The sequence below is a fragment of the Variovorax defluvii genome (assembly GCF_039541515.1).
Taxonomy (GTDB): Bacteria; Pseudomonadota; Gammaproteobacteria; order Burkholderiales; family Burkholderiaceae_C; genus Variovorax; species Variovorax defluvii.
On the sequence record NZ_BAABGJ010000015.1, the window covers coordinates 170,438 to 221,449 of the forward strand.

The 51,012-nt window shown below is 68.6% G+C and carries 46 protein-coding genes, 1 pseudogene and 2 riboswitches (1 of these 49 running past the window's edge); of the genes and pseudogenes, 26 read left to right on the plus strand and 21 right to left on the minus strand.

The window, feature by feature from the left end; translation table 11 throughout:
* The 3 genes in view from ABEA07_RS09760 to ABEA07_RS09770 are tightly spaced (at most 17 nt apart) and all read right to left on the minus strand, a layout consistent with a single transcriptional unit that may run on beyond the window.
* Positions 1 to 808: the 5' portion of an enoyl-CoA hydratase/isomerase family protein gene (locus ABEA07_RS09760; protein ID WP_345537493.1), read on the minus strand. 308 nt of this gene lie to the left of the window's left edge; 808 of the gene's 1,116 nt are visible here — the first part of the coding sequence; its start codon is at positions 806 to 808; its stop codon lies off the left edge, out of view.
* Positions 809 to 825: 17 nt separating this feature from the next.
* A complete protein-coding gene (locus ABEA07_RS09765) occupies positions 826 to 1,980 on the minus strand; it encodes an acyl-CoA dehydrogenase family protein (protein ID WP_345537495.1) in 1,155 nt (384 codons plus the stop codon).
* 10 nt (positions 1,981 to 1,990) lie between these two features.
* Entirely contained in the window at positions 1,991 to 3,514 is a 1,524-nt protein-coding gene (locus ABEA07_RS09770) for a CoA-acylating methylmalonate-semialdehyde dehydrogenase (RefSeq protein ID WP_345537497.1), read from the minus strand.
* Positions 3,515 to 3,617: 103 nt separating this feature from the next.
* Between ABEA07_RS09770 and ABEA07_RS09775 the strand changes: the two genes are divergently transcribed.
* The 3 genes from ABEA07_RS09775 to ABEA07_RS09785 all read left to right on the plus strand — a co-directional run bounded on the left by ABEA07_RS09775 (position 3,618) and on the right by ABEA07_RS09785 (position 5,399).
* Entirely contained in the window at positions 3,618 to 4,514 is an 897-nt protein-coding gene (locus ABEA07_RS09775) for a LysR family transcriptional regulator (protein ID WP_345537498.1), read from the plus strand.
* Between the two features lie 145 nt (positions 4,515 to 4,659).
* Positions 4,660 to 5,001, plus strand: coding sequence for a cupin domain-containing protein (locus ABEA07_RS09780; RefSeq protein WP_345537499.1), 342 nt, complete (start codon positions 4,660 to 4,662; stop codon positions 4,999 to 5,001).
* Between the two features lie 155 nt (positions 5,002 to 5,156).
* Positions 5,157 to 5,399: a hypothetical protein gene (locus tag ABEA07_RS09785; protein WP_345537501.1), complete on the plus strand. Its 243-nt coding sequence runs from the start codon at positions 5,157 to 5,159 to the stop codon at positions 5,397 to 5,399.
* Between the two features lie 92 nt (positions 5,400 to 5,491).
* On the opposite strand, the gene ABEA07_RS09790 is transcribed toward ABEA07_RS09785, so the two are convergent.
* Together ABEA07_RS09790 and ABEA07_RS09795 are read right to left on the minus strand one after the other, a co-directional pair.
* A complete protein-coding gene (locus tag ABEA07_RS09790; protein ID WP_345537502.1) occupies positions 5,492 to 6,130 on the minus strand; it encodes a CoA transferase subunit B in 639 nt (212 codons plus the stop codon).
* A gap of 1 nt (position 6,131) precedes the next feature.
* Positions 6,132 to 6,932: a CoA transferase subunit A gene (locus ABEA07_RS09795; RefSeq protein WP_345537504.1), complete on the minus strand. Its 801-nt coding sequence runs from the start codon at positions 6,930 to 6,932 to the stop codon at positions 6,132 to 6,134.
* 83 nt (positions 6,933 to 7,015) lie between these two features.
* Here ABEA07_RS09795 and ABEA07_RS09800 point away from each other — a divergent pair, with 83 nt between their 5' ends.
* On the plus strand, positions 7,016 to 7,648 hold the full coding sequence (locus ABEA07_RS09800) for a LuxR C-terminal-related transcriptional regulator (protein WP_345537505.1): 633 nt from the start codon (positions 7,016 to 7,018) through the stop codon (positions 7,646 to 7,648).
* Positions 7,649 to 7,738: 90 nt separating this feature from the next.
* Here the strand turns inward: ABEA07_RS09800 and ABEA07_RS09805 are convergent, their stop codons facing one another.
* Entirely contained in the window at positions 7,739 to 8,431 is a 693-nt protein-coding gene (locus ABEA07_RS09805) for a nitroreductase (RefSeq protein WP_345537507.1), read from the minus strand.
* Positions 8,432 to 8,486: 55 nt separating this feature from the next.
* Positions 8,487 to 9,458 carry a LysR family transcriptional regulator gene (locus ABEA07_RS09810; RefSeq protein ID WP_345537558.1) on the minus strand — a complete coding sequence of 324 codons (972 nt, stop codon included), beginning with the start codon at positions 9,456 to 9,458 and terminating at the stop codon, positions 8,487 to 8,489.
* A 179-nt stretch (positions 9,459 to 9,637) separates the two neighbouring features.
* Between ABEA07_RS09810 and ABEA07_RS09815 the strand changes: the two genes are divergently transcribed.
* The gene (locus tag ABEA07_RS09815) at positions 9,638 to 10,627 is read left to right on the plus strand and encodes a tripartite tricarboxylate transporter substrate-binding protein (RefSeq protein WP_345537509.1); all 990 of its coding nucleotides are present in this window, start codon (positions 9,638 to 9,640) and stop codon (positions 10,625 to 10,627) included.
* 132 nt (positions 10,628 to 10,759) lie between these two features.
* Here ABEA07_RS09815 and alkB read toward each other — a convergent pair whose 3' ends face one another.
* Genes alkB through ada form a run of 3 tightly spaced genes read right to left on the minus strand, consistent with a single transcriptional unit; the run spans position 10,760 to position 13,186 of the window.
* Entirely contained in the window at positions 10,760 to 11,416 is a 657-nt protein-coding gene (alkB, locus tag ABEA07_RS09820) for a DNA oxidative demethylase AlkB (protein ID WP_345537510.1), read from the minus strand.
* A 4-nt stretch (positions 11,417 to 11,420) separates the two neighbouring features.
* The gene (locus ABEA07_RS09825) at positions 11,421 to 12,104 is read right to left on the minus strand and encodes a 2OG-Fe(II) oxygenase (protein WP_345537511.1); all 684 of its coding nucleotides are present in this window, start codon (positions 12,102 to 12,104) and stop codon (positions 11,421 to 11,423) included.
* Positions 12,101 to 13,186, minus strand: coding sequence for a bifunctional DNA-binding transcriptional regulator/O6-methylguanine-DNA methyltransferase Ada (ada, locus tag ABEA07_RS09830; protein WP_345537513.1), 1,086 nt, complete (start codon positions 13,184 to 13,186; stop codon positions 12,101 to 12,103). Before ada ends, ABEA07_RS09825 begins: the two co-directional genes overlap by 4 nt.
* A gap of 184 nt (positions 13,187 to 13,370) precedes the next feature.
* Between ada and ABEA07_RS09835 the strand changes: the two genes are divergently transcribed.
* The gene (locus ABEA07_RS09835; RefSeq protein WP_345537515.1) at positions 13,371 to 14,966 is read left to right on the plus strand and encodes an OpgD/OpgG family glucan biosynthesis protein; all 1,596 of its coding nucleotides are present in this window, start codon (positions 13,371 to 13,373) and stop codon (positions 14,964 to 14,966) included.
* A 129-nt stretch (positions 14,967 to 15,095) separates the two neighbouring features.
* Here the strand turns inward: ABEA07_RS09835 and ABEA07_RS09840 are convergent, their stop codons facing one another.
* Positions 15,096 to 15,452 (minus strand): FKBP-type peptidyl-prolyl cis-trans isomerase, encoded by a 357-nt coding sequence (locus ABEA07_RS09840; RefSeq protein WP_345537560.1) that lies wholly within the window; start codon positions 15,450 to 15,452, stop codon positions 15,096 to 15,098.
* Positions 15,453 to 15,587: 135 nt separating this feature from the next.
* Here ABEA07_RS09840 and eat point away from each other — a divergent pair, with 135 nt between their 5' ends.
* The 4 genes from eat to ABEA07_RS09860 are packed head-to-tail and all read left to right on the plus strand — an operon-like array spanning position 15,588 to position 19,801.
* The gene (gene eat / locus ABEA07_RS09845) at positions 15,588 to 16,988 is read left to right on the plus strand and encodes an ethanolamine permease (RefSeq protein ID WP_345537517.1); all 1,401 of its coding nucleotides are present in this window, start codon (positions 15,588 to 15,590) and stop codon (positions 16,986 to 16,988) included.
* A 13-nt stretch (positions 16,989 to 17,001) separates the two neighbouring features.
* Positions 17,002 to 18,393: an ethanolamine ammonia-lyase subunit EutB gene (locus tag ABEA07_RS09850; protein ID WP_345537519.1), complete on the plus strand. Its 1,392-nt coding sequence runs from the start codon at positions 17,002 to 17,004 to the stop codon at positions 18,391 to 18,393.
* Positions 18,390 to 19,163, plus strand: coding sequence for an ethanolamine ammonia-lyase subunit EutC (gene eutC / locus ABEA07_RS09855; RefSeq protein WP_345537521.1), 774 nt, complete (start codon positions 18,390 to 18,392; stop codon positions 19,161 to 19,163). Before ABEA07_RS09850 ends, eutC begins: the two co-directional genes overlap by 4 nt.
* 56 nt (positions 19,164 to 19,219) lie before the next feature.
* On the plus strand, positions 19,220 to 19,801 hold the full coding sequence (locus tag ABEA07_RS09860; protein ID WP_345537522.1) for a peroxidase-related enzyme: 582 nt from the start codon (positions 19,220 to 19,222) through the stop codon (positions 19,799 to 19,801).
* Here the strand turns inward: ABEA07_RS09860 and ABEA07_RS09865 are convergent.
* Positions 19,737 to 21,587 carry a phosphoethanolamine transferase gene (locus tag ABEA07_RS09865; protein ID WP_425584109.1) on the minus strand — a complete coding sequence of 617 codons (1,851 nt, stop codon included), beginning with the start codon at positions 21,585 to 21,587 and terminating at the stop codon, positions 19,737 to 19,739. The genes ABEA07_RS09860 and ABEA07_RS09865 overlap by 65 nt on opposite strands.
* Before the next feature lie 46 nt (positions 21,588 to 21,633).
* Complete coding sequence (locus tag ABEA07_RS09870) at positions 21,634 to 22,353, minus strand: phosphatase PAP2 family protein (protein WP_345537524.1); 720 nt, start codon at positions 22,351 to 22,353, stop codon at positions 21,634 to 21,636.
* 97 nt (positions 22,354 to 22,450) lie between these two features.
* On the opposite strand from ABEA07_RS09870, the gene ABEA07_RS09875 reads away from it, so the two are divergent.
* Together ABEA07_RS09875 and ABEA07_RS09880 are read left to right on the plus strand one after the other, a co-directional pair.
* Positions 22,451 to 23,128, plus strand: coding sequence for a response regulator (locus ABEA07_RS09875; protein ID WP_345537525.1), 678 nt, complete (start codon positions 22,451 to 22,453; stop codon positions 23,126 to 23,128).
* Positions 23,125 to 24,531, plus strand: a complete 1,407-nt coding sequence (locus tag ABEA07_RS09880) for a sensor histidine kinase (protein WP_345537527.1) — start codon at positions 23,125 to 23,127, stop codon at positions 24,529 to 24,531. The genes ABEA07_RS09875 and ABEA07_RS09880 overlap by 4 nt, the downstream gene beginning before the upstream one ends.
* Positions 24,532 to 24,547: 16 nt before the next feature.
* Here the strand turns inward: ABEA07_RS09880 and ABEA07_RS09885 are convergent, their stop codons facing one another.
* On the minus strand, positions 24,548 to 24,967 hold the full coding sequence (locus ABEA07_RS09885) for an acyl-CoA thioesterase (RefSeq protein WP_345537529.1): 420 nt from the start codon (positions 24,965 to 24,967) through the stop codon (positions 24,548 to 24,550).
* A 30-nt stretch (positions 24,968 to 24,997) separates the two neighbouring features.
* Complete coding sequence (locus ABEA07_RS09890) at positions 24,998 to 25,780, minus strand: SDR family oxidoreductase (RefSeq protein WP_345537530.1); 783 nt, start codon at positions 25,778 to 25,780, stop codon at positions 24,998 to 25,000.
* 119 nt (positions 25,781 to 25,899) lie between these two features.
* On the opposite strand from ABEA07_RS09890, the gene ABEA07_RS09895 reads away from it, so the two are divergent.
* From ABEA07_RS09895 to ABEA07_RS09905, 3 genes are all read left to right on the plus strand, one after another.
* Positions 25,900 to 27,594, plus strand: coding sequence for an electron transfer flavoprotein-ubiquinone oxidoreductase (locus ABEA07_RS09895; protein WP_345537531.1), 1,695 nt, complete (start codon positions 25,900 to 25,902; stop codon positions 27,592 to 27,594).
* A gap of 303 nt (positions 27,595 to 27,897) precedes the next feature.
* Positions 27,898 to 28,119: an AbrB/MazE/SpoVT family DNA-binding domain-containing protein gene (locus ABEA07_RS09900; protein WP_345537532.1), complete on the plus strand. Its 222-nt coding sequence runs from the start codon at positions 27,898 to 27,900 to the stop codon at positions 28,117 to 28,119.
* Entirely contained in the window at positions 28,119 to 28,517 is a 399-nt protein-coding gene (locus tag ABEA07_RS09905) for a type II toxin-antitoxin system VapC family toxin (RefSeq protein ID WP_345537534.1), read from the plus strand. Before ABEA07_RS09900 ends, ABEA07_RS09905 begins: the two co-directional genes overlap by 1 nt.
* Before the next feature lie 69 nt (positions 28,518 to 28,586).
* Here ABEA07_RS09905 and ABEA07_RS09910 read toward each other — a convergent pair whose 3' ends face one another.
* From ABEA07_RS09910 to ABEA07_RS09925, 4 genes and pseudogenes are all read right to left on the minus strand, one after another.
* Positions 28,587 to 32,240 (minus strand): hydantoinase B/oxoprolinase family protein, encoded by a 3,654-nt coding sequence (locus tag ABEA07_RS09910; protein WP_345537535.1) that lies wholly within the window; start codon positions 32,238 to 32,240, stop codon positions 28,587 to 28,589.
* Positions 32,241 to 32,320: 80 nt separating this feature from the next.
* Entirely contained in the window at positions 32,321 to 33,610 is a 1,290-nt protein-coding gene (locus ABEA07_RS09915; protein ID WP_345537536.1) for an MFS transporter, read from the minus strand.
* Between the two features lie 29 nt (positions 33,611 to 33,639).
* Entirely contained in the window at positions 33,640 to 34,455 is an 816-nt protein-coding gene (locus ABEA07_RS09920) for a putative hydro-lyase (protein ID WP_345537537.1), read from the minus strand.
* A 70-nt stretch (positions 34,456 to 34,525) separates the two neighbouring features.
* Positions 34,526 to 35,430: pseudogene (locus tag ABEA07_RS09925) on the minus strand (LysR family transcriptional regulator).
* Between the two features lie 57 nt (positions 35,431 to 35,487).
* Here ABEA07_RS09925 and denD point away from each other — a divergent pair.
* The 11 genes from denD to ABEA07_RS09980 all read left to right on the plus strand — a co-directional run bounded on the left by denD (position 35,488) and on the right by ABEA07_RS09980 (position 48,093).
* Positions 35,488 to 36,504: a D-erythronate dehydrogenase gene (denD, locus tag ABEA07_RS09930; RefSeq protein WP_345537538.1), complete on the plus strand. Its 1,017-nt coding sequence runs from the start codon at positions 35,488 to 35,490 to the stop codon at positions 36,502 to 36,504.
* Positions 36,505 to 36,547: 43 nt separating this feature from the next.
* A complete protein-coding gene (locus tag ABEA07_RS09935) occupies positions 36,548 to 37,519 on the plus strand; it encodes a TRAP transporter substrate-binding protein (RefSeq protein WP_345537539.1) in 972 nt (323 codons plus the stop codon).
* Between the two features lie 84 nt (positions 37,520 to 37,603).
* The gene (locus tag ABEA07_RS09940; RefSeq protein WP_345537540.1) at positions 37,604 to 38,098 is read left to right on the plus strand and encodes a TRAP transporter small permease; all 495 of its coding nucleotides are present in this window, start codon (positions 37,604 to 37,606) and stop codon (positions 38,096 to 38,098) included.
* Between the two features lie 79 nt (positions 38,099 to 38,177).
* Positions 38,178 to 39,455, plus strand: coding sequence for a TRAP transporter large permease (locus ABEA07_RS09945; protein ID WP_345537541.1), 1,278 nt, complete (start codon positions 38,178 to 38,180; stop codon positions 39,453 to 39,455).
* Between the two features lie 228 nt (positions 39,456 to 39,683).
* A complete protein-coding gene (locus tag ABEA07_RS09950; RefSeq protein WP_345537543.1) occupies positions 39,684 to 40,565 on the plus strand; it encodes a hypothetical protein in 882 nt (293 codons plus the stop codon).
* Positions 40,566 to 40,603: 38 nt separating this feature from the next.
* Positions 40,604 to 40,705: riboswitch (glycine riboswitch) on the plus strand.
* A 13-nt stretch (positions 40,706 to 40,718) separates the two neighbouring features.
* A riboswitch (glycine riboswitch) is annotated at positions 40,719 to 40,831 on the plus strand.
* Between the two features lie 33 nt (positions 40,832 to 40,864).
* A complete protein-coding gene (gene gcvT / locus ABEA07_RS09955; RefSeq protein WP_345537544.1) occupies positions 40,865 to 42,040 on the plus strand; it encodes a glycine cleavage system aminomethyltransferase GcvT in 1,176 nt (391 codons plus the stop codon).
* Positions 42,041 to 42,073: 33 nt separating this feature from the next.
* Positions 42,074 to 42,445 carry a glycine cleavage system protein GcvH gene (gcvH, locus tag ABEA07_RS09960; RefSeq protein ID WP_345537545.1) on the plus strand — a complete coding sequence of 124 codons (372 nt, stop codon included), beginning with the start codon at positions 42,074 to 42,076 and terminating at the stop codon, positions 42,443 to 42,445.
* Between the two features lie 19 nt (positions 42,446 to 42,464).
* On the plus strand, positions 42,465 to 45,368 hold the full coding sequence (gene gcvP, locus ABEA07_RS09965) for an aminomethyl-transferring glycine dehydrogenase (RefSeq protein ID WP_345537546.1): 2,904 nt from the start codon (positions 42,465 to 42,467) through the stop codon (positions 45,366 to 45,368).
* Positions 45,369 to 45,607: 239 nt separating this feature from the next.
* Positions 45,608 to 46,030 carry a YciI family protein gene (locus ABEA07_RS09970; protein ID WP_345537547.1) on the plus strand — a complete coding sequence of 141 codons (423 nt, stop codon included), beginning with the start codon at positions 45,608 to 45,610 and terminating at the stop codon, positions 46,028 to 46,030.
* 90 nt (positions 46,031 to 46,120) lie between these two features.
* A complete protein-coding gene (locus ABEA07_RS09975; RefSeq protein WP_345537548.1) occupies positions 46,121 to 46,801 on the plus strand; it encodes a YciI family protein in 681 nt (226 codons plus the stop codon).
* The gene (locus ABEA07_RS09980) at positions 46,798 to 48,093 is read left to right on the plus strand and encodes an RNA polymerase sigma factor (RefSeq protein WP_345537549.1); all 1,296 of its coding nucleotides are present in this window, start codon (positions 46,798 to 46,800) and stop codon (positions 48,091 to 48,093) included. The genes ABEA07_RS09975 and ABEA07_RS09980 overlap by 4 nt, the downstream gene beginning before the upstream one ends.
* A gap of 338 nt (positions 48,094 to 48,431) precedes the next feature.
* Here the strand turns inward: ABEA07_RS09980 and ABEA07_RS09985 are convergent, their stop codons facing one another.
* Together ABEA07_RS09985 and ABEA07_RS09990 are read right to left on the minus strand one after the other, a co-directional pair.
* Complete coding sequence (locus ABEA07_RS09985) at positions 48,432 to 48,917, minus strand: hypothetical protein (RefSeq protein ID WP_345537550.1); 486 nt, start codon at positions 48,915 to 48,917, stop codon at positions 48,432 to 48,434.
* A partial coding sequence (locus ABEA07_RS09990; RefSeq protein ID WP_345537551.1) for an RHS repeat-associated core domain-containing protein occupies positions 48,914 to 51,012 on the minus strand: 2,099 nt, incomplete at its 5' end. The genes ABEA07_RS09985 and ABEA07_RS09990, both read right to left, overlap by 4 nt.

Below are 51,012 nucleotides of genomic sequence, written 5' to 3' on the forward strand. Positions count from 1 at the left end.
CGGCGGACTTCAACGCGCGCAGGCGCCTGGCGATGTCCAGAAGGTCATCGCCCACCATCAGGTCGTTGATGGCGTCGAAGTGCTCGCGCAGCTTGGAGACCTGGCGCTCGGCGCCCTCGCCGGCCTGCGCCAGCAGGCGCGAAAGCGTGGCGCGATCGGCGGCGCTCTCACCCTGCCATTCGGCGGCGGCGATCGATTCGAGCACCTGGGCCTTGCGCTCCTGCGGCACCACGATGTCGGCCAGGCCGCAGAAGATCGCGTCGGCCGCGTTGAGCGGCGCGCCGGTCAGCGCGAGGAACAGGCCGACGCGACCCGGCATGCGGCGCAGGAACCAGCTGCCGCCCACATCGGGGTAGAGGCCGATGTTGATCTCCGGCATGGCCACGCGGCTCTGCAGGGTCGCGACGCGGTGCGACGCGCCGGACATCAGGCCCACGCCGCCGCCCATCACGATGCCATGGCCCCAGCACAGGAGGGGTTTGGGAAAGGTGTGGATCAGGTAATCGAGCTCGTACTCCTCGCGGAAGAAGTCCTCCGCGTAGGTGTTGCGCGCCGGGCCGCAATCCAGCAGCGTCTGGTAGAGCTGGCGCAGATCGCCGCCGGCGCAGAAGGCCTTCTCGCCGGCGGCCTGCAACAGCACGCCGGCGATGGCAGGGTCCAGCGACCATTCGCGCAGCCTCGGCGTCAGGAGCCGGACCATGTCCATGGACAGCGAGTTGAGAGAGGCCGGGGAATTCAGGGTGGCCACGCCGAAGCGCTTGCCGCCCGCGGCCTGGATGGAATCGAAGAGAACAACGGGTTCGGTCATACGAAGAAGATACAGGCTCAGCGGATGTCGCTGTCGCCCTCCAGCAATTTGCGCGAGACGATCACCCGCATGATCTCGTTGGTGCCTTCGAGGATCTGGTGCACGCGCGTGTCGCGCACCAGCCGCTCCAGCGGGAACTCGCCCAGGTAGCCGTAGCCGCCGTGCAGCTGCAGCGCGTCGTTGCAGACATCGAAGCCCGCATCGGTGGCGAAGCGCTTGGCCATGGCGCAATAGGTGCTGGCGTCCGCGTGCCCGGCATCGAGCCGGCTCGCCGCCAGCCGCACCATCTGGCGCGCGGCCACCAGCTCGGTCGCCATGTCGGCCAGCTTGAACTGCAGGGCCTGGAAGCCGGCCAGCGGCTTGCCGAACTGCTGGCGCTCGTGCATGTAGCGCCGCGCCGCGTCCAGCGCGCCCTGCGCCGCGCCCACCGAGCAGGTCGCGATGTTGATGCGCCCGCCGTCCAGCCCCTTCATCGCGATGCGGAAGCCCTCGCCCTCGCTGCCCAGCAGGTTCTCCGCCGGCACGCGCACGTTGTCGAAGCTGATGGTGCGGGTGGGCTGGCTGTTCCAGCCCATCTTGTGCTCCTTCTTGCCGTAGGTGATGCCCGCCGCATCGGCCGGCACCGCGAAGGCCGAGATGCCGCCCGCACCGCCGCTGCCGGTGCGCGCCATCAGCACCAGCACGTCGGTCGAGCCGGCACCGGAGATGAAGGCCTTGCCGCCGTTGATCACGTACTCGCCGTTCTTCAGCTCGGCGCGTGTCTTGAGCGAGCCGGCGTCCGAGCCGGCGCCGGGCTCGGTCAGGCAGTAGGAAGCCAGCTTGCGGCCGCTGGTCAGGTCGGCGCCCCAGCGCTCGCATACGGCCGGCGTGCCCCAGGTGCCGAGCATCCAGGTCGCCATGTTGTGGATGGTGATGAAGGCGGTGGTCGACGGGTCGACCGCCGCCATCTCCTCGAACACCAGGGTCGCGTCGAGGCGCGGCAGGGCCAGGCCCTCGATGCGCTCCGGCGCGTACAGGCCGCAGAAGCCGAGTTCGCCGGCCTTGGCGATCGCCTCCTTCGGAAAGATCGCTTCCGCATCCCAGCGCGCGGCATGCGGCGCGAACTCGGCGAGCGCGAACTCGCGCGCGGTCTGGGCGAAGGCGCGCTGCTCTTCGGAGAGTTCGAAGTCCATGCCGCCCGGTTTACTTCAGGCTGATGGTGGTGTTCAGGCCGTGCGCGGTGGCATCGTCGAACCAGCGCGCCGTCACGGTCTTGGTCTGCGTGTAGAACAGCACCACCTGCTTGCCGTAGGGCCCCAGGTCGCCGAGCTTGGAAGCACGCGAGCCGGTGAAAGAGAACATCGGCACCGGCACCGGAATCGGCACGTTGATGCCGACCTGGCCCACGTCGATGTCTTCCTGGAAGCGGCGCGCGGCGGCGCCGGACTGCGTGAAGATCGCGGTGCCGTTGCCGTTGGGGTTGGCGTTGATGATCTCGATCGCCTCGTCGATGCTTTCCGCATCCATGAGGCACAGCACCGGGCCGAAGATCTCCTGGTCGTAGATGGACATGCCGGGCTTCACGCCGGAGAAGATCGTCGGGCCGACGAAGTTGCCCTTCTCGTAGCCCGGCACGTTGGGCTTGCGGCCGTCCAGCTCCAGCGTGGCGCCCTCGGCCACGCCGCGCTCGATCAGGGCGGTGACGCGGTCGAAGGCCGCGCAGGACACGAGCGGGCCGACGTCCACGCCCTTTTCCGTCCCCGCCCCCACCTTGAGCGACTTCGCCTTCTCGACCAGGTCGGGAATCCACTTGCGCGCATCGCCTACCAGGACCGCGGTCGACACCGCCATGCAGCGCTGCCCCGCCGCGCCGAAGCTCGCCCCGGCCAGCGCGTTGAGCGACTGGTCCTTGTGCGCATCGGGCATCACGATGGCGTGGTTCTTCGCGCCCATCATGCACTGCACCCGCTTGCCGGCCAGCGAAGCGCGGTTGTAGACGTGGGTGCCGACCTTGGTCGAGCCGACGAAGGAGATCGCCTTGATGTTCTTGTGGTCGCAGATCGCGTTGACCACCGCCTCGCCGCCGTGCACGACGTTGAGCACGCCCGGCGGGATGCCGGCTTCGATCGCCAGCTCGCACAGGCGCATCGTCACCATCGGGTCCTGCTCGGACGGCTTGAGGACGAAGGTGTTGCCGGTGACGATGGCCATCGGGAACATCCACAGCGGGATCATGGCCGGGAAGTTGAAGGGCGTGATGCCCGCGCACACGCCCAGGGGCTGCAGCAGCGTGTAGGTGTCGACGCCGTTGGCCACGTTGTTGGCCAGCTCGCCCAGCTGCAAGTTGCCGATGCCGGCGGCATGCTCCACCACCTCCAGGCCGCGGAACACGTCGCCCTCCGCGTCCGGCAGCGTCTTGCCCTGCTCGGCGGTGAGGATGGCGGCCAGTTCGCCCATGTGCTCGCGGATCAGCTGCTGGTACTTGAGGAAGATGCGTGCGCGCGCGCCGATGGCCGTCTTGCGCCAGGTCTTGAAGGCTTCCTGCGCGCAAGCCACCGCGGCATCGACCTCGGCCTGCGTGGCGAAGGGCACACGCGCCAGCACTTCCTGCGTGGCGGGGTTGACGACGTCGCGCCACTCGCTGGTCTTCGACTCGACGAACTCGCCGCCGATGAGCAGCTTGACGGTGGCGACCTTCGTCGCGGGGGTGGTGGTGGTGGCATCCATGAACTGTCTCCTGTTGAAGCTCTGAATCGTGGTCGATGCTAGCTTTGCAGTTTTGCTATGGCAATAGACAAATACGCACCCGTCATCTGCATAATTGCAAAGCATGGACTGGGACAACCTGCGCTTTTTTCTGGAGCTGGCGCGCACCGGCACCCTGGTGAGCGCGGCCCGCCGGCTGGAGGTGGATCACACCACTGTGGCACGCCGCATCCAGGCCTTGGAAAAGGAAATCGGCACCGCCCTGTTCGCACGCGAGGCAGGCGGCCATCGCCTGACCGAAGCGGGCCGGCGGCTGCAGCCGCAGGTGGAGGCGATGGAAAGCGCCTTCCTGGCGGTCGAGAGCGCGGCACCGGCGGCGCAGGAGGGCCTGTCCGGCCTGGTGCGCATCGGCGCGACCGAGGGCTTCGGCACGGTGGTGCTCGCGCCGCAACTGGCGCTGTTCGCGCAGCACCACCCGAAGCTGGTGATCGACCTGCTGGCCATGCCGCGGCTGGTGCACCTGTCGCGCCGCGAGGCCGATATCGTGATCTCCCTGGAGCGCCCGGCGCGCGGGCCGGTGGTCGTGAGCAAGCTGACGGACTACATCCTGCGCCTCTATGCGTCGGCCAGCTACCTGGACGCGCGCCCGCCCATCGCTTCGCGCGAGGGCCTGCGCGGCCACACCTTCATCAGCTACGTGGACGACCTGCTCTTCAGCAAGGAACTGCAGTACCTCGACGAGCTTTACCGGCCCGACGCCTTTGCGCTGCGCAGCACCAGCATCCTGGCGCAGCACCAGGCCACGGCGGCCGGCGCCGGCATCGCAGTGCTGCCGGCCTTCCTGGCCGAGCGCGACCCGCGCCTGCGCCGCGTGCTGCCGGGCGAGGCCAACTTCACGCGCACCTTCTGGATGTCGATGCCGGCGGAGAGCAAGCCCCTCGGACGGATGCAGGCGACCTGGAACTTCCTGCGCGAGACCGTGGAGTCGCAGCGCGCCTTGCTGCTGCCCGACGGGGCCTGAGACCGTTGGCCCACGTTGGCTCTTCATTGGCTCTCATTGGGTCTGGTGACAGGGATTCCCGAGGAAGACACTCGCCCGAGAACCAGCGGGCAAGCCGGCACGCCGTGCGATGACGGCGGCAGCGGCGCCCCTCTCACCCAGAACCATGCATGTCATCGACCACTCCACGCTGCCCAGGCTCCATGACGCCGGGCGGCAACGCTTTGCCGCAGCCCACCGCGGGCTTGGCTTCACGTCTTTCGAGCTCTGGATCGAAACACTCGAGGTGGACGCTGCTGCGGACATCCTCCCGCTCGAATCCGCCAGGGTCGTCCTGGTCCTCTCGGGGCACGGCAAGCTCTTCATCGATGGCGCCGCCCAGCGCTTTCATGCGCCTTGCAGCCTGATGCTGCCCATCGGCATCGAGGGCCGGGTGGTCAACATCGGCGCCGAGCCCCTGCGGCTCGTGACCGGATTCACTCCGGCCAACGCCTCTCCAACGGTCTGATCGGCCGCTCCGGTCGATGGCTCTTTCGCCTTGACCCGCCGGCGCGGGTGCGATGGCTCCTCTGGCCGATGTGGTCTTAAGCCCAAATCCGAACAATTCTTTCAGCGCTGGTTAGAACGAATCGACTACCGGCGCCCACTTGTTCGGAGATTTCCATGAACTCAATCGTCGGTGCCGTGCAATCACGCAACTCTGGTTTTCAACCCCTCGACGCCGACAGCTTCAAGGAGCCTGGCGCCGTGACTTTTTTCGTCGCCCGCGTCATCTACCACACGCTCACCTGGACCGCCTCCACCTGGCACAACGCCTCGCGCCTGAAGCGGATCGCGATCATCAGCCTGCTGACGACGTCCTGCAGCTTCGGTCTTTCGATGATCGTCTCCGTGCTGGCCCGCTGAAGTCGCGGGCGCACAGCAAAAAGGGCAGACCCGCACTTGCGGGCCTGCCCTTTTTTCCTGGTCCTGACTTTTCGATCAGGACGGCATCGCGCTCAACGAATGAGTTTCACGCCGGTCTTGGCCTGGAGCTGTTCGAAGCTCACGCCGTCCGCCAGCTCGACCACCTTGAGGCCCTCGGGCGTCACGTCCATCACGGCCAGGTCGGTGATGATGCGGTCCACCACACCGACACCGGTCAGCGGCAGCGTGCACTTCTCGAGAATCTTCAGGTCTTCGGTGCCGTCCTTCTTGCGCGCCACGTGCTCCATCAGCACGATCACGCGCTTGACACCGGCCACCAGGTCCATGGCCCCGCCCATGCCCTTGACCATCTTTCCCGGGATCATCCAGTTGGCCAGGTCGCCCTTCTCGCTCACCTGCATGGCGCCGAGGATCGAGAGGTTGATCTTGCCGCCGCGGATCATGGCGAAGCTGTCGTGGCTGCCGAAGATGGACGAGCCCGGCAGCGTGGTCACGGTCTGCTTGCCGGCGTTGATGAGGTCGGCGTCGACCTGGTCCTCGGTCGGGAACGGGCCGATGCCGAGCATGCCGTTCTCGCTCTGCAGCCACACTTCCTTGTCGCCGACGAAGTTGGCCACCAGCGTGGGGATGCCGATGCCGAGGTTCACATAGAAGCCGTCCTCGAGCTCCTGGGCGGCGCGCGCCGCCATCTGGTCCTGGGTCCAGGGCATGTCAGTTTCCTTTGCTGTTCTTGACGGGGGCCGGCACTTCGCTGCCGGCGGCGGCCTGGGCGATCGCGGCCTGGGCCTCGACCTTCGCGGCGGCCACGTCGACCGCTGCGCTCACGGTGCGCTTCTCGATGCGCTTCTCCGGGTTGGCGTTGAGCACGATGCGGTGCACGTAGATGCCCGGCAGGTGGATGTCGTCCGGTGCCAGTTCGCCGACCTCGACGATCTTTTCCACCTCGACGATGCAGATCTTGCCGGCCATCGCGGCGGCCGGGTTGAAGTTGCGCGCCGTCAGGCGGAAGCGCAGGTTGCCGGACTTGTCGGCCACGTCGGCCTTCACCAGGGCCACGTCCGGCACCAGCGAGCGTTCCATGACGTAGGTCTCGCCGTCGAACTCGCGCAGTTCCTTGCCCTCGGCCACCTGCGTGCCCACGCCGGTCTTGGTGAAGAAGGCCGGGATGCCGGCGCCGCCGGCGCGCAGCTTCTCGGCCAGCGTGCCCTGCGGCGTGAACTCCAGCTCCAGTTCCTTCGCCAGGTACTGGCGCTCGAACTCCTTGTTCTCACCGACGTAGCTGGCGATCATCTTCTTGATCTGCCGCGTCTCCAGCAGCTTGCCCAGGCCGAAGCCGTCGACGCCGGCGTTGTTGGAGACGCAGGTGAGGTTCTTCACGCCCGAATCGCGCAGCGCGTCGATCAGGGCCTCGGGAATGCCGCACAGGCCGAAGCCGCCGACTGCGAGCATCTGGCCGTCGGCCACGACGCCCTTGAGGGCCGCGTCGGCGGAGGGGTAGATCTTGTTCGCCATGGTTCCTCGTTCGGAAATGGGTGGATGGAAGGGTGGATGAAAACCCCGACGATACTACGTATAGGCATACGTAGTATTTCGTAATGGACACACCGGACACGGCAGTCGCCGCGGATACGGCAGACACCGCAGCCACGACGGACAACGGCCTCACCGCCATCGACTACCGGCTCGCCTTCGAGCTGGCCCCCGTGGGCATGGTGCTCTCGCGCCACCGGATCATCGTGGATTGCAACGCGCGCGTGTGCGAGATGTTCGGCGCCACGCGCGAGATGCTGGTCGGCCAGTCCTTCCGCGTGCTGTATCCGAGCGTCGCCGAATTCGAGCGGATCGGCAAGCGGATGGAACCCATCCTCAATGCCAGCGGCCGCTACGCCGACAACCGGATGATGCGGCGCGTGGGCGACCTGCACGGCGCCTTCGCGGGCGAGACCTTCTGGTGCCATGTGAGCGGCCAGGCGCTCAACCGCGCGGCCCCGCACGAGGCCGGCATCTGGATCTTCGAGGACCTGGGTTCGCGCCGCGCGGTCAAGGCCGAACTCACGCCGCGCGAGCGCGAGGTGGCGGCGCAGCTCATGAAGGGCCTGACCTCCAAGCAGATCGGCCGCGCGCTGGGCATCAGCCACCGCACGGTGGAGATCCACCGCGCGCGGCTGATGCGCAAGTACGCCGCGGCCACGGCCGCGGAACTGGCCCAGAAGCTGATCGCCGGATGAGCATGCGTCCGGCAGGCGTTGCAGCATGGTGCTGCTCTCCGCAGGCTGCCTGCAGCCCGATGGCGCGCGACCGACGGACCGCGCCCCGCCTCACAGCCCCCGAAAAACGGCGAACTCGCCCACCGCCGCGCGCGGCATGCGGAGCCGGTTCACCGGCGCCTCCGGGTCCGCATGACCGAGCGACATGCCGCACACCACCGTCCGGCCCTGAGGCAGGTCCAGCAGGTCCGCGATGACCGGCTCGTGCCGCACGAAAGACACCTGCGGGCAGGTGTCCAGCCCGCGCGCCCGCGCGGCGATCATCAGCGTCTGCAGGAACATGCCGAAGTCCGCCCAGCTGTGCCGGGTCAGGCCGCGGTCGATGGTGAAGATCAGCCCGACCGGCGCATCGAAGAAGGCGAAGTTGCGGCCGGATTGCCGGGCGCGCGCTGCGGCATCCGCGCGATCGATGCCCAGGGCGCCGTAGTAGCGCACGCCGAAGTCCGCCTGGCGCGACGCGCAGTCCTGCGGCAGCTCGGCCGGGAAATGCGCGGACGGCGGCAGCGCATCGGCCTCGTGGGAGCGGCGCAGCGCTTCGCACAGATGGCGCTTCGGCTCGCCGGCCAGCACATGCACGAACCAGGGTTGCGTGTTGGAGTTGCTCGGCGCGCTGCGGGCCACGTCCAGCAGCTCGGCCACCACCGCGCGCGGCACGGGCGTGGGCAGGAAGGCACGCACGCTCCGCCGGGAGCGGATCACCGCATCGACGATAGCGGGGACGGCAACAGGGTCTGTGTTCGTCATGCCGCGATGGTGCATCGGCCCCGCCGCGCCGGCCACTGAACTTTGCGCAAGCCCGTCATGCACGAAACGACATCGCCTGCTCGGCGAGTTGCTCGCGCAGCCACAGGTGCGCCGGATCGTGCTCGTGCCGGCGGTGCCAGACCGCACGCACCACCGCATGCTGCGTCGCATAGGGCAGCGGCTTCGACAGCAGCTCGCGCCGCGCCACGAAGGAGCGCGCCAGCGGTGCCGGGACGATCGAGACCATGTCGCTGTCCACCAGCAGGTCCGGCACCGCCAGGGAATGCGGCACGGTGAGACGGAAGCGCGGGCGCAGGCCGGCCGCGGCCAGGGCTTCCTCCAGCGCCGAACGGTCGAACATCTCGGACTGGCGCGCCAGGCCGCGCTCCAGGATGAAGCCGCTGACCGCGCCCTCCTCCTGCCCGCCGAGCGAGACGGTCAGCAGCGCAAAGGCCGCGAGGTCCTCGATGCGCGGCTTGCGCCGGGCCAGCGGATGACCGCGACGAAACACCAGCACATCGTCCTGCAGCCACAGGCGCGCACTCTGGAAGCGCGCCGGCACCTCGGCGAAGATGCCCAGGGCGATGTCGATGCGCCCCACGTCGAGCTGCTCGGCCAGGTCCAGCCTCGTCGAAGGGCGCACGACCAGGTCGGACGACGGCGCCAGCGCCGCCATGCGCTCGCTCAGCCTGGCCAGCAGCACCGAGGTCACGTAGTCGTTGGCCGCCACCACGAAGCGATGCGAGGTGGTCGCAGGATCGAAGGCCTGCACGCCCAGTGTGTCGTGGATGCGGCGCAGCGCCTCGCGCAGCGGCGCCTCCATGGCCAGCGCGCGGGCGGTCGGCGCCATGCCCTTGGGCGTGCGCACGAAGAGCTCGTCCTGCAGCGCCTCGCGCAGCCGCGCCAGCGCATGGCTGATGGCCGACTGGCTCAGGTGCAGGCGCTTGCCTGCGCGCAACAGGTTGCGGTCTTCGAAGACGGCATCGAAGACGCGCAGCAGATTCAGGTCGATGCGTCTCGCGTTCAGCGCGGCCTGCGCTTTGCTGATCACCGGCGTACCTTCGCCTCCGGCTGAGGAATTCGCCTTCGGAACGGCCGTGCGGCTCATGTTGCACCTCGTGCATGTGGCGGTTGCAGATTCATCGCTTCCGGCGGCGGCACTGCGCTGGCAATGTGCGGCCCATACCGAACGACATGGAGCCCGCGATGAACGAACTCTCCCGGCGGCGATTCGCCGAGTATGTAGCAGGCCTGCCCCTGGCTTCCTTGCTCGCCGCACCGGCGCGGGCCCAGCAGGACGGCGCACCGGGCCGCATCGTCGTCGGCTATCCGGCCGGCGGCACCATGGACCAGACCGCGCGCCGGCTGGCCGAGGCCTGGCGCACGCAGCAGCGCGCCTACCTGGTGGACAACCGCCCCGGTGCCGCCGGCCGCATCGCCACCGCCCAGATGAAGCGCGAGCGTCCGGACGGCAGCGTGGTGCTGTGCACCCAGACCTCCGCGATGACCATCTACCCGCATGTCTACACGCGGCTGGCCTACGACCCGGTGCGCGACCTGCGGCCGGTGGCCGAGCTGGCGGCCTCGACCTGCGTGCTGGCGATCAGCACCGCGGTGCCCGCCGAGGTGCGCACGCTCGCCGACTACGTGCGCTGGCTCAAGGCGAACGAGGCCGGGCGCAGCTATGCCTCTCCCGCCGCCGGCTCGCTGGCCCAGTTCCTCGGCTTCCGCTTCTCGCAGGCATCGGGCGTGCCGCTGGCCCATGTGCCCTACCGCGGCTCCGCGCCGGCCCTGCAGGACCTGCTGGGCGGCCAGGTGCCCGCCTACCTCGGATTCGTCGGCGACTTCCTGCAGTACCTGGGCAGCGGCAAGCTGCGGCTGCTGGCCGTCAGCAGCGAGCGCCGCTCGCGCTTCCTCAAGGACGTGCCCACCTTCGCCGAGCAGGGCTTCGGCACCGTGGTCGGCGTGGAAGGCTACGGCCTGTTCGCCCCGGCGGGCACGCCCGACGAGGTGATCACCGCCCTGGCGGCCGCGACGCGCACCGCCGCGGCCGACAAGACGCTGATCGGCGGCCTCGAACAGGTGGGACTGGAGGCCGTCTACATCGGCCCGGCCGAATACACGAAGACCATGGCCGCCGAGCGCGACAAGTGGAAGCCCATCGTGGCCGCCTCCGGCTTCAAGGCCGACGAATGACAGGGATCACACGACCCACACGGCCGACCCAACCTGGAACATCCATGACCGACGAGCAACAGCTCATCGCCACCAGCCTCCCTGCCGGCCGGGCGGATCTCCTACGACATCCAGCCGCCGGCCTGAGAAGTCTCATCCGGCCTTGCGGAAGGTCAGGTTGATGCGGCAGCCTCCCGTCAGAGCATGCACGCCCTCTTTCACCGGCAGCACGCCGTGGTAATGCAGGCGCGACGGTCCGCCCCAGACGACCACGTCGCCATGCGCGAGCGGCACGCGCTGCGCCTTGTCGGAGCGCTTCGGTCCGCCGAACAGGAATACGGCCGGCAGGCCCAGCGAGACCGAGACGATCGGCCAGTCGTAGTGGCCTTCATCGCGGTCCTGGTGCAGCGACAGGCGCGTGCCGGGCTCGTAGCGGTTGATCAGACATGCGTCGGGCGAGAAGCCCTCGAAGCCTCCCGCGCGTGCCGCGGCCACGGCCAGGTCGCGAAAGGCGGCAGGCATCGCGGGCCAGGGATGCCCGCTCTGCGGGTCCTTGGCGTCGTAGCGGTAGCCGGCGAGGTCCGACACCCAACCCAGCGCGCCGCAGTTGCTCATCGCCACCGACATGCGAAAGCCGCCGGGCGTGACCAGGTGGCGCAGCGGCGCCTGCGCGAGGACCTGCGCCACGCCGGCCAGCAGGGCCTCATCGCAGGACCGGGCGAAGCGGCGCAAGAGCACGGCGCCAGGCGCCAGCGGCTGCGTTGCGGGCAGGCTGTCGTCGTCCGGCGTGTCGAAGAGGTCGGGTGTCATCGCTTCAAGTCGCGTCGTGGAAGATGATGCCCGCCGTGTAGCGCCGCCCTGAGCGCACCCGGCTCACACCATGCCGCAGGTTGACGCGGTAGACCCCGCGAGCGCCCTGCACCGGACGATGGTGCACGGCGATGACCGCCGCATCGCCCTGCCGCAACGGCAGCACCAGGGGCCGCGACTGCATGCGCGGCCGCTGCTCGGTCATGACGAACTCACCGCCGGTGAAATCGCGGCCCGGCTCCGACAGCAGGATCACCAGTTGCAGCGGGAACACGTGCTCGCCGTACAGGTCCTGGTGCAGGCAGTTGTAGTCGCCCTCGCCGTAATGCAGCAGGAGCGGCGTCGGCCGGGTCTGCCCCGCCGCATGGCAGCGAGCGATGAACTCGGCATGCGCGGCGGGGTAGCGTGCCTCGATGCCCATCGCCTCGTTCCAGCGGTTGGCGATCGGCGCCAGCCGCGCGTACATCTGCTCGCGCAGCCCCGCCAGGCGCTCGGGCAGCGGGTAGTCGAAGTACTTGTACTCGCCGCGGCCGAAGCCATGGCGCTCCATCAGCACCCGGCTGCGGAAGGGCGCGCCCTGCGGATAGAGGGCGGCGAGCGCCTCGCAGTCCTCGCGCGGCATCAATCCCTCGATCAGCGCGCCGCCCTCGGCGTCGAGTTCACGCGCCACCCGTTCCCAGTCGATCATCGGCCCGTCGCCTCCCTCGCCAGCAGGGCTCGCTTGCGCTCCACGCCCCAGCGGTAGCCGGACAGCGCGCCGTCGCTGCGCACCACGCGGTGGCAGGGAATGGCGACCGCGACCGGATTGGCGCCGCAGGCCTGCGCCACCGCCCGCACCGATGTCGGGCTGCCGATGCGCTGCGCGATCTCGGCATAGCTCGCGGTGCTGCCCGGCGGGATCTCGCGCAGCGCCTGCCAGACGCGCCGCTGGAAGGCCGTGCCGCGCACGTCCAGCGGCAGGTCCAGGCCCACGCCGGGCGCCTCGACGAAGCCCACCACGCGCGCCACCAGCTGCTCGAATTCGGCATCGCCGCCGATCAGCCGGGCCCTCGGAAAGCGGTCCTGCAGCTCGCGCGCCAGGGCATCGGGATCGTCGCCCAGCGCTATCGCGCACACGCCGCGCTCGCTTTGTGCGACCAGGATCGCGCCCAGCGCGCACTGGCCGATCGCGAAGCGGATCTGCGCATCGGCACCGCCCGCGCGAAAGCGCGCCGGCGTCATGCCCAGGGCCTCGTCGGCGCGCGCGTAGAAGCGGCCGTTCGAGTTGTAGCCGGCTTCGTAGATCGCGTCCGTCACGGTCCCGCTGCGCGCCAGCGCCTCGCGCACGCGCCGGTCGCGATGGGCCGCGGCCCAGGCGCGCGGCGTGAGGCCGGTCACCTCCTTGAAGATGCGGTGCAGGTGGAAGGTGCTGAGCCCGACGCGCCCGGCCAGCGCCCCCAGCGTGGGCGTCTCCTCGGCCTGCTCGATGTAGCGGCACAGCGCCGCCACCTGCGCCGCCTGCTGCTCGCTGCGGGCGGGCTGGTCCGGCCGGCAGCGCCGGCAGGGCCGGAAGCCGGCGCGCTCCGCGTCGGCCGCCGACGCATGGAAGGCCACGTTCTCGGGCCGCGGCTGCCGCGCGCCGCAGGACGGCCTGCAGTACACGCCGGTGCTGCGCACCGAGTAGAAAAACCGGCCGTCGGCCGCGCGGTCGCGCGCCGCCACGGCGGCCCAGCGTGGGTCGCTCACGGTCTGCAGGGCGCGGATTTCCTTGGGGTTGCTCATCATGTTCATCGTCCTTTCTTTCGTCGCTTCGGCGTTGCATGGGTCGATGAATCCACTTTAGGGACCGGGCCGCGCGAGCGCACTCCGGCTCTTGCTTTCGAATTCGATCGTAGGACAGGGGCGCCATCTTGCCTGCAGCCTTGCGCCCTCGACCTACGGGGCGCGCCCGCCATCTTCGCTACCATCCTGGCCGATGATCGATCGACGTTCACTCCTGACCGCCGGCGGTGCCTCGATGGCGCTCGCCGCCCTCGGATTGCCCGCAGAGGCCCTTGCGGCCGACGGCATCAAGCTCAGCCAGCCACGTCCCTTCTCCTTCGAACGCCTCGTCAACGAGGCCAAGGCCCTCGCCGGCCGCCCCTACGTGGCCGACAACTCGCTGCCCGCCGACGTGCTCCAGCGCATCGACTACGACGCGCACGGCAAGCTCAAGTACAACCCCGATCTCGCCTTGTTCCGCGATGGTCCGGGCCAGTACCCCGTCACCTTCTTCCACCTGGGCCGCTACTTCCAGACCCCCGTCCACATGTACGTGACGGAGACCGCCGGCGGCGACGGCTTCGCCCGCGAGATCCTCTACGACAGCGACTACTTCAGCATGCCCGCGGACAGCCCGGCGCGGCAGTTGCGCGACGGCGCCGGCTTCGCCGGCTTCCGCCTGCAGGAAAGCCGCCTGGGCGACCAGAAGAAGCTGGCCTGGCAGACCAACGACTGGGTGGCCTTCCTCGGGGCGTCCTACTTCCGCGCCATCGGCGAGCTCTACCAGTACGGCCTGTCCGCGCGCGGCATCGCCCTGGACGCGGCCATGCCCGACCGGCAGGAAGAGTTCCCCAACTTCACCCGCTTCTACTTCGAGCCGCCGGCCTCGCCCGAGTCCAACACCATGACGGTGTATGCCCTGCTGGAGGGCCCGAGCATCACCGGCGCCTACAAGTTCGCGATGCAGCGGACCCGGGCGGTGCTGATGGACATCGAGGCCCGCCTGTTCGTGCGCCGCGACATCGGCCGCTTCGGCCTGGTGCCGCTGACCTCGATGTACTGGTACTCCGAGAGCAGGCCCACCGGCATCGACTGGCGGCCCGAGGTGCACGACTCCGACGGTCTGGCCATCTGGAACGGTGCGGGCGAGCGCATCTGGCGCCCTCTGAACAACCCCACCCAGACCCGCGCCTCCGCCTTCAGCGACACGCGCCCGCGCGGCTTCGGCCTGCTGCAGCGCGATCGCAATTTCGACCACTACCAGGACGGCGTGTTCTACGAGAAGCGCCCCAGCCTCTGGGTGGAGCCGCAGGGCGACTGGGGCGAGGGCTCGGTGCAGTTGATCGAGATCCCCACCGACGACGAGATCCACGACAACATCCTGGCCTGCTGGGTGCCCAAGGCGCCTGCCACCGCCGGCTCGAGCTATTCGATCAAGTACCGGCTCCACTGGACCGACCAGGAGCCCTTCCCCTCTCCGTTGGCACGGTGCATCGCCACCCGCCTGGGCCGCGGCGGCCAGCCGGGCACGCAGCGGCCTCAGGGCGTGCGCAAGTTCATGGTCGAGTTCATCGGCAAGCCGCTCGAATCCATCCCCTTCGGCGTCAAGCCCGAACTGGTGCTCACGGCTTCGAGGGGCAAGTTCTCCTATGTCTTCTCGGAGGCCGTGCCCAACGGCGTGCCTGGGCATTGGCGCGCGCAGTTCGACTTCACGGCCGAGGGCACGGAGCCGGTGGACATGCGGCTGTACATGAAGAATGGGGATCAGACCTTGACGGAGACCTGGTTGTATCAGTACCAGCCTGGGTGACGGAGCTGGGTGAGCCCAGGCAGCTGATGGTCGAGGGCGTCTGCGTAGGCTGCTGCAGGGGCTGGGGCCCCGATACGGGGCCGGTTGGCGCAGTAAAAACGGCCTTCGGAAGAGCCGAGGCCGGAACGCTCAGCGCCCCTTGATCGAGATCAGCTCGACCTCGAAGTTGAGCGTGGCGTTCGGCGGGATCACCCCGCCCGCGCCGCGCGTGCCGTAGGCGATGGCCGGCGGGCAGGTCAGCCTGGCCTTGCCGCCGACCTTCATCTTCTGCACGCCCTCGGTCCAGCACGGGATCACGCCATTGAGCGGGAACTCGGTCGGCTCGTTGCGCTTGTAGGAGCTGTCGAACTCCTTGCCACTGTCGGGGAAGGTGCCGCGGTAGTGCACCTTGACGACGTCCGTCGCGGCGGGCGAGGCGCCCGTGCCTTCCTTGACCGACTGGTAGATCAGCCCGCTGGGGGTGGTGACGGGCGCGCCTTGCGCCATCGCGGCAGGCAGCAGGCAAAGGGCAGCGAGGGCTGCGGCTGTGGGACGAAGGAAGGAACGCACGAGGAAGTCTCCCGGGTTGGTTGAAAACAAGCCATTATTGCGGCGCGTGCCGGCATGGCATCGCTCTTGCTGATGGACCGACCAACCCCAAGGAGTGCGTGCATGTCCACAGGCCTCAAGAAAGTGCTCGGCCCCGTCCAGCTCTGGGGCATCGCCGTGGGGCTGGTGATCTCCGGCGAGTACTTCGGGTGGAGCTACGGCTGGAACAGCGCCGGCACGCTGGGCTTCCTGGTCGCCACCATGCTGGTCGCGGCGATGTACACGACCTTCATCTTCAGCTTCACCGAGCTGTCCACCGCCATCCCGCATGCCGGCGGCCCCTTCGCGTATGCACGACGTGCCTTCGGTCCGAACGGCGGCTTCGTCGCCGGCTTCGCGACATTGGTGGAGTTCGTGTTCGCCCCGCCGGCCATCGCGCTGGCGATCGGGGCCTACCTCAACGTGCAGTTTCCCGGCATCAACCCCAAGTGGTTCGCGCTGGCCGCCTACTTCGTCTTCATCGGGCTGAACTGGATCGGCGTCGGCATCGCCGCGGCCTTCGAGCTCTTCGTGACGGTGCTGGCCATCTTCGAGCTGCTGGTGTTCATGGGCGTGGTCGCGCCGGGCTGGTCGGTGGCGAACTTCGTCGCGAACGGATGGTCGGGCAGCAGCCAGTTCAGCGGTGCGGCCTTGCCGGGCATCTTCGCCTCCATCCCCTTCGCGATCTGGTTCTTCCTCGCCATCGAGGGCGCGGCCATGGCGGCGGAGGAGGCGCGCGATCCGCAGCGCACCATTCCACTGGCCTACATCACGGGCATCCTCACGCTGGTGGTGCTGGCCTTCGGCGTGATGGTGTTCGCCGGTGGCGTGGGCGACTGGCGGCAGCTCGCCAACATCAACGACCCGCTGCCCCAGGCGATGAAGGCGGTGGTGGGCAGCGAAAGCGGCTGGCTGCACATGCTGGTGTGGATCGGGCTGTTCGGGCTGATCGCCTCCTTCCACGGAATCATCATGGGCTATTCGCGCCAGATCTTCGCGCTGGCGCGCGCCGGCTACCTGCCGGCCACCTTCGCGGCGCTGAGCCCGCGTTTCGGCACGCCGCACCGGGCGCTGGTGGCCGGCGGCGTGATCGGCATCGCCGCCATCTTCAGCGACGAGTGGGTGCAGTTCGGCGGGCAGACCCTCACCGCCAACATCGTCACCATGTCGGTGCTTGGCGCGATCACGATGTACCTGATTTCCATGGCGGCGCTGTTCAAGCTGCGCCGCAGCGAGCCCGGCCTGCCCCGGCCCTACCGCGCGCCCTTCTACCCGGTCTTTCCCGCCATCGCCTTCGGGCTCGGCCTGGTGTGCCTGGGCGCGATGGTCTGGTTCAATGGCCGCCTGACCCTGCTGTTCCTGGTGCTGATGGCCTTGGCCTACGGCTACTTCCGCCTCACGGCGGCACAACGCCAGGCCGCCGTGCCCGACAAGATGCTCTCCAACCTGGGCTGAACCCCCTGCCACGATGCGCTACCGCACCATCCTCGATTCGCAGGTCTTCGACTTCAAGGACCTGCGCCAGGTGATGGCCGTCGCCAGCCCGGCCCGCTCGGGCGACGAACTGGCCGGCATCGCCGCCTCCAGCGCGCAGCAGCGCATGGCGGCGCGGCACGTGCTGGCGCAGACGCCGCTGTCGCAGTTCTTGCAGGAGGCGATGATCCCCTACGAGGAGGACAACATCACGCGCCTGATCATCGACGGCCACGATGCCGCCGCCTTCGCACCCGTGGCGCACCTGAGCGTGGGCGACTTCCGCAACTGGCTGCTGTCGGCGCAGGCGGATGCCGATACCCTGGCCGCCCTTGCGCCGGGCCTCACGCCCGAGATGGTGGCCGCCGTCTCCAAGCTGATGCGCAATCAGGACCTGGTCGCCGTCGCGCGCAAATGCCGCGTGCTCACGCGCTTTCGCGACACCATCGGGCTGCCCGGCCACCTGGCGGTTCGGCTGCAGCCCAATCACCCGACCGACGATCCCCGCGGCATCGCGGCCTCCATGCTCGACGGCCTGTTGATGGGCGCAGGCGACGCCGTGATCGGCATCAACCCCGTCTCCGACAGCCTGCAGCACCTGGGCGACCTGCTGCGCATGCTCGACGAGCTGATCCAGCGCTTCGAGGTGCCGACGCAAAGCTGCGTGCTGACCCACGTCACCCACACGCTGAAGCTGATCGAGTCCGGCGTGCCGGTGGACCTGGTGTTCCAGTCCATCGCCGGCACCGAGCAAGCCAACCGCTCCTTCGGCATCACGCCCGAGCTGCTGGACGAGGCGCACGCAGCCGCGCAGTCGCTCGCGCGCGGAACGCTGGGCCGCAATGTCATGTACTTCGAGACCGGCCAGGGCTCTGCCCTGTCGGCCGACGCCAACTTCGGCGTCGACCAGCAGACCTGCGAGGCCCGCGCCTATGCGCTGGCGCGGCGCTATCAGCCGCTCCTGGTCAACACCGTGGTCGGCTTCATCGGGCCCGAGTACCTTTACGACGGCAAGCAGATCGTTCGCGCCGGCCTGGAAGACCACTTCTGCGGCAAGCTGATGGGCCTGCCCCTGGGCTGCGACATCTGCTACACCAACCATGCCGAGGCCGACCAGGACGACATGGACACCCTGCTGGTCCTGCTGGGCACCGCCGGCATCAGCTTCATCATGGGCGTGCCGGGAGCGGACGACGTGATGCTGAACTACCAGAGCACCTCTTTCCACGACGCGCTGTTCCTGCGCGAGACCCTGGGTCTGAAACGGGCGCCCGAGTTCGAGGCCTGGCTCCAGCGCATGGGCATCACCGGTGAGGGCGGCCGCCTGCTGCCGCCCGGGGCGAACCGGCTTCTGGCGGACATGCGCTCACTCAAGGCCTTGTCATGAGCAAGGATGACATCGTCACGCCGAGCCCTTGGGCCGAATGGCGCGAAGCGACGCCGGCACGCCTGGCCCTGGGACGCGCGGGTGCGGGCATGCCGACCGACGAAGTGCTGCGCTTCGGCTGGGCGCATGCGATGGCGCGGGATGCCGTTCATGCGGTCCTGGACGTGAAAGCGTTGGAGACAGGCCTGCGCGATGCCGGTTGGGAGGTGCTGCAGGCACGCAGCCGCGCGCCCGACCGGCCCACCTATCTGCGTCGCCCCGACCTCGGCCGGCGCCTCGACGAAGAAGACGCTGCCCGGCTGCGCGCCGCCGCCCCAGGGCCCTGCGATCTGTGCCTGGTGATCGGCGACGGCCTTTCCGCCCTGGCAGCGGGCCGCCACCCCCTGCCCTTGCTCGGGGCGCTGCGGCCGCTGCTGCCCGACAGCTTGGCGCTCGCGCCCATCGTGATCGCGACGCAGGCCCGTGTCGCCCTCGCCGACGAGATCGGCGAGGCCCTCGGGGCCCGGCTCGCCGTGATGCTGATCGGCGAGCGGCCGGGCCTGAGCTCGCCCGACATCCTGGGCATCTACCTCACCCACGATCCGCGCCGCGGGCGCAACGATGCGCAGCGCAACTGCATCTCGAACGTGCGCCCCGAAGGCCTGCCCTTCGAGGCAGCGGCCTTCCGGCTGGCCTGGTTCATCCGCGAATCGCTGCGGCGGGGACTGACCGGCGTGGCGCTCAAGGACGAGAGCACGCAGGCGGTGCTGGACGCCGGCGGCACGACGTAGACGTCTGGGCCTTTGCCTATGATGGGCCGCCCAGAACACGGCCACCCGGAGACAACATGACCGCCGAACGCTACCCCCTCGTCGAGCTCGCCAACCTGCCCGATGACATCCGCACCAAGGTGCTCGAGGTGCAGGAGAAATCAGGCTTCGTGCCCAACGTCTTCCTCGCCCTCGCCCGCCGCCCGGCCGAGTGGCGCGCCTTCTTCGCGTACCACGACGCGCTGATGCTCAAGGAGGAAGGCTCGCTCACCAAGGGCGAGCGCGAGATGATCGTCACCGCCACCAGCGCCGCGAACCGCTGCCTCTACTGCGTGGTGGCCCACGGTGCCCTGCTGCGCATCTACGAGAAGAAACCGCTGGTGGCCGATCAGGTGGCCGTCAATTGGCGCAAGGCGGACATCACGCCGCGCCAGTACGCCATGCTGGAATTCGCGATGAAGGTCTGCGACCGTTCGCACGAGATCGACGAGGGCGACTTCCCGCCCCTGCATGCGCAGGGCTTCAGCGACGAGGACATCTGGGACATCGCGGCCATCACCGCCTTCTTCGGCCTCTCCAACCGGATGGCGAGCTTCAGCGGGATGCAACCGAATGCGGAGTTCTATCTGCTGGGGCGAGTGCCCAGGGCGAAGAAGTAGTTGGTCGACTGTCGCCGCCCCTGTCGTGCACCGGCCCGCGGCAGGAGGCCAGCGCATCCAGCCCGACCTGGTAGCTGGGCGACTTCACGTCCATCAGCCCCAGCACCGTGTGGTACAGGTTGTCGTGCGTGAGCGGCTGGTCCAGCCCCGCCGCCATGCAGGCCTGCGACAGGCCCCCGCGCTCGCGCATGTGCGGCCCGAACCACATCACCATCGGGATGTGCTTCTGCACCTCCGGCGCAAAACCGTAGGGCACGCCGTGCAGGAACAGGCCGTATTCGCCGAGCGACTCGCCATGGTCGCTCAGGTAGAGCAGGGCCGGGTCGTAGCGCCCCGACTGCGCCTGCAGCCAGTCGATGGCCTGGCCGAGGAAGCGGTCGGTGTAGGCGATGGAGTTGTCGAAGGCATTGACCAGTTCGGCATGGCTGCACTCCGCCAGCGCGTTGGTCTTGCACTCGGGCAGGAAGCGCTTGGTATCTGCCGAGGAACGCTTGTAGTAGGCCGGGCCATGGCTGCCCATCTGATGCATCGCCAGCACCACGCCGCGGGACCGACGCTCCGCCGGTAGTGCCGCCAGGCGCCGGTCCAGGTCCTTGAGCAGCGCGTCGTCCAGGCATTCGTCGCCGTCGCACAGTGCGCTCTTCATGGCGGGATCGAGGGCGTCGGCGGCGAAGGCATGCGGGATGCGGTCGCATACGCCCTTGCAGCCGCCGGGCTGGTTGTCGATCCAGAACACGGCCAGGCCGGCGGCCTGCAGCACGTCCATCAGGTTCTCGTAGTCGTCCTTTCGTTTTTCGAAGCCGGCCTTGCCCAGGGGCGAGAACATGCAGGGCACCGAGGCCAGCGTGTTGGTGCCGCAGGAGTGAACATCACGCCACGAGAGCACCTTGCGCGCCGCCAGCTGCGGCGTGGTGTCGCGCGCATAGCCGTTGAGGCCGAAGTGATCGGCCCGCGCGGTCTCGCCCACCACCAGCAGGAACAGCGGTGGGCGCGCCTGCGCTGCATAGCTCGCACCCAGTGCCGCGCCGCCGGTGACCGGGATCAGCTTCCGGCTGTGCGCGAACACGGGCCGCAGCGCCACAGCGCTCGCCGAGTAGAGGCTCGCCGGAGGATTGATCATGTAGCGCAGGTGCACGTTGTTGCGCATCAGCGGGGCCAGTTGCCGGTTCATGGCCAGCGCGCCGCCCGCGGCCAGCGCAAGCGCCGCCAGCAGCAGCAGTGCGTTGCGCCAGGCTTGCGACAGCAAACCCATCGGCGGGATGCGCATGCGCCACAGCACCCAGGCCGGCAAGGCCGTGACCAGCAGCACGCGCAGCAGCAGGCGCCAGCTCATCAGGTCGCGCGCCTCGTGCAGGTCGGTCTGCATCGCGTTGGCCAGCATGCTCGGGTCCATCACCGCGTGGTAGCTCAGCATGAAATGCTCGGCCCCCGCCGCCACGACCACCACCACCAGCCACAGCGGCTTCATCCAGCGTGTCCAGGCGCTGAGCGCCAGCAGCGCGACGGTGGCGCAGATGGTGAGCAGCGTCATCAGCGCAACGGTGGGCAGGTAGACGCTGGGTGCGCCGCCGATGCGGGCCAGTTCGCTCCAGAGGGGCCAGTTGGCGACCAGCGCCAGATAAACACTCAGCCAGACCACCACGCTGCGCGCCGAGCGGGGCTGGGTCAACCAGGCATCGATCCGGCGCCACAGGGGAACGGTGAGGGCCTCGGCCGGCATCTGCGCAGGCGCGGCTACGGCAGCGGGTTCGAGAAAGACAGAGGACCGGACGTTCGAGGGAGGCATCGTCCGAGTCTGGGAAACCGGACTGAAAACTCGCTGAATGACCTGATCAGCTTTCGTTCAGATTGGTTTGCAGCGCGGACGCTGCGCCACGTGTGGCGCGCCGAAACTTCGATCCGTGCATGCACATGTCGAGCAGCAGGCCTGCCGCCCAGCACAACCAGGCCGTCCACAAGGTATGGCTCATGTAGTGCGCACCGCGCAGTTGTTGTCCGAGGCCCAGTACCAGGCCGGCCGCGAACGCGGCGGCCAGCCAGGCGCCCGCCAGCCGGGGCGACCCGCGCCGCAGCACGAACCAGCCGCTCATGAAGGCAAAGCCCGCGGATGCATGGCCGGCCGGAAAGCAGCCGCCGGGCCCACCGTCCCGCAGGCGCCAGGCCCAGTGCGACACATGGTGCGCGACCCCGCCGAAGGCGTTCAGGTCCCAGGGGCAGCTGGTCGTGCTCGTCTGCTTCACGAGCGACACGAGCAGCACGCCGGCCAGCACGCCGAAGGTGAGCTGAATGCGCTCGCGCACCGCCAGGCGACGCAGGAAGCCGAAGGGCCAGCGAATCGCGAGCGCCAGCACGATCAGCAGCAGCCAGCTCAGCGCCCTCGCCCCTTCGTGCACCACGTGCACGAGAAACCAGTCGTTGCGCCAGGGAAAGCCCACCGGTGTCCCCGCCATGCGGGCGAGCGGAAGATCGAGACCGCTCGCATCCCAGGCCAGGATCAGCAGCAGTGAAACGAAGGTCCAGGCGACCGGACGGGCCAGCGATACACGGAACATGAGGCGCTGGAGGCTATAGGCCCGGCATGAACGCAGCCTGAAGCAACCGCCAGGCGCACTAGACTCGGGTTCTTTCACGACAAGAGGACTGCCCAAGGTGCGCATATTGCTGGTCGAAGACGACGCCGCGCTGGCCGGTGCCGTCTGCAGCTATCTCGAGGCCAAGGCCTTCGTGGTCGACGTGGCGCCGAGCCTGGCGCAGGCGCGCGCTGCGCTGGCCGCAGTGCAGTACGCGGCCGTGCTGCTCGACTTGCACCTGCCCGACGGCGAGGGCCTGTCCCTGCTGCCCGACGTGCGCGCCCTGCGCGATCCGCCCATCGTCATCGTGCTGACTGCGCGCGACCAGGTCACCGATCGCATCCGGGGGCTGGATGCCGGCGCCGACGACTACCTCATCAAGCCCTACGACCCTGCCGAGCTGCTGGCCCGCCTGCGCGCGGTCGAGCGCCGCCGCAGCAGCGCCGCCACGCCGGTGCTGCAGTTCGGCACGCTCGAGATCGACCTGGCGCGCGACCTGGTACGCAAGAACGGGCTGCCGGTCACGCTGACGCAGAAGGAATGGGCGCTGCTGCGCGTGATGGCCACGCGGCCCGAGCGCATCCACACGCGCGACAATCTGGCCGACGCGCTCTACGGCTACGGCGACGAGGCCGACAGCAACACGCTGGAAGTGTTCATCAGCCGCCTGCGCCGCAAGCTCGGCCGCAGCCACATCCAGACGCTGCGCGGCCTGGGCTACCGGCTCTCGTCCGCGCCCGAGGAAGAAGACGAATGAAATTCGGCCTCCTGCCGCCGGTCAGGCCCCGGTCCGAACCCGAGACCGAAGCCGTCGCACGCGAGTCCCTGGCCGGCCGCCTGACGCGCACGCTGATCGTGTGGGTGGGCGGCGTCTGGCTGCTGTGCGTGCTGGGCGTGGGCTGGTACGTGGACCGCGAGATCAACCACAACTTCGACAGCGAACTCGCCGAGGTCGCGCACCGCATGTTCGACACCGCCGTGCACGAACTCGGCACGCTGCGCAACGAGCGCATCCGGCGGGGCGAAAGCGCCGAGCCCGTCCGGCCCTTCATCGCGCCGCCGCAGCTCTTCCCCACCGACGCGGTGCTCTACCAGGTGGTGGACCTGCACGAACGCGTGTTGCTGCGCTCCTCCGAGGCGCCTGCCAATGCCTTCGACGTGCCGATGGCGACGGGCTTCGCCGACAGCGAATCGTGGCGCATCTTCACCGTGCGCCATCCCACGCTCGACCTGTACTTCCAGGTGGCGGACCCGCTCGACGAACGCCGCACCGCCCTCAACCGCACGCTGCTGGGCCTGATCATCCCGCTGATGGCCGTGCTGCCGGTGCTCGCGCTGGTGCTGCGCAACGTGGCGCGCACGGAGCTGCGCGGCCTGCAGTCGCTGGCCGGCGAGATCGCGCAGCGCAGCGGTGCGGATCTGCGGCCGATCCCCCTGCGCGGACTGCCGCGCGAGCTGCATTCGGTGGGCGAGGACGTCAACCGCCTGCTGCAACGCCTGTCGCACGCGCTCGACGTCGAGCGGGCCCTGGCGGCCAACGCGGCCCACGAACTGCGCTCTCCGCTCGCGGCGGCCCGGCTGCGGCTGCAGACCGCGCTGGAGCACGACCTGCGACGCAACGACGTGCAGGCCGCCCTGGATGCGCTGCACACGCTGGGCCACCGCGCAGAGAAGCTGCTTCAGCTCTCGCGAGCCGAGTCCGGCGCCTCGCTGGCGCGCGCCCGCGTCAACCTGGTGCAGCTCGTCGGCACCGTGGCCGAGGAGTTCTGGAAAGTCGCCAACGCGAACGAGCGCCTCACGCTGAAGCTGCCCGAGAGCGAGTCCTCTGTCGCCGTGCTCGGCGACGTCGACGCCCTGGCCATCGCCCTGCGCAACCTCGTGGAAAACGCCCTACGCTACGGCCGCGGCCGCGTGGTGATCGAGGTCATGCCCCCCGGCACTTTGGCCGTGCGCGACTTCGGCCCCGGCGTCGGCGCGGAGCAGCTTCACACCTTGCGGCAGCGCCACGTGCGCCACAGCTCGGACCGCGCGGGCTACGGGCTGGGGTTGTCGATCGTCAACACCATCGTCGAGAAGCATGGCGCCCGGCTCGAGCTGTACTCGCCGCCGCCGGGTGCGGCGACGGGGTTCGAGGCGCGGATCGTGCTGAACGCGGCCTGAGCGCCTGCGGACCGCTTCAGCTCACGATCTCCCGCAGCCAATCCGGCAGCGGCAGCGCCTTCTGCTTCGCCACATCCACCCAGATGGTGGTCGCCCCGCCGGCCGCGCAGATCACCTCGGGTTCGTCCGCGCGAGCCATGGTGGCCCAGCTTTCGAAGGTGGTGCGGCCGGGATCGCTCACGTACATCTTGATCAGCACGTCGCCCGGGTACTCGAGCTGGCGGTAGAAGTTGCAGAAGGCGTTGACGATCACCATGCCCTCGCCCTCCGGCCGGGGCAGCGTGCCGAGCGCGTGGAACCAGTCGATGCGCGCCGTCTCCAGGAAGCGGAAGTAGCTGGCATTGTTGAGGTGGCCCATCGCGTCCATGTCGCCCCAGCGGATGGCGATGGTCATCTCGTAGACCAGCTTCTTGGCTTCGGGGATCTCGATTCTCATGGGGTGTTTTTCTCGGGACGGAGGCGAACTTCAGAGCGCGTACCCGTCGTCGGCCGCGATCACCGCGCCGTTGACGAAATGACTCTGGCTGCTGGCCAGCAGCACGACCAGGCCGTCCAGGTCCTCAGGCCGGCCCAGGCGCTTGCGCGGCAGGCCGCCCACCAGCTTCTGGCCGTCGTCGGAACTCCAGTGCTCCTCGTTGATGTCGGTCGTGATGTAGCCCGGGCACAGCACGTTGACGTTGATGCCGAAGCGCCCCCACTCGAGCGCCATCGCCTTGGTCATCTGCACCACCGCCGCCTTGCTCATGCAGTAGACGCCGATCTTGGGAATGACCTTCAGCGCCGCCGCCGAGGCGATGTTGATGATGCGCCCGCCGACGTAAGTGCCGGGCGCCGCGCCGCGGGCACGCGCCAGCATGCGCTTGCCCACTTCCTGGGCGACGAAGAAGGCGCCCTTGACGTTGGCGTCGAAGATGAAGTCGTAGTCCGCGGGCTTCACGTCCTCCAGTCGCTGCGTGGTGCTGGCGCCCGCGTGGTTGACCAGCACGTCGATCGGCCCGACTTCCGTTTCGGCCCGCGCCACCGCGGCCTTGATGCTGCCGAGGTCGCTCGCATCGAGCTCCACCACGTGGGCGTCGCCGCCCTCGCCTTCGATGCGCGCGCGCAGCTCCTTGAGCTTGTCGGTATGGCGGCTGGCCAGCACGACGGCCGCGCCCGCGCGGGCCAGGGTCTTGGCGAACTGCGCACCCAGGCCGCTCGATGCGCCGGTGACGAAGGCCACGCGGCCCGAAAGATCGATGCTGTAGGACATGGAGACCGCCCCCGAGTTGTAGTAAGAGACATTCCGGAGAGGCATAAGGCGCCGCATAAAATGGCCCGGCCCTCTTGTGGCGCCTCGCCCTCCCAAAATCATTATCGACGAGACCCCAGATGACGAACGAAGAAATCCTCGCCCAGTACGGCCCCCGCGAAGCCATGGAATACGACGTGGTCGTGGTCGGCGCCGGCCCCGGCGGACTGGCCACTGCCATCCACCTCAAGCAGCTGGCCGCCTCGCACGGCAAGGACATCTCTGTCGTGGTGCTCGAGAAGGGGTCCGAGCCCGGCGCCCACATCCTCTCCGGCGCCATCATGGACCCGCGCGCGCTCTACGAGCTGCTGCCCGACTGGGAGGAACAAGGCGCGCCGCTCAACCAGCCCGTCACGCAGGACACCTTCCTGATCCTCAGCGAAACCAGCGCCTACCGCACCCCCAACTTCCTGCTGCCCAGGAACTTCCACAACGAGGGCAACTACATCGTCAGCCTGGGCAACGTGGTCAAGTGGCTGGCCCAGCAGGCCGAGGCCCTGGGCGTGGAGATCTTCGCGGGCTTTCCCGCGGCCGAGATCCTCTACACCGACGACGGCAAGGTGCGCGGCGTGGCCACCGGCAACATGGGCATCGGCAAGGACGGCCAGCCCACCGACAGCTTCCAGCTCGGCATGGAGCTGCATGCCAAGTACACCATCTTCGCCGAGGGCTGCCGCGGCCACCTGGGCCGCCAGCTCATCGCCAAGTACAAGCTCGACGACGGGAAGGACCCGCAGAGCTACGGCATCGGCATCAAGGAGCTGTGGGAGATCGACCCGGCTCGCCACGAGCCCGGCCTGGCCGTGCACACCGCCGGCTGGCCGCTGCCGAACGACACCTACGGCGGCTCCTTCCTCTACCACGCCGAGAACAACCAGGTGATCGTCGGCTTCGTGGTAGGGCTCGACTACCAGAATCCGCACCTGAGCCCCTTCGAGGAGTTCCAGCGCTTCAAGACGCACCCCAACATCCGCTGGTACTTCGAAGGCCAGGACAAGGGTCTGAAGCCGGCCAAGCGCATCTCCTACGGCGCGCGCGCCATCACCGCGGGCGGCCTGCTCTCGCTGCCCAAGACCGTCTTCCCGGGCGGCGCGCTGGTGGGCGACGACGCCGGCTACCTGAACGCCAGCCGCATCAAGGGCAGCCATGCGGCCATCAAGACCGGCATGCTCGCGGCCGAGGCCGCCTACGACGCCGTGATGGCCGGGCGCCAGCACGACGAGCTCGGCGCCTACCCGGCCGCCTTCGAGAAGAGCTGGCTCTACAAGGAACTCAACAAGGCGCGCAACTTCAAGCAGTGGTTCAAGAAGGGCCTGACCGTGGGCACCCTCATGACCGGCATCGAGCAGTACTTGCTGCGCGGCCACATTCCGTGGACCATCCACCGCGACCAGCCGGACAACGAGCGCCTGAAGAAGGCCTCGGCCTGCAAGAAGATCGCCTACCCGAAGCCGGACGGCCAGCTCACCTTCGACCGCCTGTCCTCGGTGTTCATCAGCAACACCAACCACGAGGAAAACCAGCCGGCCCACCTGACGCTGAAGAACGCCGCCGTGCCCACGCAGATCAACCTGCCCGAGTACGCCGGCCCCGAAAGCCGCTACTGCCCGGCCGGCGTCTACGAGTTCGTCGACGGCGAGGGCGGCCAGCCGCGCCTGCAGATCAACGCGCAGAACTGCGTGCACTGCAAGACCTGCGACATCAAGGACCCGACGCAGAACATCGTGTGGGTCACGCCCGAAGGCGGCGGCGGGCCCAACTACGTGGGGATGTGAGGCTCACACGAGCGCTTCACAGCTTCTCGGTGCAGCTTGTCCGCTGACGTATCGAAGAGATAGATGGCGCCCCGCTCGGTACGGATGAAGCGCGGGTCGAGGGCGCCGCTTTCAGCTGAAACTCGGTGCCGTGGCGAAGGTGCCGCCACCAAGCAAGTTGGAGGGATAGCGTCGATGGTGCGGGCGCGTCGTTCACGTCCGTTTCCGGGAGGGCCGGCTCCGGTTGGACTGTAGCCATCGGCTTGGTCCGAACGACACGAGTGACGCCATGCATTACTATCGGCACGGATGCAAGGAGGAACCATGATCGAATCCACCATCACCGCCAAGGGGCAGACCACCGTCCCTGCCCAGATACGCGCCCAGCTCGGCGCATCAGCGGGGACCCGGCTCGTATGGCATGCCCTCCCCGATGGCACAGTCCTGGTACGCGCCAAGACCCGCTCCATCCTGGACATGGCGGGCAGGTTGAAGGCGCCGAAGGGCCGGCACGTTCCAGTCGAAGCGATGAATGCCTGGCGCTGATGGCGGCGCTCGACACCAACGTCCTCGTTCGCTATCTCGTCCAAGACGATGAACGTCAACTGGCCGCCGCCAGCCGGCTCATCCGCCGCTGCGTCGAAACGAACGAGGCCATGTTCGTTCCCATCAGCGTGTCACTTGAACTCGAGTGGGTCCTGCGTTCGAACTTCAAGTTCTCCAAGACAGAGGTCATCGAGACACTGTCCGTCCTTCTCGCCGCGGATGAACTTGTGTTCGAATCCGAAGGAGCGGTGGAACTTGCCCTGCGGTGGTACGCGCACGGCACCGCCGACTACTCGGACTGCATGCATGCGGCGCTCGCCGCGCTGGCTGGCCACCAGCCTTTGTGGACTTTCGACAGGTCGGCTTCGAAAGTCGACGGTGCGCGCCTGCTGACGTAGCCCACCACCGCTGCCCGCCGACGTGCTACGAGGTCCACGTCGTCCATGGGTCGTTTCAGGCCCGCAAGATCAAGCCACGCCCCACCCCCCACCCCCAGGCGTCTCGATCACGAACACATCGCCCCGCCCCATCTGCACCTGGCCGATGTGCTCCAGCGCCTCGACCGTGCCGTCGGCGCGCTCGACCCGGTTGACCCCCACCGCGCCCGCCGCGCCGCCCGCACCGCCGAAGGCACCGTGCGTGCGGCCATTGCTGAGGATGGAGGCGGTCATCGGCGCCAGGAAGCGTACCCGCCGCACCCCGCCGTCGCCACCACGCCAGCGCCCTGCCCCGCCCGATCCTGCGCGGATCTCGTAGCGCTCCAGGCGCACCGGGTAGCGGAATTCCAGCACCTCGGGATCGGTGAGGCGCGAGTTGGTCATGTGCGTCTGCACCACGCTCGTGCCGTCGAAGCCCGGGCCGGCACCCGAGCCGCCGGAGATGGTTTCGTAGTACTGGTGCTCGCCGTCGCCGAAGGTGAAGTTGTTCATCGTGCACTGGCTCGCCGCCAGCACGCCCAGCGCACCATAGAGCGCATTGGTGACGCAGCTCGAAGTCTCGACGTTGCCCGCCACCACCGCCGCCGGCGCCACCGGGTTGAGCATGCAGCCCTCGGGCACGATCACGCGGATCGGCTTCAGGCAGCCGGCGTTGAGCGGGATGTCCTCGTCCACCAGCGTCCGGAAAACGTACAGCACCGCCGCCATGGTGATCGCCTTGGGCGCGTTGAAGTTGTTGGGCAACTGCGCGCTGGTGCCCGTGAAGTCGACCGTCGCGGCACGTGCGGCGGCATCGACCTGCACGCGGACCTGGATGCGCGCGCCGTTGTCCAGCGGCAGCCTGTACTCGCCGTCCTTCAGCGCCGAGATGGCGCGGCGCACCGACTCCTCGGCGTTGTCCTGCACGTGGCCCATGTACGCGGCCACCGTCTCGCGGCCGAACTGGGCCACCATGGCCCGCAGTTCCTGCACGCCCTTCTCGTTGGCCGCGACCTGGGCGCGCAGATCGGCGATGTTCTGCTCGGGATTGCGCGAAGGATGCGGGCCGCTCGCCAGCAGGGCGCGTACCTCGGCCTCGCGCAGGCGCCCCTGCTCGACCAGTTTGAAGTTGTCGATCAGCACGCCCTCCTCCTCGATGGTCTTCGAGAAGGGCGGCACCGAGCCGGGCGTGATGCCGCCCACGTCCGCATGGTGGCCGCGCGAGGCCACGTAGAACGAGGGCGTCGCATCGCCGGGCGACAGGTACACCGGCGTCACCACCGTGATGTCCGGCAGGTGCGTGCCGCCGTGGTACGGGTCGTTGAGCATGTAGACGTCGCCCGGCTTCATGCCGGGATTGGCGTCGATCACCGTGCGGATCGACTCGCTCATCGAGCCCAGGTGCACGGGCATGTGCGGCGCGTTGGCGATCAACTGCCCCTTCACGTCGAACAGCGCGCAAGAGAAATCCAGCCGCTCCTTGATGTTCACCGAGTAGGCCGTGTTCTGCAGCCGCAGCCCCATCTGCTCGGCGATGTTCATGAACAGGTTGTTGAAGACCTCCAGCATCACCGGATCGGCCCTGGTGCCCACGGCCTGCGCCGTGACGCGCGGGCGCACCCGCTGCAGCACCATGCCGGCCGCGTCCACGCGCGCCTGCCAGCCGGGCTCGACCACGGTGGTGGCGTTGCCGCCGGCGACGATCGCGGGGCCGTCGAGGGTGGCACCGGGACGAAGCTGGCCCTCCAGGAAGAGTGCGGCATCGCGCCAGCCGGCCGGCTGCTCGTCGGCTTCGCAGTAGACGCGCACCGCGGCGTGCGGCGCCGGGGCGTGCGGGACTGTGTCGCCGCCTGCGGATGCCACGGCGGTCCGCTCCCCGGCGGCGGTGGCCTCCACCGTCACGGCCTCGATCACCAGTGCCCGGTCCGGCATCAGAAAGGCGAAGCGGCGGCGGTAGGCGGCCTCGAACTCCTCGCGCAGCGCGGCGATGGCCTGGTCCTGCGGCTGCGCCATCGGCAGCGTGCAGGGCAGCGCGGTGTCGGTGCCCTCGTAGCGCAACTGCACCCGCTGCACGGTGGCGATGCCGGCGCGCGCCGCGCCCTGCGCGTGCAGTTCGGTCACCGCCTCGTCCGCCAGCGCGAGCGCGGTGCGGCGGGCCGCCGCCAGGCCCTCGGCATCGAGACGCCGCTCCAGCGCCCGCTCGCGCATCGCGAGCTGATCCGCCAGGCCCATGCCGAACGCCGAAAGCACGCCGGCCAAGGGATGCAGGTAAACGCGCTCCATGCCCAGCGCATCGGCCACCAGGCAGGCATGCTGCCCGCCGGCGCCGCCGAAGCATTGCAGCGTGTACTGCGTGACGTCGTAGCCGCGCGCCACCGAGATGCGCTTGACCGCATTGGCCATGCTGGCCACCGCGATGCGAAGGGCGCCGCTGGCGACCTCCTCCGGGCTCGTCTCGCGGCCGGTCGCCTCGGCCATGCGCCGTGCCATGGCCTCGAAGCCGCGCCGGGCCGCCTCGCGGTCCAGCGGCTGGTCGGCCGCCGGGCCGAAGACGTGGGGAAAATGGTCCGGCTGGATCTTGCCCAGCAGCACATTGGCATCGGTCGTGGTCAGCGGCCCTCCGCGCCGGTAGCTGGCCGGCCCCGGGTTGGCGCCCGCCGACTCCGGCCCGACCCGCAGCCGCGCGCCGTCGAAGCCGATCACCGAGCCACCGCCGGCCGCCACCGTGTGGATGCTCATCATCGGCGCGCGCATGCGCACGCCCGCCACGTGGGTCTCGAAGGAGCGCTCGAATTCGCCCGCGTAGTGCGAGACGTCGGTCGAGGTGCCGCCCATGTCGAAGCCGATCACCTTCGGATGGCCGGCCTCCAGCGCCGTGCGCACCATGCCGACGATGCCGCCGGCCGGCCCGGACAGGATCGCGTCCTTGCCCTGGAAGCGCTGCGCCTGCGTGAGGCCGCCCGAACTTTGCATGAAGAACAGCGGCACGCCGGGCATCTGCTGCGAGACCTGGTCCACGTAGCGGCGCAGGATGGGGCTGAGGTAGGCGTCGACCACGGTGGTGTCGCCGCGCGGCACCAGCTTCATCAGCGGGCTGGTCTTGTGCGAGACCGAGACCTGCGTGAAGCCCACCCCGCGGGCGATGCGCTCGGCCGCCAGTTCGTGCGCCGGGTGCCGCCAGCCGTGCATGAAGACGATGGCGCAGGCGCGCAGGCCGGCATCGAAGGCTTGCTGCAGCGAGACGCGCAGGGCCGCCTCGTCGAGCGGACGGACGAGGCTGCCATCCGCATCCACGCGCTCGCTGGATTCGATCACACGTTCGTAGAGCAATTCAGGCAGCACGATGTGCCGGTCGAAAAGCCGCGGCCGGGCCTGGGTGGCGATGCGCAGCGCATCGCGGAAGCCGCCGGTCGTGACCAGCACCGTGCCCTCGCCCTTGCGCTCCAGCAGCGCGTTGGTGGCCACCGTGGTGCCCATCTTCACGCACTCGACCCGCTCCGGCGTGACCCGCTCGCCCGGGCCCAGGCCCAGCAGGCGGCGGATGCCCTCGACGGCGGCGTCGCGGTACTGCTCGGGGTTCTCGGACAGCAGCTTGAGGGTGTGCAGACCGCCTTCGGGATCGCGGCCGACCAGGTCGGTGAAAGTACCGCCGCGGTCGATCCAGAACTGCCAGCGGGAAGTCGAAGAGATGGGATGCTTGCTCATGATGAAGGAACGATGGGGTCGCGGAGGGACAGGGCGACCCTCGAGGGCCGCCGCATCACGGAGGAGAAAGGAAAGCGGGATCAGTTCTGATGCAGATCGCGGCCGCGTGTCTCGGGGAGGCACAGCGCCACCACCACCACGATCGCATAGGCCGCCGCCGCGCACACCCCGATCGCGGTGCCCAGCGGCATGTGCAGCCGGTCGCTCAGCACGCCCACCAGCGCCGGGAAGGTCGCACCGATGCCGCGCCCGAAGTTGTAGCAAAAGCCCTGCCCCGAGCCGCGCAGTTCATTCGGGAACAGCTCGGCCAGGAAGGCGCCCGCGCCGCTGAAGATGCCCGACATGAAGAAGCCCAGCGGAAAGCCCAGCACCAGCATCAGCCCGTCGGTGATCGGCAGCAGGGTGTAGGCATAGACCAGCGTGCCGGCGCCGACCGCGAACAGGATGAAGGCCAGCCGCCGCCCCAGGCGGTCCGACAGGTAGGCGCCGCACAGGTAGCCGAGGAAGGCCCCGACGATGAACATGAACTGGTAGCCACCCGAGCCCAGCACGGTGAGGTGGCGTTCGTTCTTGAGGAAGGTCGGCAGCCACACGCCGATGGCGTAGTAGCCGCCCTGCATGCCCGTGAACAGCAGGCTGGCCAGCACCGTCGTGCCCAGGATGCCCGGCTTGAAGATGGCGAGAAAGTTGCCGCTGCGCTCGCCGCGCGCCACCGCGGCGCGGGTCTGCACGTAGATCTCCGGGTCGCGGATCGAGCGGCGGATGAAGACGATCAGCACCGCCGGCAGCAGGCCCAGCAGGAACATCACCCGCCACGAAACCTCCGGCGGCAGGAAGGAGAACAGCGCCATCGACACCAGCACCGCCGCGCCCCAGCCGATGGCCCAACTGCTCTGCACCAGGCCCACCGCCTTGCCGCGGTAGGCCGGGCGGATCATCTCGGCGATCAGCACCGAGCCCACCGCCCATTCGCCGCCGAAGCCCAGGCCCTGCAGCGTGCGAGCCACCATCAACTGGCCGGGCGTCTGTGCCAGGCCGCAGGCGAAGGTGAAGATGGCGAACACCAGGATGGTGAGCTGCAGGATGCGCACGCGGCCGTAGCGGTCCGCCAGGATGCCGGCCAGCCAGCCGCCGAGGGCCGACGCCACCAGCGTGGCGGTGCCGATGAAGCCGACCTCGGTCTTGCTCATGCCCCACAGCGTGAGCAGGATCGGCGTGACCAGCGGCAGCGTGTAGTAGTCGAAGGCATCGACCGCGTAGCCGCTGAAGGAGGCGGCCAGGGTGCGCTTCTCGTTGCGGTTCAGCGTGCCCAGCCAGCTGCGGCCGGCCGAGGTCTCGCCTCCCGAGTGAACGGGGTCCAGGGTGCTCATCGTGTCTCCTTGCTTTCTTGGGAATCGGCCTAGAAGCAGGCCAGGTGGTGGTGCAGCAGGTCGGTGACCAGCATCGCGCCGGGCGCATGGGTGATCGCGAAGGGCAGCCGCGCCTGCGCCAGCGCGGCCTGGGGTGTGACGCCGCAGGCCCAGAACACAGGCAGCTCGTCGGGCATGACATCGACGGCATCGCCGTCATCAGGTGCACCGATCGCGCGGATGCCGATCAGCGCAGGGTCACCCAGGTGCACCGGCGCACCGTGCACCGCGGGAAAGCGCGAGCTGATCTGCACGGCGCGGATGGCGTCCGCTGCGCGAAGCGGGCGCATCGACACCACCAAGGGGCCACGGAAAGGGCCGGCCGGCACGGTCTGGATGCTGGTGCGGTACATGGCCACGTTGCGTCCCTGCGCCACGTGGCGCAGCGCGATGCCCTCGGCCAGCAGGCCGTGCTCGAAAGTGAAGGAGCAGCCGATGACGAAGCTCACCAGGTCCTCGCGCCACAGCGCGGCGACGTCGGTGGGCTCGTCGGCCAGCTCGCCGTCACGCCAGACGCGGTAGCGCGGCAGGTCGCTGCGCAGGTCGATGTCATGGCCGAGCGCCGGCATGGACGGATCGCCGGGTTCCGAGACGCCCAGCACGGGACAGGGCTTGGGATTGGCCTGGCAGTAGCGCAGAAAGTCCGCCGCATGTCTTTGCGGCAGGATGACCAGGTTGGCCTGCACGTGCGCGGCGGCCAGGCCGCTGGTGTGCGATTGCAGCCGGCCATTGCGGGCGGCGAGGCGGACGGCCCGGGCGCTGCTCGATGCGCCGGGCGCCTGGAAGGGTTGTTGAAGACTGGACATGGGCGTTGAAGGGTGGATGAGGCGGATTGTGGGAATCCGCCCGCCGGAACGCCAACGCAAAGTTTCTTGCTCAGCTCATCGATTTTTTCGATGAACCGGCACCGTGCGTGGCATGCACCACCGCAGAGCCCAGGGCCGCCTCCGGCAGGGGCGAGGACGGGTCGTCCCGGTAGCTCGCATAGATCGGCAGCGGCTCCAGTGCGTCACTGCAAGGGAGCACCCGCAGCGGCAGGCGCCGCGCCAGCGGCTCGACCACGGCGCGCGGCAACGTCGCGATGCCGAAGCCGGCTTCCACGAGCTGCGCCATCGCGGAGATCGAGGAGATGGCATGCACCCGCGGCGCCGGGCCCCCGGACTCGCGGAACAACTCGAGCAGTGCGACGTGCGGCTGGGAGCCGCGCTGGAAGGTCAGCAGGTCCAGCGCCAGCAGGTCGGGCAGCGTGTAGCGGCGGCGGCGATGCAACTCGCGGTTTCCGACGAAGCACATCGGCATCGACGGCACGGCGCGGGTGCGCACGCCGTCGCCCGCAGCTGGCAGGGCGGCGAAGACGAGGTCCTGCTTGCCGCGCGGAGCTGGTCGACCAGGACGGGTGTGGTTTCTACCGTGAGCTCCAGTTCGAAGTCGGGGTAGGTGGCCTGCATGTGCTTGAGCCAGCCCGTGAGCCAGCTGTGGACCACCGACTCGATCGCCCCTACGCGCAGGACCGTTTCGCGGGCGACGCCGGAGCCCATCTCGGCCTTGATGTGCATCTGCATTTCGAGCAGGCGCTGGGCGAAGGCGTGGAAGCGTTGGCCGGCGACCGTGAGGCGGAACTGCTTGTCTCTTCGGTCCAGCAGGAGGACGCCCAGCTCGCGTTCCAGGGCCGCTATGCGGCTGGAGAGGGCGGATTGCGTGAGGTGGAGTTTTTCTGCGGCGCGGGTGACGCTTTTGAGGGCGACGGCCCAGTGGAAGGCTTCTACGAAACGCAGATTCATGGTCGGATCTCGAACAGAGCAAGCCTGGGATTAGACTGCCCCTCAGAAGGAGACACCATGCACATCGTCATCACCGGCGGCGCCGGCTTCCTGGGCGCTCGCCTGGCCCGCACCCTGCTCGCCACCGACACCCTTTCATTGGCCGGCGATTCCCCCCAACCCGTCACCCGCATCACCCTGGTCGACCGCGCCCCACCCCCCGCCGACCTCGGCGCCGAAACCCGCATCACCCCCGCAGTGGGCGACCTCAACGCCCAACTGGCCGACCCCGAAGCCACGTACTGGCAAAGCGCCCATGCCGTCTTCCACCTTGCCGCCGCCGTCAGCGGCGAGTGCGAGGCCGACTTCGACCTGGGCATGCGCAGCAACTTCGGCGCCACGTACGCCCTCCTCGAACGCCTGCGCGCCCTGGGCACGAAGCCGCTGCTGGTGTTCTCCAGCTCGCTGGCCGTCTTCGGCCACTCCCCCGAGCAGCCGCTTCCCGACGTGATCGAAGACGACACCCTCCCCACCCCCCAATCCAGCTACGGCATCCAGAAGTTCATCGGCGAGCAGCTGGTCGCGGACTACACCCGCAAGGGCTTCATCCGCGGCCGCAGCGTGCGCCTGATGACCGTGAGCGTGCGCCCCGGCCGCCCCAACGGCGCGGCCTCGAGTTTCTTCAGCGGCATGATCCGCGAGCCGCTGGCCGGCGTGCGCGCCCCCTGCCCCGTGCCCGACGACACGCCGGTGGCGCTGGCCTCCCCCGCGCGCACCATCGAAGGCATCCTCCGCGCCGCCGAAGCCAGCGACGCCGAATGGGGCCCGCGCACCGCCCTCAACCTGCCCTCCATCAGCCTCACCGTGGGCGAGATGGCCGCGGCGCTGGAGCGCGTGGCCGGCCCGGCCGCCACCGCCCTGCTCGACCGCACGCCCGACCCCGCCATCCAGCGCATCGTCAAGACCTGGCCGGGCCGCTTCGAGGCACGCCGCGCGGCCGGCCTGGGCCTGGCGCCCGACGCCAGCTTCGAGCAGGTGATCCGCGACTACGTCCGTGAAAATCCCGACGCTGTGAAGCTGCCCGTCAATGCATAGTCATACGTTTGGAAAACAGCTCATCTTGACAGGAGACTCCCTCATGAAGTTGAACCGACTGGCCGCCGGCCTCGTCCTCGGCCTCGGCATGGCCTGTGCCGCCTTCGCGCAGACAGCCATGAAAATCAGCATCTCGACCGCCCAGAACTCGCACCAGGGCGTCGCCATCGACACCTTCGCGAAGGAAGTGGCAGCGCGCACCAACGGCCGCTACAAGATCGAGACCTTCTACAACGGCTCGCTCGGCGGCGAACGCGAATCCATCGAAGCGGTTCAGCTCGGCACGCAGGAGCTGGCCTTCTCCTCGACCGGTCCGGTGCCCAACTTCGTGCCCGAAGCCAAGATCCTGGACGTGCCCTTCCTGTTCCGCGACAAGGCGCACGCACGCGCCGTGCTCGACGGCCCGATCGGCCAGGAGCTGCTGACGAAGTTCGACGCCAAGGGCTTCAAGGCACTGGCATGGGCCGAGAACGGCTTCCGCCACATGACCAACAGCAAGCGGGACGTGAAGGGGCCGGAGGACCTCAAAGGCCTGAAGATGCGCACGATGGAAAACCCCGTGCACATCGCGGCCTACAAGGGCCTGGGAATCATCACCACGCCGATGGCCTTCCCGGAGGTCTTCACCGCGCTTCAGCAAGGCACGGTCGACGGCCAGGAGAACCCGCTGCCGGTGATCATGTCGGCCAAGTTCTCGCAGGTGCAGAAGCACCTGTCGCTGACGGGGCACGTCTACTCGCCCTGCATCTTCCTGATGAACAAGGCAGCCTTCGACAAACTGAGCGCGGCCGACAAAACCGCGTTCCTCGAGGCCGCGAAGGTGGCGGCCAAGGCCAACCGCGACCGCGTGGACCAGGACGACGCCAACGGCGTGAAGGAACTGCGCGCCCAGGGCATGACCGTGATCGAGAACGTCGACAAGGACAAATTCGTGGCCACGCTGGCGCCGGTCAACGCAGAGTTCGAGAAGCAGTTCGGCAAGGCCAACCTCGACAAGATCCGCAACTACAAGTGAGCATCCTGCCGCGCTGATCCGCAGCGCACGCCCGCGCAGCCACGGCTGGCGGGCGTTTTTTGTTGATTCCCGAGTGCATCGCCCATGAAATCCGCCTTCCTCCGACTCGACCGGTGGACCACCTCCCTGGCCATGGCCGTCGCCTGCTTCATGCTGGTGGTGGCTTCTGCGCTGGGCGTGTTCCAGATCGTCACCCGCTTCGTGCTCGAACAGCCCGCCGAATGGTCGGAGATCCTGATCCGCGTCAGCCTGATCTGGATGGTGTTCATGGGCATTCCCACCGCGTTCCGGCAAGGCGCCATGGTCAGCGTCGACGTGCTCTACCGCTGGAGCCCGCCGGCGATGCGGCGCCTGCTCGATTGGCTGGTATGCCTGGCAGCGCTCGCGCTCATCGCGGTCATCGTCTGGTGGGGATGGGACTACGCGCAGCGCGGCGGCGTGCAGACCATGGCGGGCCTGGAGTCGGTCTCGATGTTCTGGGCGTACGTGGCGATGCCGGTGGGGGGGCTGTTCAGCGTGATCGGGATCGTGGGCAACCTGATCGATCCGCAACGCCAGGAACTGGAGACGGCGCAATGAGCGCCGCTCGGCCGCCCGAAGGCGCGAAGGCCCCCTTGGGGGGCAGCGCAGTACACGAAGTGACAAGCGTGGGGGTCCTATGACACCCGTCATGGTCACCACGATGGTGGTGTGCTTCGCGCTCACCGTCTCCGTCGCCGTCTCCATCGGCCTCGCCTCGGTGGTCGGCATCCAGGTGTCGAACGCCAACATGCTGATCTCCGTCAAGGAGATGTTCAACGCCATCAACAAGTTTCCGCTCGCCGCCATTCCCTTTTTCATCCTGGCCGGCAACCTGATGGAAACCGGCGGCATCTCGCGCCGCCTGGTGGACTTCGCCAAGAGCCTGGTCGGCGGCGTGCAAGGCGGCCTGCCCATGACCTGCGTGCTGACCTGCATGATCTTCGCGGCGGTGTCGGGTTCGTCGGTGGCCACCACCTTCGCCATCGGCGCGATCCTGATTCCCGCGCTGATCAAACATGGCTATCCCACCAGCTATGCGGCGGCGCTGCAGGCCACCAGCGCGGAGCTGGGCGTGATCATCCCGCCTTCGATCCCGATGATCCTGTACGGCGTGAGCGCCGAGGTGTCGATCGGCGAACTGTTCATCGCGGGCTTCGGCCCGGGCATCCTGATCAGCCTGGCGCTGATGGCCTTCGTCTACGTCTATTGCAAGTTCAAGGGCCTGGGCAAGAACGACGGCGATGGCCGCCTGGGCGTGGGCGTCGCGACCTGGCGCGCGGGCTGGGCGCTCCTGATGCCGGTGATCATCCTCGGCGGGATCTACGGCGGCATCTTCACGCCGACCGAGGCCTCGGCGGTGGCGGTGCTCTATGCACTCATCGTGGGCACGTTGATCTACCGCGAGATCAAGCTGCCGCAGCTCTACACGGTGCTGCGCAAATCGGTGATCTCCTCCTCGGTCATCATGTTCATCATCGCCAATGCGGGCCTGTTCGCCTTCCTGATCACCCGCGCCGGCGTGCCGGAGGCCATCGGCCACTGGCTGGAAGGCGTGCTGCGGTCCCCGACCATGTTCCTGCTGGGCGTGAACGCGGCGCTGTTCGTCATCGGCATGTTCATCGAGACCAGCGCGGCCATCATCGTGCTCGCCCCCATCCTGGCGCCGGTGGCGCTGCACTTCGGCGTTGACCCGGTTCACTTCGGGCTGATCATGGTCGTCAACCTCGCCCTGGGCATGATCACGCCGCCCTTCGGCGTCAACCTGTTCGCGGCCTGCACCGTGGCGCGCATCTCTCTGGATCGCATCGTGGGACACCTCGTGCCCTTCGTGCTGGTGATCCTGGCGTGCCTCTTGGTGATCACCTACGTGCCCGGCATCTCCCTGGGGCTGCGCGACCTGGTCTACGCCAAGTAGGCACGGCTTCCACAGGCCGTTACACGCTCGCTGCCACACGGCGTCTCGGCCGACACGGGAAAGCGCTCATCGCATGAATAGTCGCTAGGATGGCGGCACGCGCCATGCGTGCCGCCGGCGTGGCCGTTTCCGCTTGCAGGGAACGCGCCGCCGGTGAGAATGCATGGGACGAACCCGCCGCTTCTCTTTCTTCCCTTGCAAGGCATGACGAGCTACGGATTTGTTCATTTGGAATTCGGCGACCGGCATCGAGACCGGTCGCTGCTGGTATTGGAGGCGCTGCGCAGCCGGCTGGCCCAGAGCGGCGATCGCTTCTCCCTGACGGTGGTCGACAACGCCGGCGCGAGCGGCGCGCTCACCTGCCCGGGCTTCGATGAGGCCGTCCTGGTGCCGGGCGACAACAGCAACCGCGAGTTTTCCGGCTGGGACAGCGGCGTCAAGGCCCTGCTCGGCCGCGCCGAGGCGCCGGACGTCTGGATCTTCTCGAACGACACCGTCGGGTCGAACCATGCGTGGAGCGAGCGCCGGCTGCAGCACTTCGGCGGTGAGATCCGCAAGCTCGCGCTGCATTCGGGCCCCTGGCTCTTCGGCGAGATCAACGACTTCCCGCGCTCGACCATGACGCCGCTGGGGCCGCTGCTCGAATGGGTGGCGACCTACTGTTTCGCGATGAACGACACCTTGCGCCGCAAGCTGGGCACGCTCTCGCCCGACAACGCCCTGCTCGATTCGCTGGTGAACGAGCGCTACGAAGCCGGCCGGGGGCTGTTCCGCGAGCACGTGGACGCGGCGTACGTCGATTTCGTGTCCGCCTGGCTGATCGGCGACGAGCGGGAAAGCCACGACAAGAAGCGGCGCTTCAAGTGGGACCACGAATGGCACAAGGCCAGCCCGCTCGGCACGCACAACTTCGAGGACCTGCGCATGAAGGCGCGCTGCTGCCTGTCGGAAAGCATGCTCAGCGTGCGTGCCCGGCAATTGGGCGCCGACATCCGCTCGCCCTACGACGCGCGCAACGCGCGCGAGCACGTGCGGCGCTCCATGCAGTTCCTGGCGGACAAGCTGTGGGAGAAATTCCTTCTGCGCCGCATGCGCCTCGAGCGTTCCTGACACAGGCGCTCACGATTCCGGCACGGCTTTCCCGTACACTCGCCCGGTCAGGAGAGCGCTCTGCGATGCAGGGCCGCCGAAGGCGCAGGGCCCCGAAGTCACGGGCCCGAACGCTCAGGCAAAAGGACTGACGAGGCGCCCGCTGACCCCGGGCGTTTCCTTGCTGGAGAGAGGCGGCCGCGGCGTTCGCGCACAGGCCGTCCACCGAAGGAGCAAACCCCGATCGTGGGGCGAATCTCTCAGGTAAAGCGGACAGCAGGGGTGGCCCATGGCTTCGGCCATGGATCCGGACTGCCCCCATGGAGAGTACCTTGGCCTCCGCTTCCGACACCGATCTGCAAAAGACCCCGCTTCACGCCCTGCACCTCGAACTGGGCGCCCGCATGGTGCCTTTCGCCGGCTATTCGATGCCGGTCCAGTACCCCGCCGGCCTGATGGCCGAGCACCGCCACACGCGCACGGCCGCCGGCCTGTTCGACATCTCGCACATGGGCCAGCTGCGCCTGTCCGGCCCCGATGCCGCCGCCGTCTTCGAGACCCTGATGCCGCAGGACGTGATGGGACTCGCGCCGGGCAAGCAGCGCTACGGGCTGCTGCTGGACGAGCAGGGCGGCATCCTCGACGACCTGATGTTCTTCAACGAGGGCGGCGACTCGATCTTCGTGATCGTCAACGGCGCCTGCAAGGCCAGCGACATCGCCCACATCCAGGCCCGCATCGGCCAGCGCTGCCAGGTGCAGCCCCTGCCCGACCAGGCGCTGCTGGCGCTGCAGGGGCCGCAGGCCACCGCCGTGATGGCGCGCCTGTCTCCCGGCAGCGAGAAATTCGTCTTCATGACCGGCGGGAAGCTGCAGATCGGCGGCATCGCCGCCTTCGCCACCCGCAGCGGCTACACCGGCGAGGACGGCTTCGAGATCTCCGTCGCCGCGCAGGACGCCGAGGCCCTCGCCCGCCTGCTGCTGGCGCAGCCCGAGGTCCAGCCCATCGGCCTGGGCGCGCGCAACTCGCTGCGGCTCGAAGCCGGCCTGTGCCTCTACGGCAACGACATCGACACCACGACCACGCCGGTCGAGGCAGCGCTGACCTGGTCGATCCAGAAGGTGCGCCGCAGCGGCGGCGCACGCGAAGGCGGCTTTCCGGGCGCGGCGAAGGTGCTGGCCCAGCTCACCGCGGCCGACGGCGCCGCCGGCCATCTCGACCACGACACGCTGAAGCGCAAGCGCGTCGGCCTGGTCGCGCTGGAGCGGGTGCCGGTGCGCGAGGGCACCCCGCTGCAGTCCTTCGAGGGCCATGCCATCGGCCAGGTGACCAGCGGCCTGCTCGGCCCCACCGTGGACCGCCCGATCGCGATGGGCTACGTCGCCCTGGCCTACGCCGGGCTCGGCACCCGCATCCAGGCCATCGTGCGCGGCAGGCCGGTGCCCATGGAGGTGAGCACGATGCCCTTCGTGCCGCCTCACTACTACCGCGGTTGAGCCATTCCTGTTTCTTTCCCTAGGAGCCATTCCATGACCATCAAGTACACCAAGGACCACGAGTGGGTGAAAGCCGAGGGCGACACCGCCACCGTCGGCATCACCCTCCATGCGCAGGATGCGCTGGGCGACGTGGTCTTCGTCGACCTGCCGCAGGTGGGCCAGGGCTACGCGCAGGGCGAGGTCGCCGGCGTGGTCGAGTCGGTCAAGGCCGCGGCCGACGTGTACATGCCCATCGCGGGCGAGATCACCGAGGTCAACGAGGCGCTGCGCGCCGACCCCTCGCTCGCCAACAGCGCACCCGAGGGCGAGGGCTGGTTCTTCAAGCTGAAGATCGCCGACGCCTCGCAGTTCGAAGCCCTGCTCGACAAGACCGCCTACGACAAGCTCGCCGACGAAGCCTGAAGCCTTTTCTTTTTCTCCCATGCCGAAGTCCTCCCTGCCTACCCTGCCCACCCTCGCCGAGCTCGAGAACGCCGGCGAATTCATTGCCCGCCACATCGGCATCGAGGCCGAGGACGAAGCCCGCATGCTCGCCGCGGTCGCCTCCAGGACGCGCGCCGAGCTGATCGACGGCATCGTGCCGCCGGCGATCCGCCGCAGCCGCCCGATGCAGCTGCCGGCGCCCACCACGGAGTCCGGCGCACTGGCCGAGCTGCGGGCCATCGCCGCGAAGAACAAGGTGGCCAGGAACTTCATCGGCCAGGGCTACTACGGCACCCACACGCCCGGCGTGATCCTGCGCAACGTGCTCGAGAACCCGGCCTGGTACACGGCCTACACGCCCTACCAGGCCGAGATCTCGCAGGGCCGCATGGAAGCGCTGGTCAACTTCCAGACCATGGTGTGCGACCTCACCGGCATGGCCATCGCCAACGCGTCCATGCTGGACGAAGCCACCGCCGCCGCCGAAGCCATGACGCTGGCGCGCCGCAGCGTCAAGAGCAAGAGCAACGTCTTCCTGGTCTCGGGCGACTGCCATCCTCAGACCATCGAGGTCATCAGGACCCGCGCCGCGCCGCTGGGCATCGAGGTCAAGGTCAGCACCGTCTCCGAGACCCTGCCGCACCTGATGGCCAGCGGCGCCTTCTTCGGCGTGCTGGCGCAGTATCCCTCCACCACCGGCCACGTGCACGACCTGCGCCCGCTGGCCGGCCATGCGCACCAGTGCGAGGCCGCCTTCTGCGTGGCCGCCGACCTGCTGGCGCTCACCCTGCTGGCGCCGCCCGGCGAATGGGATGCCGACATCGTCTGCGGCACCACCCAGCGCTTCGGCATGCCCTTGTGCAACGGCGGCCCGCACGCGGCCTACCTGGCCTGCCGCGACGACTACAAGCGCTCGCTGCCCGGCCGACTGGTCGGCGTCAGCGTCGACACGCAGGGCCGCCCGGCCTACCGGCTGGCGCTGCAGACGCGCGAGCAGCACATCCGGCGCGAGAAGGCCACCTCCAACATCTGCACCGCGCAGGTGCTGCCGGCGGTGGTGGCCAGCATGTACGCGGTCTACCACGGGCCGGAAGGCCTCACACGCATCGCCCAGCGCGTGGCCGCCTTCACCGCCATCCTGGCCGATGGCCTGCAGCAGATGGGCCGGGAGATCGTCAACGGCACCGCCTTCGACACCCTCACCGTGCTGACGGGCGAGGACACGCCGAAGATCCTGGAGCGCGCCGAGGCCGCCGGCGTCAACCTGCGCCAGGGCCTGCAGCAGCACCTGGGCATCTCGCTGGACGAAACCACCACGCGCGCAGACATCGAGAGCCTGTGGGCGCTGTTCGTGCCGGCCGGCACGCCGATGCCGCGCTTCGACGCGCTGTCGGGCACGGCCGGCTCGCGCATCCCGCTGGACCTGCGGCGCACCAGCGGCTTCCTCACGCACCCCGTCTTCAACACCCACAAGAGCGAGACCGCGATGCTGCGCTACATCCGCAGCCTGTCCGACAAGGACCTCGCGCTCGACCGCAGCATGATCCCGCTGGGCAGCTGCACCATGAAGCTCAACGCGACCAGCGAGATGATCCCCATCACCTGGCCCGAGTTCGCGAACGTGCACCCCTTCGCCCCGGCCGAGCAGTTGCGGGGCTATGCGGAGCTGGACGCGCAACTGCGCGCCTGGCTGTGCGAGGCGACGGGCTATGCCGGCATCAGCCTGCAGCCGAACGCCGGCTCGCAGGGCGAATACGCCGGGCTGCTGGCCATCAAGGCCTTCCACGAAGCGAAGGGCCAGGGCCACCGCAACGTCTGCCTGATCCCCTCCTCCGCGCACGGCACCAATCCGGCCAGCGCGCAGATGGCGGGCATGAAGGTGGTGGTGACGGCCTGCGACGCGCAGGGCAACGTCGACATCGACGACCTGCAACGCGCCTGCGAGCAGCACCGCGACGACCTGGCCGCGGTGATGATCACCTACCCCAGCACCCACGGCGTGTTCGAGACGCGCGTGAAGGAGCTGTGCGAGATCGTGCATGCCCATGGCGGCCGGGTGTACGTGGACGGCGCCAACATGAACGCGCTGGTCGGCGTGGCCGCCCCGGGCGAGTTCGGGGGCGACGTGAGCCACCTCAACCTGCACAAGACCTTCTGCATCCCGCACGGCGGCGGCGGCCCCGGCGTCGGGCCGGTGTGCGTGGTCGAAGACCTGGTGCCGTACCTGCCCGGCCACGTGAGCGGCGGCATGCCGGGCCACGGCGTCGGCGCCATCTCCGCCGCACCCCTGGGCAATGCCGCGGTGCTGCCGATCAGCTGGATGTACTGCCGCATGATGGGCGCGGCCGGCCTGCAGGCCGCGACCGAGATCGCCATCCTGAGCGCCAACTACGTCAGCGCGCGTCTCAAGGACCACTATCCCACGCTCTACGCCAGCCCCAACGGCCACGTGGCGCACGAGTGCATCCTGGACCTGCGTCCGCTCAAGGACAGCAGCGGCGTCACGGCCGAGGACGTCGCCAAGCGCCTGATCGACTACGGCTTCCATGCGCCCACGCTGAGCTTCCCGGTGCCCGGCACGCTGATGGTCGAGCCCACCGAAAGCGAGCCGCTGGCCGAGCTGGACCGCTTCGTCGATGCCATGGTCGCCATCCGCGGCGAGATCCGCCGCATCGAGGAAGGCATCTGGCCGCGCGAGGACAACCCGCTGAAGAACGCCCCGCACACGGCCGACAGCCTGCTGGCCGCCGAGTGGACGCGGCCCTACTCGCGTGAACTGGGCGCCTTCCCGGTCGACGCGGTCCGGCAGGCCAAGTATTGGCCGCCGGTCGGGCGCATCGACAACGTGTACGGCGACCGCAACCTGTTCTGCAGTTGCGTGCCGGTGAGCGACTACGCCTGAGGCGCCCGCCTCGGGCCGCAGTGCCCATCGGGTCGTCTTCTCCCACATCCGACGGCCCGGCGTACACCTCGCACTCGAGCACCGCGGGGTGCTGAAAAGGTCCACGCCTCGGGCGCCGTTGCATCTGCTTGCAATTCGCCGCTGCACCCCTGTCGATCCGGCGGCCGCTGCTTCGACGTCTTCGTAGAGCCGCCGCCGATCGGCGCGGCTCGTTCCACTCAACGACAGGAGTTTCGACAATGCGATTCATGGTTCTTGTGAAGGCCAGCCAGGACAGCGAAGCCGGCGTGATGCCCACCGAGGAATTGCTCACCAAGATGGGCAAGTACAACGAGGAGCTGGTCAAGGCCGGCGTCATGCTGGCGGGCGAAGGGCTGCATCCCACGTCCAAGGGCGCCCGCGTGCGCTTCGAAGGCGACAAGCGGACCGTGATCGACGGTCCCTTCGCCGAGACCAAGGAACTGGTCGCCGGCTACTGGCTGTGGCAGGTGCGCTCCCGCGAGGAGGCGATCGAATGGCTCAAGCGCGCGCCCTTCGACGGCGGCGCGGAGGTCGAGCTGCGCCAGGTCTTCGAGATGGAGGACTTCGGCGCCGAGCTCACCCCCGAGCTGCGCGAGCAGGAAAAGCGCCTGCTGAACGAGATCGAGTCGCGCAAGGCCTGACCGGTCCGGCACGAAGGCCTGCCGGGCGAGCCTCCGGCGCCGGGCGCGAGGCGATATCCTTGCGGGTCCCCGGAACGAGGACCCCATTGGATGAGATTCGTGATCCTGCACGGCGCCGGCCCGCATGGCGCGGCCGCCCCTCTCCCCCCTCCCGGCACGCGCCCTGGCGCGGCCGTCCTGGAAAGCATCACGCTGGCCCCGGCGGAAGCGGGCGTGTGCATGGCACGCGGCAGCGGCGAGATGCAAAAGGTCGATGCACCCGTTGCCATCCCCGTGGCCGGTCTCAGCATCGTCGAGGCCGAGTCCCGGCAGGCCGTAGCCGACTGGCTCGGCGAGGCGACCCTGCACGGCGGCGAAGCCTGCTTCGAGATCCGCGAGACCGGCTGCGCCGGCGGCCTGGCCGGGGTGGACCCGAACGGCGCTGCCACGCAGCCGCGCTTTCTCGTTTTGCTCAAGGCCGACGCCGATACGGAGGCCGAATCCCCTGCCGACCCTGATCGACTGGCCGCCATGGCGCGGCGCAATGACGAGTCGGTGCGTTCCGGGACGCTGCTCGCCGGCGACGGCCTGCGCTCCACGGCGCGTGCGACCCGCGTGCGCGCGGGCAGCGGCCGCCCCAGCGTGCTGGACGGGCCCTTCGCGGAAACCAAGGAACTGGTGGCGGGCTTCTGGCTGATCCAGGCCGGATCGATGGACCAGGCCATGGCGTGGGTGCGGCACTATCCCTTCGCGCAGGACCGGCCGGAAGTCGAAATCCGGCCCGTCCGATGAGTGCGGACGAGGTCCACCGCCGCATCAACGCCGTCTGGCGCATCGAGTCGGCGAAGATCATCGGCGCCCTCGCGCGCATGGTGCGCGACATCGGCGCGGCCGAGGAGCTGGCGCAGGACGCACTGGTCGCCGCGCTCGAGCAGTGGCCGGCCCAGGGCGTGCCCGACAAGCCGGCCGCCTGGCTGATGCAGGCGGCCAAGCACCGCGCACTGGACCTGCTGCGCCGGCGCAAGCTGCATGCGGGCAAGGAAGACGAGATCGGCTACGAACTCGACACGCAGCACGCCATCGCCCAATCGGAGTTCGCGGAGGCAGTGGATGCCGCGCTCGACGACGATGTGGGCGACGACCTGCTGCGCCTGGTCTTCACCGCCTGTCACCCGGTGCTCTCGCCGGAGGCCCGGGTCGCGCTCACGCTGCGCCTGCTGGGCGGGCTGAGCACCGACGAGATCGCGCGCTCCTTCCTCGTGCCCGAGGCCACGATCGCCCAGCGCATCGTGCGCGCCAAGCGCGCCCTGGCCGCGGCGCGCGTGCCCTTCGAGGCGCCGCGCGCGGCCGAGCTGGGGGCTCGGTTGGCTTCGGTGCTGGAAGTGATCTACCTGGTGTTCAACGAGGGCTACTCCGCGACCGCGGGCGACGACTGGATGCGCCCCGCCCTGTGCGAGGAAGCGCTGCGCCTGGGGCGCATCCTGGCCGGCCTGATGCCGGACGAGCCGGAGGTCCACGGCCTGGTCGCGCTGATGGAGATCCAGGCCTCGCGCTCGGCCGCGCGCGTCGATGCGCAGGGCGAGCCGGTGCTTCTGCTGGAGCAGAACCGCGCGCGGTGGGACCAAGTGCTGATCCGCCGCGGCCTCTCCTCGCTGGAACGTGCCGAAGCGCTGGGTGGAGCGCTGGGCCCCTACGCGCTGCAGGCCGCCATCGCCGCCTGCCACGCACGCGCGCGCACCGCGGAGGCGACGGACTGGTCGCGCATCGCGTCGCTGTACGAGGCGCTGGCGCAACTGGCGCCCTCGCCCATCGTGGAGCTCAATCGCGCGGTCGCGCTGTCGATGGCGATCGGCCCGGCGGCCGGCTTGGCGCTGGTGGACGCACTGCGCGACGAGCCGCAGCTCCAGGGCTATCACCTGCTGCCCAGCGTGCGCGGCGACCTGCTGGCCAAGCTGGGGCGCAAGGCGGAGGCCCGCGCGGAGTTCGAGAACGCGGCTTCGCTCACGCGCAACGCGCGGGAGCGCAAGCTGTTGCTGATGCGGGCGCAGGCGTGTTCGGGGAGCCTGATGCTGCCGCCTCTCTGAGCCGGTGGCGCTTGTGCGTGTGCGTCCGAGGTCCACTCAGGAATCCGGGAAGCTTGTTCGGACGATCGGGGCCACCTCTTGCGCGACTGCTTGTAGGCATCAGTAGCAGCGATTGACCGCGCCACATCGCGTGCGGGCTCATACGCCTTCTTCCATCACGGTAAGGTGTCGCACACCATTCGGGGCCACCTGAGTTCTGGCGAGGTTGACGCTGCCGTTCTCCTTGAGTCGCAGCCGCGCCTACCGGAATCTTGGGCCCGTCATCGTGCTCGGCTCGCCCAAAGGTCCGTAGCTGCGCCAGCAATGAGCTGGCGGTTAGCGCGTCAGACGCTGTGCCCTCAGTAAGCCACGGATCCCCAATTCGGTCCTTGGATCTCAATCTTCATTCGCTGCTCATCGGTAGGCAGTTCCGAAAAGTCAAGCAGAAGCCTGTCCGCAAGATCACTTGTCACGAAGGCAAGAATGCCCTCTTCATTGACGGCAAAGTCGAAGCCCCACTGGATGGCCGAAAGTGATGGCACAAGTAGTGCCCCACAATCGATCGTTCGCGGCGTCCATACATAGATTGCCGAAGGGTTTGCGTCGTGCAACCTCCTCAGGAACGCCCCGAACCGTTCTGAGCCCCGATCCGAGAACAGAATATCGGTCGACACCGCCGCTTCTACCCCGCATTTCTGCCGAGCTGCCTGAAGATCAGCGGTCTGTTCGAGGCTCAGTAGATCGCCACACTGGACGGGACGTCCGGTCAATGCAGCAAGCTCTTTTAGGTATTCTTTCAGGTAAAGCCTCTGGCGAAGCTTCTGGCGTGTGGATGGCGTTGTCATTGGTAATCAACCTTGGACTTGTCGTTTGCGAGGGCAGGTCTTCCGTAGTTGTTCTGTCTCGTAGCACCACTTTCGGGGTCCGTCTTGACCCGACCGGCCTCCCAATGTGGCTGCCCAGCGTGGCTTCGATCCATAGTCTGCTGCTGGACGGACATACGCAGATTTCCGCCTCCTGGGGCAGGTACGTCATAGGAATACTCACGTCCAGACAGATTGCGAGACTGCGACACAGGTTGCTGACTCGTGGGTATGCCGGCATCACGCATCGCCTCTCGGCGCGCGGCCCGCGATGTAAGGGCTCCTGCTTCTGCTCCTTTTGCGCCAAGCCCTGAGCCGCCGTACCAACTTCCGCCAGCATAGCCAGCCCCACCACCACCTTCAAAGAGTTGATTGTCAAGGGGCCGTCTGCCTATCATGTTCCCTGCACCGGCGACCTGGAAGCTTTCGCTCGCAGCAATCATCGGACTGGTCGCTGGTGTCGCCATCGCGTCCCCGCCAATCCAGCTGATATCACCCGCCAGGGTGCTCAGTGCAGCACTGGCCCGAGCAGAACTCGCCCATGCCCCGAGCGACGCCAACCCCGTTGGGTCGATCCGGTTGATGGGGTTGTTGCCCACGTAGGTATATAGGTTGACGTCGTCCTGGTAGCCGATGGGATCGGTCTGCAGGAAACGGCCGAGGGCTGGCGAGTAGAAGCGCGCCTTGTAGTGGTACAGCCCCAGCTCGCCGATGAGCTGCTGGCCGTTGTAGCGGAACCTCGGGCCAGTCGCTGTGTTCGGCTCGCCGAAGGGCCCGTAGCTGTAGATGCCTGTGCTCGCCCCCGCGGCGTTGGCCGTCGCCACGATGCTGCCCAGGTGGTCCGCGTAGAGCCAGTTCTTGGCGGTGGTGCCCGCGCCTTCGTACCACACGATCGGCTCGTCGGTGCCAGGGCCGTGCACGTACCGTCTCTGGATCGTGGTGCCTGCCGCGTCGTACTCCGCGATCAGGTTCGCAGCGTCGTAGAGCAGGTTCGTCGTGTTGCTCCCGATCGCCGTTTGCCGAAGTCTTCCTTCCGCGTCATAGGCGAGCGTTGCCGCCGTTCCGGTCTTGCTCGCGCTCTTGAGCCGGTTGTCCAGGTCGTAGCCGTAGCTCCAGGTGCCGTCGCCCGCGAGGTTGCCGTTGGCGTCGTAGGTCAGGGCCGTGCCGCCAAGCGCGGTGTACTGGTTCAACCCGTTGGCCGTGTAGCTCTTCGTCCCCGGGCTCGCTCCGTTCCACTGATACAGGTCGTTGCTCCAGGCAACGCTCTTGAGCACGGGCTGGTTGGACGCGTTGTACGTGAGCGTCAGGCGCTTGCCGTAGATGGCATCGGAGGTGAAGGTCTGGTCGATGCCCTGGTACTGGATGCGCAGGGTGGGCCTCATGTAGGCCGGCAGCTCCGCCAGCTCCAGGCTGCCCCAGGCGGTGTTCTGGTAGGGCAGCGATGTCTGGCGCAGGCTGCCGTAGAAGGGGACGATGGTCTTGCCGCCGAGGACGTCGTCCAGCGTGGCCGCGGGCTTGTTCGTGCGCAGGTAGCTCGCCAGGGTGGTGGCGTAGGTGGCGAGGTTGCTGCGGATGTTGGCGCGGTGGATGTTCTGGACGTAGTCGGTGGCGACGGTGGCGCCGCTCTGGGCAGAGCTCAGGTAATTCGCCGCGCTGTAGCCGGCGGCGCCGGCCAGGTCGATGCCGGTCTTGAAGGTATGGGGCTTGTAGCTGGGGTCGAACACATACCAGCTGCCGTTGATTTTGGCCTTGACCCAGACGTGTTCGATGGACAGGTCGGTGAGCGCTGCGTTCAGGCCTGGGCAACTGCCCGCGCTGGTGGCGTTGATCTCGTAGACGGGGATCTGGGCCTGGCCGAGCAGAGACAGGACACCGCACACGTTGGCGGTGTTCACGCCCCACCACTCGGCCAACTGGGCGGCGCTGAGCTTGACGATGCCGCGCACGTAGTTGGCCTCGATGCTGGAGGCGCGCAGGAGTTCGACCATCAGGGTGGCCTGGTCGTGGGCGGTGGCCTGGTTGTCGAGAACCGCACCCAGGGCGCCCTTCTGGATGCCGAAGGTGGGGTAGTACTCGA

Coding starts and splice junctions, on each gene's coding strand:
- gcvH (WP_345537545.1), top strand. CDS start 42,074: ATGACCATCAAGTACACCAAGGACCACGAGTGGGTGAAAGCCGAGGGC.
- ABEA07_RS09805 (WP_345537507.1), bottom strand. CDS start 8,431: ATGACGAACACAGACCCTGTTGCCGTCCCCGCTATCGTCGATGCGGTG.
- ABEA07_RS09785 (WP_345537501.1), top strand. CDS start 5,157: ATGAACTCAATCGTCGGTGCCGTGCAATCACGCAACTCTGGTTTTCAA.
- ABEA07_RS09920 (WP_345537537.1), bottom strand. CDS start 34,455: ATGTCCAGTCTTCAACAACCCTTCCAGGCGCCCGGCGCATCGAGCAGC.
- ABEA07_RS09885 (WP_345537529.1), bottom strand. CDS start 24,967: ATGAGAATCGAGATCCCCGAAGCCAAGAAGCTGGTCTACGAGATGACC.
- ABEA07_RS09865 (WP_425584109.1), bottom strand. CDS start 21,587: ATGCCTCCCTCGAACGTCCGGTCCTCTGTCTTTCTCGAACCCGCTGCC.
- ABEA07_RS09900 (WP_345537532.1), top strand. CDS start 27,898: ATGATCGAATCCACCATCACCGCCAAGGGGCAGACCACCGTCCCTGCC.
- eat (WP_345537517.1), top strand. CDS start 15,588: ATGGACCGACCAACCCCAAGGAGTGCGTGCATGTCCACAGGCCTCAAG.
- gcvT (WP_345537544.1), top strand. CDS start 40,865: ATGGAGAGTACCTTGGCCTCCGCTTCCGACACCGATCTGCAAAAGACC.
- ABEA07_RS09935 (WP_345537539.1), top strand. CDS start 36,548: ATGAAGTTGAACCGACTGGCCGCCGGCCTCGTCCTCGGCCTCGGCATG.
- ABEA07_RS09880 (WP_345537527.1), top strand. CDS start 23,125: ATGAAATTCGGCCTCCTGCCGCCGGTCAGGCCCCGGTCCGAACCCGAG.
- ABEA07_RS09795 (WP_345537504.1), bottom strand. CDS start 6,932: ATGGCGAACAAGATCTACCCCTCCGCCGACGCGGCCCTCAAGGGCGTC.
- alkB (WP_345537510.1), bottom strand. CDS start 11,416: ATGACACCCGACCTCTTCGACACGCCGGACGACGACAGCCTGCCCGCA.
- ABEA07_RS09800 (WP_345537505.1), top strand. CDS start 7,016: ATGGACACACCGGACACGGCAGTCGCCGCGGATACGGCAGACACCGCA.
- ABEA07_RS09895 (WP_345537531.1), top strand. CDS start 25,900: ATGACGAACGAAGAAATCCTCGCCCAGTACGGCCCCCGCGAAGCCATG.
- ABEA07_RS09975 (WP_345537548.1), top strand. CDS start 46,121: ATGAGATTCGTGATCCTGCACGGCGCCGGCCCGCATGGCGCGGCCGCC.
- denD (WP_345537538.1), top strand. CDS start 35,488: ATGCACATCGTCATCACCGGCGGCGCCGGCTTCCTGGGCGCTCGCCTG.
- ada (WP_345537513.1), bottom strand. CDS start 13,186: ATGAACATGATGAGCAACCCCAAGGAAATCCGCGCCCTGCAGACCGTG.
- ABEA07_RS09985 (WP_345537550.1), bottom strand. CDS start 48,917: ATGACAACGCCATCCACACGCCAGAAGCTTCGCCAGAGGCTTTACCTG.
- ABEA07_RS09765 (WP_345537495.1), bottom strand. CDS start 1,980: ATGGACTTCGAACTCTCCGAAGAGCAGCGCGCCTTCGCCCAGACCGCG.
- ABEA07_RS09775 (WP_345537498.1), top strand. CDS start 3,618: ATGGACTGGGACAACCTGCGCTTTTTTCTGGAGCTGGCGCGCACCGGC.
- ABEA07_RS09980 (WP_345537549.1), top strand. CDS start 46,798: ATGAGTGCGGACGAGGTCCACCGCCGCATCAACGCCGTCTGGCGCATC.
- ABEA07_RS09970 (WP_345537547.1), top strand. CDS start 45,608: ATGCGATTCATGGTTCTTGTGAAGGCCAGCCAGGACAGCGAAGCCGGC.
- ABEA07_RS09905 (WP_345537534.1), top strand. CDS start 28,119: ATGGCGGCGCTCGACACCAACGTCCTCGTTCGCTATCTCGTCCAAGAC.
- ABEA07_RS09825 (WP_345537511.1), bottom strand. CDS start 12,104: ATGATCGACTGGGAACGGGTGGCGCGTGAACTCGACGCCGAGGGCGGC.
- ABEA07_RS09850 (WP_345537519.1), top strand. CDS start 17,002: ATGCGCTACCGCACCATCCTCGATTCGCAGGTCTTCGACTTCAAGGAC.
- ABEA07_RS09915 (WP_345537536.1), bottom strand. CDS start 33,610: ATGAGCACCCTGGACCCCGTTCACTCGGGAGGCGAGACCTCGGCCGGC.
- ABEA07_RS09910 (WP_345537535.1), bottom strand. CDS start 32,240: ATGAGCAAGCATCCCATCTCTTCGACTTCCCGCTGGCAGTTCTGGATC.
- ABEA07_RS09890 (WP_345537530.1), bottom strand. CDS start 25,780: ATGTCCTACAGCATCGATCTTTCGGGCCGCGTGGCCTTCGTCACCGGC.
- ABEA07_RS09790 (WP_345537502.1), bottom strand. CDS start 6,130: ATGCCCTGGACCCAGGACCAGATGGCGGCGCGCGCCGCCCAGGAGCTC.
- ABEA07_RS09835 (WP_345537515.1), top strand. CDS start 13,371: ATGATCGATCGACGTTCACTCCTGACCGCCGGCGGTGCCTCGATGGCG.
- ABEA07_RS09815 (WP_345537509.1), top strand. CDS start 9,638: ATGAACGAACTCTCCCGGCGGCGATTCGCCGAGTATGTAGCAGGCCTG.
- eutC (WP_345537521.1), top strand. CDS start 18,390: ATGAGCAAGGATGACATCGTCACGCCGAGCCCTTGGGCCGAATGGCGC.
- ABEA07_RS09770 (WP_345537497.1), bottom strand. CDS start 3,514: ATGGATGCCACCACCACCACCCCCGCGACGAAGGTCGCCACCGTCAAG.
- ABEA07_RS09840 (WP_345537560.1), bottom strand. CDS start 15,452: ATGGCGCAAGGCGCGCCCGTCACCACCCCCAGCGGGCTGATCTACCAG.
- gcvP (WP_345537546.1), top strand. CDS start 42,465: ATGCCGAAGTCCTCCCTGCCTACCCTGCCCACCCTCGCCGAGCTCGAG.
- ABEA07_RS09860 (WP_345537522.1), top strand. CDS start 19,220: ATGACCGCCGAACGCTACCCCCTCGTCGAGCTCGCCAACCTGCCCGAT.
- ABEA07_RS09940 (WP_345537540.1), top strand. CDS start 37,604: ATGAAATCCGCCTTCCTCCGACTCGACCGGTGGACCACCTCCCTGGCC.
- ABEA07_RS09870 (WP_345537524.1), bottom strand. CDS start 22,353: ATGTTCCGTGTATCGCTGGCCCGTCCGGTCGCCTGGACCTTCGTTTCA.
- ABEA07_RS09780 (WP_345537499.1), top strand. CDS start 4,660: ATGCATGTCATCGACCACTCCACGCTGCCCAGGCTCCATGACGCCGGG.
- ABEA07_RS09945 (WP_345537541.1), top strand. CDS start 38,178: ATGACACCCGTCATGGTCACCACGATGGTGGTGTGCTTCGCGCTCACC.